Genomic DNA, 57671 nt, shown 5'->3' with positions numbered 1-57671 from the left:
ACGGCAGGCGGGGGACTCCACGTCTGGCCGGAGTCATCACCGGTGGGCGTGAGAGCGCGCCCGGTAACACTGGAACCAGGACCTGCAGACCGGACGGCTGAGGTGAAGCCGCCCTGGGAAGGTGGATAAGGAGGCGCCGCCGGCTTGCCGTAGGGCATGACCGTTGTTGGATTGTTGGTGCGGCCGATGACCTCCGTATGTTGGGGAACATATTCGGTGTCATCGAAGGCAGCGGGGCTTCGGCGCGGGGGAACATCCTGGAACGGGGCATGATCCTGGAACGGGGCATGGTAGTGGGACGTGCCGGCAGCGCCGCCGGCTGCAGCTGCGGGCGGGTGCAGATCCAGCTCGGCATCAGTGAGGTGGGTACGGATATGCCGCAATTCCTGGAGCAGTGCGTTTCCGTCAACTGGCCGGTTCTCGGGATCGTTCGACGTGCACCACTGCACCAGCTCGTCCACTTCGGCGGCCAGTCCCGGAACCAGGGCCGATGGCGGCCCGACGGTCCCGTTAACGTGCTGGTACGCAACCTGGATGGGAACGTCGCCGTCGAACGGCTGCTGTCCGGTGAGCATCTCGAACAGCATGATGCCCACTGAATAGATGTCGCTGCGCGCGTCCGCCGGTTTTCCCAGGACGAGTTCGGGCGAAAGGTAGGCAACCGTTCCGATCAGGGCGCCGGTGCTGGTGGCGGTGGTCACCGCACGTGCCAGGCCGAAATCGCCGATCTTGATCCGTCCGTCGTCAGAGATCAGCACATTCTCCGGCTTCACATCGCGATGGATGAAGCCTGCGGTGTGCGCAGCACCCAGTCCTTCAACTACCGGATCGATCAGCGCCAGGGCCAGGCGGGGTGGCAACGCGCCCTTGTCGTTGATGAGGTCGCGAAGCGTGTGGCCCTTGATGTATTCCATCACCAGGTAGGCCGTCCGGCCGTCGTTTCCCTGGTCGAGGACCCCCACTACGTGAGGATGGGACAACCGTGCTGCGGCCTTCGCCTCGCGCCCGAGCCTCCCCAGGAAGTTTTCGTCAGCCGAGAGGTGCGGGTGCAGCACCTTCAGTGCCACGTCCCGCTCCAGCCGCTGGTCCGTAGCCACATAGACCGTGGACATGCCACCCCGCGCGAGCTTGGACCTGACGGCGTACCGGTTGTCCACCAGCGTTCCTACCAGTGGGTCTGACATCTGTTCCTGCACCCTTCGATCCTAAGCCCCGCAACGAAACGGGCCCGAACCTTGCTGGTCCGGACCCGTGTCACTTTTCTTTCCGCCCATGGTGCGCAGGCGGGCGGCAGAAGCTCAGCCGAAGTTCTTCTGGTGCGCCTTGATGGCGGCGACGTAGGCCTTGGTGTCGTTGTACATGCCGTACTTACTGACGGAGTACTGGCCCTGGTAGTAGCCCGCGATCGCCGTGTCCCTGTCCTTGCTGGTTGCCAGCAGCTGGCGGATGATAGCCACGCCGGCCGTGGCATTGTCGTACGGATCCAGCAGGTTCAGCTTGCGCCCCACCAGGTCCGAGGCCCACTGGCCGGAGCTGGGGATGACCTGCATGGTCCCGATGGCATTCGCCGGAGAGACTGCCCGCTGGTCGAACCCGGATTCCTGGTGCGCAAACGCGAGGGCGAGGGAGGGCTCCACACCCATCCTGCGCGCAGCATCTGCCACTATATTCCGCATCTCGGCCCGGGAGGGAACGGGGGAAGCGTTGAGCAGGGCCTTGTTCTCGTTGGCAGAGCTGACAACAGCGGCGGGGTAGCTGAATCCCAGGAATGAGCTTGGGACCAGCGGAGCCACCGAGGCAGCCGGCTGCGGGGCTGCAGGCTGCCCGCCGGGCCCGGGGATGGCCAGCTTGTTGCCGGGGTAGATGATGCTGGACATGGACAGGCGGTTGGCGGACAGCAGTTCGGAAAGCTTGACCCCGTGCCGGGTGGCTATTGCGGACAGTGTGTCTCCGGCTTTGACTGTGTACGAGCCGGAAGCCGGCGCGGGGGCAGCCGGTGCGGATGTTGAGGCGAGGGGGGCCGGGGCGGGGGCCGGGGCAGCTCCTCCGGCGCCCACCTTGATCTTCTGCCCCGGGTGGATGATGGAGCGCATGCCGAGGTTGTTCCACGCGAATACGTCGGCCAGAGCCACGTTGTGCCGGGCTGCAATGGCGCCGAGGGTGTCACCGGGCTTTACCGTGTAGGTGGCTCCCGCTGGAGCGGCGGGCGCAGCCGGGGCGGCGGAGGGTGCTGCGGGGGCCGCAGCCGAACCTGAAAGCTTCAGCTTCTGTCCGGGATAAATGATCGTGTGCGGCTGCAGGTTGTTCAGCTTCAGTACTTCCGCTGTGCTGAGTCCGAATTTGCCCGCAATGGCACTGACGGTGTCGCCGCGGGAAACGGTGTATTCGGCAGGCGCCGCGGGCTGTGCCGGCTTGAAAGCTGTGGGGATGGCAGTGGATACCGATGACGCGGGAATGACGGTACCGGCTGATGCCGCTGCTGCCTGGGCTTTCATGGCAGCGACAAGCGTGCCCGGGATGGCACGGACGGGCTGCTCAGCGGCGGCGGGCTGGGCAAGTGCCAAGGATGACAATACGACCGCTGGCAGCGCTGCCGTTGTAGCGGCGAGCATGGGCAGGCTCGTCTTGTTGGGCTGCTTGTGCGAGCGGGACATCGTCATGGAAAGAATCCTCTTCTCAACTGCGGGCGCGGGCGGAAATGCCGCTGTTAATTCTGATACTACTGTTGCTCATGTTAATAATGTTACAAATGTGGTCAAAGAGAATCTCTCACGGATTTGGGATTAGCACAAGAAATCCGGGAATGCCCGCAAGGAAGAAATTCCGGAGTGTCCGCAGGTCAGCCGGTGTGCCTGACAGCATCGACTAGGCGCCAGGGCGCACAGCGTGGGAACCTTGATCCGTGAGTAATGTAGAAAACCTTGTGGGCGAGTGGCTGCCACTGCCCGACGTCGCACGTTTATTGGATGTTTCCATCACAAAGGTCCACAGCCTGCTTGATGAACGTGCCTTGGCGGCGCTGCGGGTGGGTGAACGCAGAATCAGGTCAGTGCCTGCCGAATTCATTCAGGACGGCCAGGTGGTGGACAGCCTCAAGGGGACCATTGTTGTCCTGTCCGACGCCGGCTACTCGGACGAGGACCTGATCGTTTGGCTCTTTACTCCCGACGAGTCGCTGCGCGGCCGCCCCATCGACGCACTGCGTGAAGGCCGCAAAACCGAGATCAGGCGCAGGGCCCAGACCCTCGCCTGGTAATTCCGTCCCGCGGCAATTCCGCTGGTCTGGGGTACAGCGACCCTAGGACGCCCTGCTGACAGCCGCTTCGGCCAGCCTCCGCAGGGCGGTTTTGGGCAGTTCGGCCAAGGGAAGGTCCTCGAGGGCGTCGAATGCAGCAGCGCCGAATTCGCTGATGAGGACCTCAGTGGCGGCCAGCGCTCCTGATTCCTCAATGATCCGCCGGAGCTCCGCAATGTCTTCGTCAGAGAGGTCCGGGCTGCCGAGGCGGGCGTCAATGTACGCCGCCTCGGCCGCCGAGGCCTGGTCTATGGCCAAGGCAACCAGCACGGTGCGTTTGCCTTCCCGGAGGTCGTCCCCGGCGGGTTTTCCTGTCGTCAGCGGATCGCCGAACACGCCCAGTACGTCATCGCGAAGCTGGAACGCTTCTCCAAGGGGCAGTGCGAAGGACGAATAGCCGCGCAGCAGCTCATCCGATGCGCCTGCCAGGGCGCCGCCCAGAGCCAGGGGATGCTCGGTGGAGTATTTGGCAGACTTGAAGCGGATGATGGACTGCGCACGCGAAACAGCGCCGGCACGGTCCCTGGCGGGCCCTGCAACTTCTTCCAGGATGTCCAGGTACTGTCCTGCCATTACTTCTGACCTCATGAGGTTGAAAATCAGCCTGGCCCTGCTTCCCGCTGCTGCCCGTTCGCCGATGTCCGTAAAGGCTTCCTCACTGAAGGAGAGGCAAAGGTCGCCAGCCAAAATGGCGGCCGCCTGGCCGAAGCGTTCGCTGTCCAGCGCCCAGCCCTGGGCCCCGTGAAGGTCGCTGAAGCGGCGGTGGACGCTTGGTCCGCCCCGCCTGGTGTCGGAACGGTCGATGATGTCGTCGTGGATTAAGGCAGCCGCCTGGAACAGCTCCAGGGCTGCTCCTGCCGCAACCGCCTGCCGGGCTGCAGGCTCTCCGCCGGCACCCCGCCAGCCCCAGTAGCACATCAACGCCCTGAGCCGCTTACCGCCGGTCACCAGATTGGAGATTGAACCCATGATGGGCTCGATGTCCGGCGAGATGGTGGACATGAGAACCTGGCGTGAGGACAGAAATCCCGTCAGTTCGCCGGCCACCGCCGCTACGAAATCCGCCTGTTCGTGCCTTAGCTGCTCGGCCGCCGTCACTTGGCGGACTCAGCTGGCACGTTGGCGCCGATAGTAAACGTGGCAACGCCCGCTGCTTCAACCAGCGAGAGGTTCACGGTCTCGTTGTCGCCCCGGACGAAGTCCTTGGAAGCCACTGCACCGACAGCCTCGCCCGGGACGGCCTTGAAGCCCTGGCCCTCGAGCGCCTTGGTGTAAAAATCGAGGACCGCAGCAGTTGGGGCAGCCACGGTGCCCACCAGGGCGGCAGTGGCGGGAGCCGAAGCCTTGTCGAAGCTGCTCGAGACCACGGTGGCTCCCGGCATGAGGGGAAGCAGCTGCTGGGGAAAGCCTTCCACCAGCGCGCCCACAGTGGCGGACGTGTTGGGTGAAGCGGAAGGGCTGGGGGACGCGGTAAGGCTTGTCGCCGCAGTTGCAGGAGCGGAGGCCGGGGTGGAAGGATCCGGGGTCGCTGACGGAGATGGACTGCAGGCAGCAAGGGCCAAGGCTGCGCCGGCAGCGAGAGCTGCCACGCCTGCCGGCCTAAGGTTTCCAAAAACCGTCACAGGGACTTTCCTCCTGGTGTTGATGCCGGATTCAGCCTCCAGTTTAGTCAGTACAAAACGATAGGATTGCAGCCGTGGTGCCCGAAGGTAAGAACCAGCCGCCCGGAGCGGGGCCTCCGGCACGCCGGCGCACGTGCATCATGCACGTGGATATGGATGCCTTCTACGTTTCCGTGGAGCTGCGGACCCGTCCTGAGCTTCGCGGCAAGCCCGTCATCGTCGGCTTTCCCGCGGAGCGTTCCGTGGTCCTCTCCGCCTCCTACGAAGCCAGGGCGTTCGGCGTGAAATCCGCCATGCCGATGGCAGTGGCGGTGCGAATGTGTCCCCAGGCAGTCATTATCGAACCGCGCCACACGGTGTACTACGAGGTATCCGCCAGGTTGATGGCCATTTTTGAGTCAGTCACCGAGCTTGTGGAACCACTCAGCGTCGATGAGGCGTTCCTCGACGTCACCGGCGCCATACGCAGGCTTGGACCACCCCGGGGCATCGGGGAAATGATCCGGCGCAAGGTCGCTTCGGAACTGGGCATCACTGCATCAGTGGGGATCGCGGAGACAAAGTTCGTGGCGAAGATTGCCTCAACCCGCTGCAAGCCGGACGGGCTCCTCCTGATCGGCCCCGACGACACTGTGCCGTACCTCCACAGCCTGCCGGTCGGCGCGCTGTGGGGCGTTGGGGCCAAGACGTCGGACGTTCTCGCGAGAATGGGCATCAGGACGGTTGCGGACGTGGCAGCCACGCCTGTTTCCACCCTCAAGAGAATGCTTGGCGCCACCGGAGTACATGTCCACCAGCTCTCCTGGGGGATAGACCATCGCGTGGTGACTCCGGTCAGGCTGGAGAAGAGCATCGGCGCCGAGGAGACGTTCGCCGTCGATACCGGTGATGACGCCCTGCTCCACCGGGAACTCCTCCGGCTCTCCCACCGGACCGCTTTGCGGCTGCGAAGTTCGGGCATGGTGGCCCGGACCATCGCTCTGAAGCTGCGGTTCGCCGATTTCTCGACCATCACGCGCAGCCGGACGGTCCAGACCCCCGTGGACAGCGCCCAGTTGATCTATGCGGTGGCGCTGCAGCTGCTGGAATCCCTGGGGGAGAGGGCGATGACGGTGCGGCTCGTGGGGGTACGGGCTGAACAGCTTGAAGACACCGCCCGGACGTCGCTGCAGCTGAGCATCGACCGCCGGGACGAGAACTGGCGTGCTGCTGAGCAGGCGCTGGATGAAGTGACCCGCAAATTCGGCAGTAAATCCGTGCTGCCGGCCCGCCTGATGGAACCCGGAAACGAACCCGGCTGAAGGATTCCGGGAGGCACGCAGAGGGTGCCCCGGAAAGTCATTGCCGTCTTTCAGAACAGCCCTCAACAAACTATCCTTAGACATACATAGTTTTTGAGTGGATGGACTTACTGCCGGACCCTCTTGGACATGCTCCCGCTCCTGCGACGGCATGCCTGGTTACCGACTTTTTGCCCTTGCCGGCAGAGCGGGAACCACTTAGGCATAGCAGCCGTTAACGGTGCAGAAGTAGTGGCTGGGATCAGCCCGGACGTTGGCCTACAAAAGGAGGTCGTGATGCCGCTGTCGGAGCACGAACAGAAGCTGCTGGAGCAGCTGGAGAAGCAGCTTCACGAGGACGACCCGAAGTTCGCACATTCCATGGGGTCAGACCCGGGGCGATCGTGGTCCACGAGGCACGTGGTGATCGGCGTCCTGTGCGCCCTGGCAGGCGTCTTCCTGTTGCTCGTGGGCGTCACTTTGCAGAACATCTTCGTTGGCGTACTGGGCTTTGTGGTGATGGGCGGCGGTGTTTACTTCGCCACCATGCGCAGCAGTTCGGGCGCTGCAAAGCCGGGATCCAAGGCAGGCGGCCGAAAGCCCGGCAAGCAAAGAAGCTCCTTCATGAGCAGCCTTGAGGAGCGGTGGGACGAAAGGCGCAGGGGAGAGCCGTAGAGCTCCCGGCTGTCAGTTCGGCGGCCACTCCACTTTCCTCCCCCGTGACGGGGGAGTGCACGAAAAGACCGGCCAATGGCCGGTCTTTTCGCATTTGATCCTCTCCTTGCCAGGAACAAACGGTGCGGACAGCCGCATTGCAGGACCTGCCTGAGGTTGGCATATCCCCGCTGACCCGCACCGGGAGGGCTGCCGCCCGTCCAGGCCGAAACCCCTCCACTTTCCACCATCCCGCGGTATTCCGCGCCGTTTCAGCCCTCCTTTCCCACGAAGGGGCTGCCGGAGGGTCCGGTTTGCGTTGACTGTGGGGGAAAGTGGAGTAATGTGGAGGACATAAGAGGGTAGTTGCAACACAGGGGATGTGCAGTTCCTGACATCGGACAGGCGGTGGGCCAGTGTTTCTGGGCACACATTCGCCGCGTCTGGATGAAAAGGGGCGGATTATCCTCCCCGCGAAGTTCCGCGAGGAACTTGCCAGCGGGCTGGTGCTCACAAGGGGCCAGGAACGTTGCATCTACGTCTTCAGCGAGAAGGAATTTGCACGGGTCCACGAGCAAATGCGGGAAGCACCCATTTCCTCCAAGCAGGCGAGGGATTACATCCGCGTCTTTCTCTCTGGAGCCTCCGACGAGGTACCTGACAAGCAGGGGCGCGTGACAATTCCGCCGGCGCTCCGGGAGTATGCAGGCCTTGGCAGGGAACTTGCCGTGATCGGCGCCGGCTCCCGCGCCGAGATCTGGGACGCCCAGGCCTGGACTGAATACCTCGCAGAGAAGGAAACAGCCTTCTCTGAGACTGATGACCCCATTCCGGGCATTCTGTGACCGGAAAGGACAGCAGGCAGCTTCTTGGATGAGATCTCCAGCCGCCCATCGGTTGGCCATCCTGGCTCACTTCCCCGGAGCCAGGCCGGCGGACGATAGGCGCGGATGGGGATCTGGCCCCAGAAGCATCAGGAGTTACACCGACGGCGAGAGAGGACGAGGCATGAACGAACACCCGAAGCCAACGTCCCAACGCCATGTGCCGGTCCTTCGGGACCGGTGCATCAATTTGTTGGCCCCCGGATTCGACGCGGCAAGGCTTCGCGGTGAAACCCCGGTAGCCGTCGACGCCACCCTGGGCATGGGCGGCCACTCCGAAGCCATGCTGCATCGTTTTCCGGACCTGCACCTCATTGGTATCGACCGGGATGAAGAAGCACTTGCCCTGGCCGGCGAACGGCTCGCTCCATTCTCGGCCCGCACTGACCTGGTGCACGCTGTGTACGACGACATCGAAGATGTCCTGGCAGACCTCGGCGTTTCCGAGGTGCACGGCATCCTGATGGACCTCGGTGTTTCCTCGCTTCAGCTCGACGAACGCGAACGCGGCTTCGCCTACTCCTTTGATGCCCCGCTGGATATGCGGATGGACACCAGCCGCGGCCAGACCGCGGCAGACGTCGTGAACAACTACAGCGAAGAGGAACTCGTCAGGATCATCCGGAAGTGGGGCGAGGAGAAGTTCGCCGGACGGATCGCCAACAGGATTGTCGCCGCCCGTGCCGCCAAGCCCTTCACTACCACCGGAGAACTCGTGGAACAGATCCGCTCCGTGGTTCCGGCCTCGGCCGCGAAGTCGGGAGGGCATCCCGCCAAGCGAACGTTCCAGGCGCTGCGGATCGAGGTCAACGAGGAACTCGACGTCCTGGAACGCGCCGTTCCTGCCGCCGTCGACTCCCTGGCCATGGGAGGCCGGATAGTCGTCATGTCCTACCACTCCCTCGAAGACAAGATCGTCAAGAGCGTCCTGCAGGCACGTTCCAAATCCTCGGCTCCGCTGGGTTTCCCGGTGGAGCTGGAAGAGCATAAGGCCGAACTGAAAACCCTGACCAAAGGCACCGAGGTGCCCACCGCCGTCGAAATCGCTGAAAACCCGCGCGCTGCCTCTGCAAGACTGCGTGCGGCGGAACGAATCCGAGCCAGGAGAGCTGCATGAGCACCGCTGCCGTCAAGAACTTTCCCGCTGCTTCCAGCAGTTCAGCCGCCGGCAGGGGACTTCCCGCGCAGACCTCCGGCGACAGCCGGAAGGGCAGGACCCCGCTGTCCGTGGTCCGCACCGTACCCCGCAAGCGCCGGGCACCCTTTGTGGTGCTGTGCTTCGCCATGCTCGCACTGGCGCTGATTGCCGTGCTGGTCCTGAATATCTCGGTCTCCACCGCCCAGTACCAGCTGGTTGAACTGCGTGCTAAACAGAGCACGCTGACCAAGCAGAACCAGGACCTCACGCAGCAGGTGCAGAACTTTGAAGCACCCCAGAACCTGGCGGCCAAAGCCTCCGAACTGGGGATGGTGGCCTCCACCGTGAAGGGCCAGATCGACCTCTCCACCCTGTCTGTCACCGGCAAAGCGACTCCGGCGGTTAAGGGTGGTGCGCAGGGCGCTGTTATTCCTGCGCCCGCCGTCGCAGGGCAGTTGATCGTGGTTCCGCCGGCGTCCAAGGGCGAACCGCTCGAAAGCCGGAAGCCGGCGGAAGCTGCTGCGCCCGCGGCCCAGGGTGCTGGAACCCAGGGTGCTGCAGCCTCGGACGCTGCGGCCCCGAACGCCGCGACCCCCGGTGCTGCGGCTCCTTCAACTCCACCCGCAGAACTTCCCGCGCCGGCAGCTGCAGCTCCGGCGGCGCCCGCGGCGGAACTCCACGGCGGGTCTGTCCCCGCGCCTGCACAGAAGGTGCCCGGACAGTAGTACGGCAGGTCTGGCAGGCAGCAGGTTCGAGCAGCAAGGAATATCACGGTGGCGCAGAGGACCGGCAAGGCAAATAACGGCAAGGTGCCCAACGCCACCAAGCGCTTGCGCCTGGGGCTTGGCATCATGCTGACGCTCCTGCTGGTGGTGGGCGGCAAGCTCTTCCTGGTCCAGGGACTGGATGTGGGGGGCATGGCGGAAGCCGCCCTGAACAGCCGGATGAAGCAGACCGTGCTCCCGGCAGAACGCGGAAGCATCCTGGATTCCAAGGGCACCGTGCTCGCCAACAGCGTCATCCGCTACAACGTGGTGGTGGACCAAAGAGTCAACACGAAGACGGAGACCTTCAAGCGCCTGGATGACGCCAAGGAAAAGCTCGTGGACGTCAGCAGGGACCAGGGGCTGACGGAACTGGCTGCTGCGCTCGGCATGGAAAAGGATGCCATCCGCGAGGCCGTAACCGGGCAGCAGCCCTACTACATCGTTGCCAAGGACGTGAAGCCGGACGTTGAGGACCGCATCTCCCGGCTCCAGATTCCCGGCATTGTCACTGAAGGCGTCAGCAAACGCGTATATCCCAACGGATCCGTTGCCGGCGGCATCATCGGCTTCCTCCAGGACGGAACCACGGGACAGGCGGGGATCGAGCAGACCCAGGACGAACTCCTGAAAGGCGCGGACGGCAAGCGCCTCTTCGAAATTGGTGCTGACGGCCTGCGCATCCCCGTGGGCGTGGATGAACTGACGCCGCCGCAGGACGGCAAGGACGTCAAGCTCACCCTCAACTCGGATCTGCAGTACTTCGCCCAGCAGGCCATCCAGAGCCAGTCGGACAAACTGGGTGCAGAATGGGGCGTCATCATCGTGATGGATGCCAAGACCGGAGACCTGGTGGCCATGGCGGACACCAATGCCCCGGACCCGAACGACCCTGGCAGGGTGGCCGCCAAGGACCGTGGTGTCCGCTCCGTGACCGCAGCCTATGAGCCGGGTTCGGTGCAAAAGATGATGACCGTTGCCGCGCTGATCGAAGAGGGCAAGGCCAGCCCCCTCGATGCCTTCACGCTGGACCCGACCTACACCGTGAACGGGCAGACATTCAGCGACTCCTTCACCCACGGCACTGAGGAACGGACGCTCGCCGGCATCCTGGGCTCCTCCATGAATACCGGCACCGTCAAAGCCGGCCAGCGCCTGACCAAGGCGGAACGCTACGACTGGCTGAAGAAGTTCGGTATCGGCGAAGCCCCGGACATCGGCCTGCCCGCAACGGCCTCCGGCATCCTGACCCCGTGGGAGCAGTGGGACGGGCGGCAGGAATACACTGTCCTCTTCGGCCAGGGTGTGTCGCAATCCACCCTGCAGACTGTGCGGGCGTTCCAGTCCGTCGCCAACAACGGGGTGATGCTGCAGCCGCGCCTGATCGACGCTTATGTATCTGCAGACGGTACCGAGGAAAAGGTGCCGGCGGCAGAACCGCGTCAGATCGTGTCCGAGGAGACCGCCCAGCAGGTACAGGACATCCTCGAAAGTGCCGTCACCGAGGGGCAGATCAAGGACGCAGGAATCGACGGATACCGGGTGGGAGCCAAGACAGGCACCTCGGAGTCGCCGTGCGATGATGGCAAATCCGGCTTCTGCGGTTACACCGCCTCGATCGTGGGCATGGCCCCGATGGACGATCCGCGGTTTATTGTGGAGGTGGTACTCCAGCGGCCCAAGGGCAGCATTTACGGGATTACCAACGGACCGGTGTTCCGGTCTGTCATGAGCCAGGCACTGCGGACCTACAACGTCCAGCCGTCCACGGGTGAGCCGGCCCGGCTGGCCCAGTTCGCCAAGTAATATCCCGGCAGCAGCCGGAGCAGCCCTGCGCTGCTCCGGCCTATCCATGCCGGTCACGGTCCACTAGCACCATCGGAGATCCCTTGTCAGAGTTCAACGCGTCCGGTCAGCGCCCAGTGTCCGAAGAACCAGCCCGGCCCGGCCCGGCCCTGGGGGATGGCGCCCCGGCGGAAAACGAACGCCAGGCACGCTTCCGGCCCTCCGCAGTGGAGGCGGTCCGGCTGGAAACCCTTGGTCAGGCAATCGGCGTCGTTGTTCCCGGAACTTCGGCGGACGTGTCCGTGACAGGGATCTCGATCAACTCCCGCACCGTGGAACCAGGAGATCTGTACGTGGCCCTGCCCGGTGCCGTCCGGCACGGCGCCGACTTCGCCGCCCAGGCCATCGATGCGGGAGCTGCGGCCGTTTTGACGGACGACGCCGGTGCCCGCCTCTTGGCCTTGTCCTCCGACACGGCGGTACCGGTGCTGGTGGTGGACGCCCCGCGGAACGTGGTGGGGCCGCTCTCGGCCATGATTTACGGCACGCGGCAGGAAAGCGCCCTGCGCATGTTTGGCGTGACAGGCACGAACGGTAAGACGACCACCACCTACTTCATCACCTCCTTGCTGCGCTCCCTGGGCAAGAAGACCGGGCTGATCGGCACTATCGAGATTGTGGCCGGCGGGGACCCCATTCCAAGCCTGCTCACCACGCCGGAGTCCCCTGACGTCCATGGGCTCCTGGCACTCATGCGGGAAAAGGACCTGGACGCGGCAGCCATGGAGGTCTCCTCCCATGCCATCTCCTACCAGCGGGTGGACGGGGTCCTGTTCGACGTGGCCGGCTTCACCAACCTCACCCAGGACCACCTGGACCTGCACCACACCATGGAGGACTATTTCGCGACCAAGGCAGAGCTGTTCACGCCTGGCCGTGCGCGGAAGGCAGTGGTGACGGTCGACGACGAATGGGGCCGCCGGCTGGCAGGCACCGCCGGGGTACCGGTCACCACCCTCAGTACCTCAGCGCAGAACCCGGCGGATTGGACCGTTACTGAAACGACGGCCCGTGGCCTCGGCACGGAATTCATTCTCAGCGGGCCCGGGGGCACCACGCTGCGGGTCCACACCGGGCTTCCCGGGAGCTTCAACGTGGCCAACGCAGCCCTGGCTGCCGTCATGGTGCTGGCAGGCGGCGTGGACGCTGCCTCCCTCCAGGCAGCACTTGACGCCGGCGATCCCTTTACCGTGGCAGTGCCGGGGCGGATGCAGCTCGTCTCAGAACATCCCGCCGCGGTGGTGGACTTCGCGCACAACACTGATGCCCTGGCCCGGGCGCTGGAAGCCGTCCGGTCACCGGAACCCGGGTCACGGCTGATTGTCGTTTTTGGTGCGACAGGCCAGCGCGACCAGGGCAAGCGGCCGGCAATGGGTGCCATCGCCGCCCGGCTCGCAGACACCGTCATCGTCACCGACGACGACCCCCACGACGAGGACGCAGCCGCCATCCGCGCAGACGTCCTGGCGGGGGCACGCGAGGCCCGGCACCGGGAGGGGCTGCCCTGCACCGTGCTGGAGGAGTTTCCCCGGGACAGGGCCATCCAGCGCGCCGTGGAACTCGCCCGGCCACAGGACACCATCCTCGTTGCCGGCCGGGGCCATGAGGTGTGGCAGGAAGTGAAGGGCGTCAACCTTGCGCTCGACGACAGGGTGGAGCTTCGCAGCGCCTTGACAGCCAGGGGATTCAACGTTCTCCATGACGACCGGATAGAGTCCTAGACCGAGATGATTGCATTTACTGCGGCCGAAATCGCCGACATCACCAAAGGGCGCCTGGACGCCGAGCCCGGGATTACGCCTCTTTCGGTGGTCACGGATTCCCGCGAAGCCACCCCTGGATCGCTGTACGTAGCGAAACCGGGGGAGTACGCGGACGGCCACGACTTCGTCGGAGCCGCCTTCGCCGGCGGCGCCACCCTGGCCCTTGTGGAACGACCGACAGCAGCTCCCGACGGCTCCATCTACCCTTCCGTGGTGGTTCCCGACGCCGTGCTGGCCATGGGCGCGCTTGCTGCTGAAACCGTCCGGAGGATCCGCGCCGCGCGTGCGGAGGCGGATGACAGGTTAACGGTGATCGGCATTACCGGCTCAGCCGGTAAGACCACCACCAAGGACCTGCTGGCGGGGATCCTGGCCGTGCACGGCAACACTGTGGCGCCCCGGGGCTCCTACAACGGTGAAATCGGCGTACCGCTCACTGTCTTTACGGCCGGAACGGATACCCGGTACCTGGTGATCGAAATGGGCGCCACCGGCATCGGCCACATCAACTACCTCGTTGACATGGTCAAGCCCGATATCGGCGTAGTCCTGGGGGTGGGGACAGCGCACGCCGGTGAATTCGGCGGAGTGGACAACATCGCCCGCGCCAAAGGCGAAATGGTGGAAGGCCTCGCAGCCTCCGGTACCGCCGTCCTCAACCTCGACGACGACAGGGTGGCCGCCATGCACGCGCGCACCTCGGCGTCCGTCGTAGGGTTCTCCGCCGAAGGGCGGCCGGACGCCACCGTCCAGGCCCTCAACACAGACACCAACACCGACGGCCACCCGGAATTCGACCTCATCCTCCCTGGCGAAGCCACTTCCCACCGCGTCACCAGCCGCCTGATAGGCGCCCACCACGTGGGCAACCTGCTCGCGGCGGCATCAGCAGCGTGGGCGGCAGGAATCCCCGGCGCGGACATCGCTGCTGCGCTGAGCAGCCAGGCCGCCGCCAGCCGGTGGCGTATGGAGCGCACTGAGCGGGCGGACGGCGTGACCGTCATCAACGATGCCTACAACGCCAACCCCGAATCCATGCGCGCGGCGCTTCGGACACTCGCTGACCTCGGCCAGGGCAGGCGCACCTGGGCAGTCCTGGGAGCCATGCTGGAACTCGGCGAGGACTCCATCCGCGAGCACACCGCGGTGGGAACGCAGGTGGTCCGGCTGAACATTTCCCGGCTGGTGGTGGTGGGCAGGGAAGCGCGTGCCCTCTACGTGTCGGCCGTCCAGGAAGGCTCGTGGGGGGACGAATGCATCTTCGCGGAGACCGCCGAGGAAGCCTACGAACTGCTTAGCGCCGAACTTGAACCGGGCGATTTGGTGCTGTTCAAGTCCTCCAACAGCGTGGGACTTCGCCATTTAGGCGATCGGATAGCATTACCCCCACACACCCCTCAGGCTGCCGATGAAAGGAGCACACTGCTGTGATTGCACTTTTGATCGGCGCCGGGCTGGCCCTCCTTTTCGCCCTGGTGGGCACACCGCTCTTCATCCGGCTCCTCGTCCGCCGGGGCTACGGGCAGTTCATCCGTGATGACGGGCCCACCTCCCACCACACGAAACGCGGAACCCCCACCATGGGCGGCACCGTGGTGGTGGCGGCCGTCCTGTTAAGTTACGGCCTGACCCACCTCATCATGCTGATGGTGAACCCGGACTCCCCGGGACCCTCCGCTTCCGCACTGATCCTGCTCTTCCTGATGGTGGGCATGGGACTCGTTGGATTCCTGGATGACTTCATCAAGATCTCCCGGCAGCGCAGCCTGGGGCTGAACGCCAAGGCCAAGCTGATCCTCCAGGCCGCGGTAGGCATCATCTTCGCCGTTCTTGCGCTCAATTTCCCTGATGAAGACGGACTCGCGCCGGCCTCCACGAAGATCTCACTGGTCCGCGACCTCCCGTGGCTGGACCTGGCCTTCGGCGGGACCGTGCTGGGGGCAATCCTCTTCGTCATCTGGTCCAACCTGATCGTTACCGCCGCTACCAATGGGGTGAACCTTACGGACGGCCTGGACGGGCTCGCCGCGGGAGCGTCCGTGATGGTGTTTGGCGCCTACACGCTGATGGGCATCTGGCAGAGCAACCAGGCCTGCGGCTCGCCCCGGCAGGCCGGCGGAGGCTGCTACTCCGTCAGGGACCCCCTGGATCTGGCCCTGCTGGCAGCCATCATGAGCGCGGCCCTGGTGGGCTTCCTCTGGTGGAACACGTCGCCGGCAAAAATCTTCATGGGCGATACCGGCTCCCTTGCCATCGGCGGGGCCATCGCGGGTTTCGCCATCCTTTCCAGGACGGAATTGCTGCTGGGCATCATCGGCGGGCTGTTCGTCCTGATTACGCTGTCCGTCATCATCCAAGTTGGTTACTTCAAAGCCACCGGTGGTAAACGCGTCTTCAAAATGGCGCCACTGCAGCACCACTTCGAACTGCAGGGGTGGGCTGAAGTGACTGTGGTGGTCCGCTTCTGGATCCTGGGCGGGCTTTTCGTCGCCGTGGGCCTGGGAATTTTCTACGCTGAATGGGTTGTGCTGCTGTGACCGTTTCTCCCCGCCTCCAGAACCTCGTGAGCTGGGACTCCGACTGGTCAGGTTTGCGGGTGGTGGTCACCGGCATTGGCGTCTCAGGATTTGCTGCCGCTGACACCCTGATCGAACTCGGTGCCCGGGTGGTGGTGGTGGATGCCGCCACCAGCGACACAGCCACAGCCCACGCGGATACCCTTAAGATTGTCGGCGCAGCCGACGTCCTCCTCGGCGAGGACGCCGTCACCAGCATTCCCAAGATCGACGGCGAGCTTCCCGAACTGATCGTCACATCACCGGGCTGGCGTCCCGACCAGGCCCTGCTCGCCGCTGCGGCACGCGCCCATATCGCGGTCTGGGGTGACGTCGAACTTGCCTGGCGGGTGCGCGTCCGCGAAGGACGCAAGACTGCCGATTGGCTGGCCATCACGGGAACCAACGGAAAGACCACCACCGTGGGCCTGACCGAGTCAATGCTGCGGGCAGCCGGACTGAAAGCCATCGCCGTGGGCAACGTCGGTACCCCCATCCTGGACGCTATCCGCGACCCTGTGGAGTACGACGTTTTCGCCGTTGAACTCTCCAGCTTCCAGCTGCACTGGTCGGAGTCGTTATCACCGGTAGCCAGTGTGTGCCTTAACGTTGCCGAGGACCACGTCGACTGGCACGGATCGTATGATTCGTACCTCGCGGACAAAGCCAAAGTCTACGAGCGCACCCAAAAGGCCTGCCTCTACAACGCCGAACAGATCGAAACCGAACGCATGGTGGAGAACGCGGATGTCGTGGAAGGGTGCCGCGCCGTCGGATTCACCACCGTGACCCCCGCAATCAGCATGCTCGGCGTAGTGGAAGGGCTCCTGGTGGACCGCGCGTTCATTGAAGAACGCAGGGACAGCGCCGCCGAGCTGGCCTCGATGTCCGATTTGGGTGCCCTGGCACCACGGCACATGGTGGCCAATGCCCTGGCAGCCGCAGGCCTGGTCCGCGCCTACGGCATCGAGCCGAAGGCGGTTCGGCAGGGGATCCAGGACTACGTTCCGGGGGACCACCGCATCCAGCCGGTAGCCCGCCACAACGGCGTCCTGTGGATCAACGACTCCAAAGCAACCAACCCGCATGCAGCAGCAGCCTCCCTCGCCGCTTTCAGCAACGTCGTCTGGATCGCCGGCGGCCTCTCCAAGGGTGTCACCTATGACGACCTGGTGCGGGAACATGCCCACCGGCTCAAGGCCGTAGTGCTCATTGGCACGGATTCCTCGGCGCTGGCCGGGGCCCTCCGGCGACACGCGCCCGATGTCCCGGTGATCCAGCCGGGAACGGGCGAAACTGAAGAAGTGCAGACTGCTGCAACAGACGGCATCGAGACCGGTTCTCCCGTCGCCGGGAAACCCGTGATGACCCGGGCAGTTGCGTCAGCAGCCCAGGTTGCCGGGTCCGGCGACACTGTGCTGATGGCTCCGGCAGCTGCTTCCATGGATCAGTTCTCTTCCTACGCTCACCGTGGTGACACTTTCATCGAAGCTGTCAGCGAGCTGGTGGAAGGGCAGGCCCGGACCGGCGAGGAGTAACAATGGTCAGCACGCCAACACGCCCGCCAGCCCAACAGCGGGCCGGCAAGCCGCGCCCCGGATCCTCCGCATCGCCGGTCCGCCCCCCTGCCGCCGCCGGTAACCGCCTGCGCGCCGCCTACCGCACCTTCTGGTCCGCGCTGGAAGGAACGGGCACTTCCAGGAACGGCTCCACCTACTACCTCATCCTGGGGTCCACCCTGGCCCTGACGGCGATCGGCATCATGATGGTTCTCTCCGCCTCGAGCGTGGAGTCGATCGCCGCCGGCAAGTCCCCGTACGGAGACGCCCTGAAGCAGGGCATGTTCGCCGGGATTGGCATTTTCACCATGTTCGTGCTGTCCCGCATCAATGTGGTGTGGCTGAAGCGGCTTGCCTGGCCCGCGATCATCGCCGCCCTGGTTCTGCTGGGGCTGGTGCAGCTTGTGGGCGCCGAGGTCAACGGTAACAAAAACTGGATTGACCTTGGGGGCATCACCTTCCAGCCGTCGGAAGCGTCCAAGCTGGCACTCGCGCTGTGGATGGCCACCGTACTGGCCAGGAAGGGCAGGCTGCTGAGCAAGTGGCAGCACGTCGCGGTTCCTGCCGTCCCGATGGCCATCATCATTGTGGGCCTGGTCCTGGTGGGCAACGACCTTGGCACGGCCATGATCATCATGATGATCACGGCCGCCGCACTCTTTTTTGCTGGAGCCCCCCTCTACCTCTTCGGCGTCGCAGGCCTGGTGGCGGTGGCCGGAACAGCCGTTATGGCTGTAACGAGCTCAAACCGCATGTGCCGCATCACTTCCTGGTGGACCGGCCAGTCCTGTGCCGATGGCGTTGACGCCAATTACCAGGCCACGAACGGCCTGTACGGGCTTGCCTCCGGCGGATGGTTTGGAGTAGGTCTGGGGCAGAGCCGGCAAAAGTACAGCTGGATTCCCGAAGCCCACAACGACTTCATCTTCGCCATCATCGGCGAGGAACTGGGACTGGTGGGAACCGTCGTCGTCCTCATTCTTTTCGCCATCCTGGGAACCGCGATCTACCGCGTGGTGGTGGCTCAGGAGGACATGTTCCACCGGGTGCTTGCCGGCACCATCATGGTGTGGCTGCTGGGACAGGCCACAGTCAATATGTCCGTGGTGACCGGCCTGATGCCCGTCATCGGCGTGCCGCTGCCCTTCATCTCCTATGGCGGTTCAGCGCTGCTGATGTCGCTCTGTGCCATTGGGGTGGTGCTTTCCCTGGCCCGGGAGCAGATGGCCCCGGCTCTCCGTCCCAAGCGGATGCTCAAGTTCAAGGCCAAGCCGGCGCGGGAAAACGCTGCCCGGAAGAAAACTGCAGGAAAGCGTACCTAACCCTCCATGACCTCCAAGAACCCGTCCATCGTCCTGGCAGGGGGCGGCACCGCCGGACACATCAGCCCGCTCCTCGCCATCGCCGCGGCCCTCCGGACCGCGTCCCCCGAGGCCGCCATCCTGGCTGTCGGAACACCATCCGGGATGGAAACCAGGCTGGTGCCGGCAGCCGGCGTGGAGCTGGCCACCATCGACCGGGTGCCCTTCCCCCGCAAACCCTCGGCAGACCTGCTGAGGCTTCCCGGCAGGCTGGCCGGTGCGGTACGCCAGGCCGGCGCCATCCTGGACACAGCCGGCGCGGATGTCCTGGTGGGCGTTGGGGGCTACGTGTGCACGCCCATGTACCTGGCCGCGCGGAAACGCCGGATTCCCATTGTGATCCATGAGGCCAACGCCCGTCCCGGCCTTGCGAACCGCGTGGGTGCCATGATGACCAACCGCGTGGCCGTGGCCTTGGACAAGACGCCGCTCCCGCATGCCACCCACGTGGGCATGCCAATGCGCACGGAAATTTCAGGCCTGGACAGGGCCGCCACCCGCGCTGCCGCCCGCGCAGCCCTGGGGCTGGACCCGGCGCAGCCTGCACTAATAGTTACCGGGGGATCCTCGGGCGCCCAAAGCATCAACCGCACCATAGCCGCCGCTGTCCGGCAGCTGGCTGCCGCGGGCATCCAGACCCTGCACATCACCGGCCGGGGCAAGACCGTCCTGGACGACGACGGCGGGCCGCTGGCGGCAGATGGCTACCGGCAGGTGGAATACGTGGACGGCATGGAGCTTGCCTACGCGGCGGCGGACGTGCTGCTGGCACGCTCCGGTGCGGCCACTGTGTGCGAGGTTGCCGCCGTCGGTGTCCCTGCTGTCCTGGTGCCGCTGCCCATCGGCAACGGCGAGCAGGCCCTCAATGCTGCCGGCCTGGTTGCCGCCGGCGGGGCACTGCTCGTCAATGACCGGGACTTCACGGCTGACTGGGTGGCCAAGGAATTGATTCCGCTTGTCGTGGACCAGCCACGGCTTGCGGCCATGGCCGCCAGTTCCTACCGGCTTGGTATTCGAAACGCCGATCAGCGCATGGCTGATCTCATCCTGGAAGCGGTAGCAGCATGAACCACCCCGGCATCCCTGTCCTTGAATCGCTGGGACGGATCCACTTCGTGGGGATCGGCGGGGTGGGCATGTCTGCGGTCGCCAGGATCATGGTGGCCCGCGGCGTTCCAGTCAGCGGTTCCGACGCCAAGGACCTGCCAGTGATGGCCGACCTTGCCGCGGCCGGTGCCCGGATCGCCGTCGGGTACGACGCCGCCAACCTGGGCGACGCGCAGACCGTCGTGGCCGGTTCCGCCATCCGGGCGGACAACCCGGAGCTCGCTGCGGCAAGGGAGGCAGGGCTGCCGGTGCTGCACCGCTCCGAGGCGCTGGCCGCAACGATGGGCGGCGACACGGTTGTCACCGTCGCCGGAACCCACGGCAAATCGACCACCACCTCCATGGTCACCGTCCTGCTGCAGGGCGCCGGACTGGATCCTTCCTTCGCCATCGGGGCGAACGTCCCGGCGCTGGGCGTCAACGCCGCGCACGGCCGCTCCGGAATCTTTGTGGCCGAGGCGGACGAATCCGACGGCTCTTTCCTTAACTACCGGCCGATGATCGCCGTTGTCACCAACGTTGAGCCGGACCACCTGGACCACTACGGAACCGCGGAGGCGGTGTACGAGTCCTTTGACCGCTTCACAGCGCTCCTTCCAGCGGACGGCGTGCTCGTGGCCTGCGCGGACGACGCCGGCGCGCTGGCCCTTGCGGAAAGGACGCGGGCGCGCGGCAACAGCCGTGTGGTCCTTTACGGAACCGGCAGCGAGGCGGACCTCGTGCTGCACGACGGCGGTCCCGGCGATGTCGCAGTTTCCACGCCCACAGGGCGCTACGAACTGGCCCTGCAGGTGCCGGGGCGCCACAACGCGCTGAACGCCGTTGCTGCGTTTGCCGTCGCGCTTGAACTCGGAGTGGACCCCAGTGCGGCAGCGGCTGCCCTGGCACACTTTTCCGGCGCCTCCCGACGCTTCGAGCTCAAGGGGGAGGCCCGGGGAGTGCGTGTGTTCGACGATTATGCCCACCACCCCACCGAAGTCCGGGCAGCCCTTACAGCGGCGCGTTCGGTAGCGGGCGGCCACAAAGTGCACGTCCTGTTCCAGCCCCACCTGTTTTCACGTACCCGCGAGTTCGCCCAGGAGTTTGCCGCAGCACTCAACCTCGCCGACACCGCCCTGGTGCTGGATATCTATCCGGCCCGTGAAGATCCCATCCCGGATGTCACCAGCCGGCTTATAGCCGATCACCTGAACCAGGGCGGACGCCTGGTGACCGCCGGTGATGCCGTGCCCGCACTGGTGGCTGCTGCCGCTGAAGGGGACATTGTGCTGACAGTGGGCGCCGGCGATGTCACGGCATACGGACCGCACATCATCGAGGCCCTGCGTGGCTAGCACCCGCCGCCCCACCTACACGTCCACCGGCAGGCCGGGCGCCAGGTCCGCCGGCAGCTCCGTCGGAACCGCCGGGGATGAGGTCATCTCAGCTTCGCGTTCTGTTCCGGAACCTGCCGCACCGGAGGACGGGAAGCCCGCCAAACCCAAAAAGGCGGCCATCCCCGGCTTTGGCAAGGGCAGGAAGGCCGAACCGCCGGCGGCTGCCGCAGCGAACGTGGTGGCGTTTCCCGGGCCCAAGGGGAAGCGCCGCAAGCGGAATGTCCTCATGGCGGCCGGCACGCTTTTTGCGCTGGTGGCCGCGCTCCTGGCTGCGGCTATTTTTTCGCCGGTCCTGGCGGTTGACACGATCTCGGTGTCCGGCACGAGGCTGCTCACCCCTGCGCAGGTCCAGGCAGCGCTGGAACCCTTGCGCGGTAAACCCCTGCCGCAGGTTACGGACGAGGAAGTGGCCCGGCTCCTTGAACCGCTGGTCCAGGTCAAGTCCGCCTCGGCTGAGGCACGCCCGCCGTCCGGACTGGCCGTTGAGGTTCGCGAACGCGCGCCTGTGGCACTGGTCAAGCAGGGCGAGCAGTACCAGCTCGTGGACGTGGAGGGAGTGCAGCTTGCGGCCACGGCCGATCCTGAGTCGGTGTCGCTGCCTGTTATCGACGGGGGAGCGGGAGCTATCGGCCAGGACCTCTTCCGCGCCACGGCCGCAGTCCTTGGCGCCCTCCCGGCCGACGTGCTCGCCAGGCTTTCCAATGCCTCCGCCCAGTCTGTAAATGCAGTGGAACTCAAGCTTGTGGACGGCCAGACGATCGTCTGGGGCAACGCAGGCGAAAAGGAACTCAAGGCCAAAGTGCTGGCCGCACTCCTGAAGGTTCCCGCCGATCCGAAGAATCCGGTCAAGGTCTACGATGTCAGCGTGCCCAGGCATCCGGTGACGCGCTGAAGCTTTCTTTCCGGTATTAATCCGACACGCGGAGCCGGTTATTGAATGTGGCCAGCAGAGGAAATACCGTCACAGACATGAGTTACTTGACATAACTATAACCTTCAACTCGAAGGTTAAGGTTTCATGGTTCAAGCTCTCCATCAGTTTTCGCAATAAGACACGAACAAGGGACACGTAACGTGGCAGCTCCGCAGAATTACTTGGCCGTCATCAAAGTCGTCGGCATCGGCGGCGGTGGCGTTAACGCAGTCAACCGCATGATCGAGGTCGGCCTCCGAGGTGTTGAATTCATCGCCATCAATACCGACGCCCAGGCTCTGCTCATGAGTGACGCCGACGTGAAGCTCGACGTCGGGCGTGAGCTGACCCGCGGGCTGGGTGCCGGCGCCAATCCCGAGGTAGGCAAGCAGGCGGCCGAGGATCACGCCGACGAGATCGAGGAAGTGCTTCGCGGCGCTGACATGGTCTTCGTGACGGCCGGCGAAGGCGGCGGAACCGGCACCGGCGGGGCACCCGTTGTTGCACGCATTGCGCGCTCCCTCGGCGCCCTGACCATCGGCGTAGTGACCCGTCCCTTCACCTTCGAGGGACGCCGCCGCGCAGGCTCCGCAGAAGCCGGCATCGACGCCCTGCGGGACGAGGTGGACACGCTGATCGTGATCCCCAATGACCGGCTCCTGTCCATCAGCGACCGCAACGTTTCCGTCCTTGACGCATTCCGTTCAGCCGACCAGGTGCTGCTCTCGGGCGTCCAGGGCATTACGGACCTCATTACGACGCCAGGCCTGATCAACCTTGACTTCGCCGACGTCAAGTCCGTCATGCAGGGCGCCGGTTCCGCGCTCATGGGTATTGGCTCTGCACGTGGCGAGGACCGCGCGGTCAAGGCTGCCGAGCTTGCCATCGCCTCGCCGCTGCTGGAAGCGTCCATCGACGGCGCCCATGGTGTTCTGCTGTCCATCCAGGGTGGCTCCGACCTTGGCCTCTTCGAGATCAACGAGGCCGCACGCCTGGTGCAGGAAGTCGCGCACCCTGAGGCGAACATCATCTTCGGTGCCGTGATCGACGACGCCCTTGGTGACGAGGCCCGCGTCACCGTTATCGCCGCCGGCTTCGACGACGTCAAGGCAACATCGCCGTCCATGGACCAGTCGCAGCCCCAGGTTGCTCCGCAGCGGCCCGCCGCTCCGGCCGCTGCGCCCGCCCCTTCACAGGCACCCTCCTCCGCGCATCACCAGGTGCACGTCCAGCCGGTCCACGCAGGAATAGGCGCAGCAGGGCTCAGCAACTGGGGCCAGCAGCGCCCGGCAGCCGTCCCCGCCGATTCCGGCTTCGATGTGGACCTGCCCTCCGTGGTGGAGCCGGACATGACCAGCAGCCATTCGGATGACCTGGATGTCCCCGACTTCCTGAAGTAGGCCCCGGCTTGTTCCATTGGCGCGGCGAGATACTGCCGGGGGTCTCAGCCGCGTTTACAGACAGCAGCGCCGGAAACCTCGCCCTGCACGTGGGTGATGATCCGGATGATGTCCTGCGGCGGCGGGAGCGGCTTGAAGCCATGATGGGCATTGAGCCGCAGGGCCTGCGGTTCATGAACCAGGTGCATGGCACCACCGTTGCCGTGATGGGCAGGGAGAGCGGGACGCCGGACGCTGATGCCATGGTGTCGCAGGCACTTCCGCTGGCTGTCATGGTGGCGGACTGCATTCCCGTCCTGCTGGCGGGTAAGTCTACGGGCGGCCCGGTCCTTGCTGCTGTCCATGCCGGACGTCCGGGTGTGGCCGGCGGCGTTATTCCGCTCGCTGTGGACAGGATGAGATCCTTGGGCGCGTCAGGCATCAAAGCCTGGCTCGGGCCGTCCATCTGCGGCAGCTGCTATGAAGTTCCTGCGCCTCTCCGGGATGAAGTGGCTGCCGGCGTTCCCGCTGCGTGGTCCACCACGTCCTGGGGAACCCCGGCACTGGACCTCCCGGCGGGAGCCCGGCGGCAGCTGGAGGACGCCGGGGTTGACGTGGAATACAGCGGACCATGCACCCTGGAGACGGAGTCCCTCTACTCCTACCGCCGCGACCGGGCCACCGGACGTTTCGCAGGCATGGTGTGGCGCAATGACTGAACCGTTACTGGGAGACGGCGGTCCGGGCAACCAGGATCCGCGCACCGTGGAGCTGGCCGGCCGGCTGGAAACAGTCAGGCGCAGGATCAGCTCCGCGGCTGCGGCGGCCGGACGCTCCGACCAACTGCCAACCCTGATTGTGGTCACGAAATTCCACCCTCCGGAGGACGTCCGGCGGCTCGCCGTGCTGGGAGTGACTGACGTCGGGGAAAACAGGGACCAGGAGGCTGCCGCGAAGGCGGAGAGCCTGGCCGACTGCGGCCTCACCTGGCATTTCGTGGGCCAGTTGCAGACAAAAAAAGCGAAGTCAGTGGTCCGCTACGCTGCCGCCGTTCATTCAGTGGACCGGCCACAGCTCGTGGATGCCCTGGCAAAGGCAGTGCAGAACCAGCAGGCGGCCACGGGGCGTGAACCGCTGGACTGTTTCATCCAGGTAAGCCTTGAGGACGACGCCGGCGCGCATCGGGGCGGAGCCGCTCCCGCCGAGGCGCTTCTGCTCGCCGACAGGATAGCGGCCGCCGAAGGCCTGCGGCTGGCTGGCGTGATGGCCGTGGCGCCCCTGGGTGCCCCGCCGGAGCCCGCCTTTGAAAAACTCGCCGGGGTTTCGGCGCGGCTGGTGGCGCACCACCCCGAAGCCACGGCCATTTCCGCAGGCATGAGCCAGGACCTGGAAGCGGCCATAGCCTTTGGAGCGACACACCTGCGCATCGGTTCCGATATTCTCGGATCGCGCCCCGCCGTGGGGTAGCGTCAAAGCTATTGCAAGTGATGGGCGGGGGACTCCAGTGCTGTCAAGCCATTGGGCGGCCCGCTTACGGGACACGATTAGGAGTCGACCATGGCCGGCGCTCTGCGCAAGACAATGATCTATCTTGGGCTCGCCGACGGCGATGAACATTACGAGTCCGAGCAACAGACAACACGTAAGGATGAGGACGAAACGATGGAAGCTGACCGTGAGGAGCGCCGTGCACCTGCACCCGTCCGAGAGGTCAGCCGCGAAACGTCCTACGCCCCTGAAGAGGAATACCGCGCGCCAGTGACTCCCATCAAACGAGCGGCGTCAAGCCGCGAGGAGACCAGCGGTCTCCGCCAGATCACTACCATCCACCCGCGCTCCTACAACGATGCCAAGCTCATCGGTGAGAGCTTCCGGGACGGTATCCCGGTGATCATGAACGTCACAGACATGGGCGAGGCCGACGCCAAGCGCCTGGTGGACTTCTCCGCCGGCCTGGTCTTTGGACTCCGCGGGAGCATCGAACGGGTCACCAATAAGGTCTTCCTGCTGTCGCCGTCGTATGTTGAAGTCATCGGTGACGACAAAAAAATCAGCGAGACCCAGGCGAGCTTCTTCAACCAAAGCTGAACATCTGGCGGTATGCGGATGCCAGGCAGGGACACCTGTCTGGCATCTGTGTTGAAATAGACAGGACATCGGCAGAACGCCGCGGTAAACAGATGAACATGGAGATATGAATTAAGTCATGGGAATTGCTTTCGGACTTGTCTATCTCGCGCTGCTCCTGTTCTTTGTTGCCCTGATCATCCGGCTGGTCTTCGACTGGGTCCAGATGTTCGCCCGTGAATGGCGCCCACGGGGAGCCGCCCTGGTGGTGGCCCACGCCGTGTACTCGATCACCGATCCGCCCCTCAAGGTGCTGCGCCGGCTGATCCCGCCCCTTCGGTTGGGTGGTATCTCCCTGGACCTGGGTTTCCTGATCCTTTTCATCGCCGTCAGCATCGCGATGGGGATCACCAGGGGCCTGGCTTCCTGAATAAAACCGCCATAAACCTAGCCGCGCAGGGTGTACCCCCGGGAACAGCTACTGTAAAGCGAAGAAAACTCAGGTTTGACACCGCAGTGTTGAATTAGAGTAACCAGACCAAATTTAGGTACCGTAGTTTTGACGGCCGGAAGGCCTACTGACTAACCAGACCAGTGAGGTGACCAGATGGCTTTGACGCCAGAAGACGTTGTCAATAAGCGCTTTCAGCCGACCAAGTTCCGCGAGGGCTACGACCAGGACGAAGTTGATGACTTCCTGGACGAGATCGTCGTTGAACTCCGCCGCCTGAACCAGGAGAACGACGAACTTCGCAAGAAGCTTTCCGACGCCGGTTCCAGCGTTCCTGCGAGCTCGGCTGCTGCTCCCGTTGTGGAGAAGGTCCCCGCGCCCGTCAAGGCCGACAAGGATGAGGCACGCGAGAAGGCAGAAGCAGAAGCCAAGACTGCCGAAGCGGGCAAGAAGAAGGACGTCCAGCCGTCCGCTCCTGCAGCCGCAGCGCCCGCAACCTCCACGCCTGCCGCCGTCGCAACTCCGTCTGCCGAATCCGCCGCCGGCCTCCTGGCCATGGCCCAGCAGATGCACGACCGCCACGTCGCCGACGGCCAGGCGCAGAAGGACAAGATCATCGCCGAGGCGCAGATCGAAGCCAGCAGCCTCGTCAATGACGCGCAGGAGAAGTCCCGCAAGATCCTCGGTGCACTCGAGCAGCAGCGTTCGGTCCTGGAGCGCAAGGTTGAGCAGCTCCGCGGCTTCGAGCGCGACTACCGTTCACGCCTGAAGGCCTACATCGAAGGCCAGCTGCGCGACCTGGACGCCCGCGGTTCAGTGGCTACGCCGGAAGTGAGCGAAGCCAACTAGTCCGTCAAAGCACGTATTCTGAAAGCCGGTGGCTGAGGATTCCTCGGCCACCGGCTTTTGGCATTAACACCTGGTTTACGAATGAAAGCACCATGACTGACGAACTTGCTGCGGACCCCGCACGCCCCGTACCACCTTCCCCGCGCCCGCGCCGGGCAGTGCTGCTCTCGGTCTTCGCCGGGTTCGCACTTTTCGCGTATATCCTGGACCAGCTCACCAAGCTGTGGGTCACGTCCAGCATGGTGGAGGGCGAACGGATCCCGGTATTCCCTCCTCTCCTGCACTGGTACTTCATCCGGAACTCGGGGGCGGCATTTTCCATCGGTGAAAACGTGACCTGGGTGTTTTCAATCATCATGGCCGCAGTGTCCGTGGCCATTCTCTTCCAGATCCGCAAATTGGGGTCAATCTGGTGGTCCCTGGCGCTCGGCCTGCTCCTGGGCGGGGCACTGGGCAACCTCACTGACAGGCTCTTCCGGGAGCCGTCATTCGGTATGGGACACGTGGTCGATTTCATTCAGCTCCCGAACTTCGCCATCTTCAATATCGCTGATTCGGCCGTGGTTTCCGCCGTGACGATTATCTGCATCCTGACCCTGCGCGGCATCACCATGGACGGAAGCCGCCTGACGTCTGAAAGCAAGGAGAAGCCCGGGGATGCCTGAACGCATTGTCGTTGCCGACGAATACGGGGGAGCCAGGGCGGACGCGGGTGTTGCCGGCCTCCTCGGCATCTCGCGCTCGCTCGCGGCGTCCCTTCTTGCGGAGGGTCATGTGGAGAGCAAAGGCAGGCCGCTGGGCAAGTCGGCGAAGCTGGTGGCGGGCGATGTCCTGCAGGTGAGTATGCCGGAACGGCGAGACCCCCTGGAAGTTGTGGAGGAAGTTGTGGAAGGCCTGAAGATCCTGCTGGACGATGAGGATTTCGTCGTCGTGGACAAGCCGGTAGGAGTTGCCGCCCACCCCTCGCCGGGATGGGTAGGGCCGACGGTGGTGGGCGGCCTCGCAGGAGCCGGCTACCGCATCTCCACCTCCGGATCGCCGGAACGTGCCGGCATCGTGCACCGGCTCGACGTCGGGACCTCGGGTGTGATGGTGGTGGCAAAGTCGGAGCGTGCCTACACCGCCCTGAAGCGCGCGTTCAAGGAACGCACAGTGGACAAGGTTTACCACGCCGTAGTCCAGGGCCTGCCCGACCCGCTGGCTGGAACCATCGACGCGCCCATCGGCCGGCATCCGGGGCACGATTGGCGTTTCGCGGTGATTGAAGACGGACGTCCCTCAGTCACCCACTACGAAGTGATCGAAGCCTTCGGCAAGGCCAGCCTGGTGGAGGTCCACCTGGAAACGGGACGCACCCACCAGATCCGCGTGCACTTTTCCGCGCTCCGGCATCCTTGCGCCGGCGACCTGACCTATGGTGCCGACCCGCGGCTTGCCGCCACACTTGGCCTGACCCGCCAGTGGCTGCACGCCCGCGAACTGGGCTTCGACCATCCGGTCACGGGGGAACGCGTCCGCGTCACCAGCGACTACCCGCAGGACCTGGCGTATGCCCTGGAAATCCTGGAGTCAGGGCAGGCCTAGCGCTTTCCACCGCCGCCCGGCGCATAGAATAGTGCGGTGACTTCCAGCAATGACTCGTTTGTCCATCTCCACAACCACACCGAGTACTCGATGCTGGACGGCGCAGCCAGGCTCGGGGAATTGTTTGACGAAACCGGGCGGCTGGGGATGCCCGCCCTCGCCACCACGGACCACGGGTACCTCTTCGGAGCCTTTGATTTCTGGAAAAAGGCCACGGACAAGGGAATCAAGCCGATCATTGGCGTCGAAGCCTATGTGACCCCGGGAACGGCGCGCGGTGACAAGAGCCGCGTGCGGTGGGGCGAGGAACACCAGCGCAAGGACGACATTTCCGGCGGCGGTTCCTACACGCACATGACCCTGCTCAGCTACAACAACGCGGGCATGCGGAACCTGTTCCGGGCATCCTCCATCGCCTCCCTGGACGCCGTGTTCGGCAAGTGGCCCAGGCTGGACCGGGAGCTCCTGAACACCTACTCCGAGGGACTGATTGCCACCACCGGCTGCCCGTCCGGGGAAATCCAGACCCGGCTGCGGCTGGGCCAATACCGCGAGGCACTTGAGGCAGCCTCCGAGTTCCGCGACATCTTCGGGGCCGAAAACTACTTCTGCGAACTCATGGACCACGGGCTGGACATCGAGCGGCGCGTCACGGGGGACCTGCTGCGGCTCGCCAAGGACCTGAACCTTCCCTTGGTGGCCACCAACGACCTCCACTACACCCATGAACATGACGCCAAGGCCCACGAGGCCCTCCTGGCCATCCAGTCCGGCTCCACGCTCCTGGAACCTACCTACGACAATGGCGGCTCCCGCTTCGCGTTCTCCGGCAGCGGCTACTACCTGAAGTCACCGCAGGAGATGCGTGAGCTGTTCCGCGACCACCCCGATGCCTGCGACAACACCCTCCTGATCGCCGAACGGTGCGAGGTTTCCTTCAACACCGGCGCCAACTACATGCCCCGCTTCCCCTGCCCTCCCGGCGAGGACGAGACGTCCTGGCTGGTCAAGGAAGTAGCCACCGGGCTTGAGTACCGGTATCCGGGCGGAGTCCCGGACAACGTCCGCGCGCAGGCTGACTACGAGCTGGGCGTCATCACCTCGATGGGCTTCCCCGGGTACTTCCTGGTGGTGGCCGACTTCATCAACTGGGCCAAGAACAACGGCATCCGGGTTGGTCCGGGCCGTGGCTCCGGCGCAGGTTCCATGGTGGCCTACGCCATGCGCATCACCGACCTGGACCCCCTGCGGCACGGGCTGATCTTCGAACGGTTCCTCAACCCGGACCGCGTCTCCATGCCCGACTTCGACGTGGACTTCGATGACCGCCGCCGTTCGGAGGTCATCGACTACGTGACCCGGAAGTACGGCGACGAGCGCGTGGCCATGATCGTCACGTACGGCACCATCAAGACCAAGCAGGCGTTGAAGGACTCATCCCGCGTACTGGGCTACCCGTTCAGCATGGGCGAGCAGCTGACCAAGGCGCTGCCGCCCGCGGTGATGGCCAAAGACATCCCCCTGGCCGACATCCAGAACCCGGAGGCGAAGCGCTACGGCGAAGCCGGGGATTTCCGCCAGCTCATCAGCACCGATCCGGAAGCTGCGAAAGTCTTCGAGACAGCCCTGGGCATCGAAGGCCTGAAGCGCCAGTGGGGCGTCCACGCGGCCGGCGTCATCATGTCCTCGGACCCGATCATCGACGTCATCCCCATCATGCGCCGGATCCAGGACGGCCAGGTCATTACCCAGTTCGACTACCCCACGTGTGAGGGCCTCGGCCTGATCAAGATGGACTTCCTGGGCCTGCGGAACCTGACGATCATTTCCGACGCCCTGGAAAACATTAAGATGAACCGCGGCATCGACCTGGAGCTCGAAACACTGGAACTCGACGACGCCCCGTCGTACGAGCTCCTGGCCCGTGGCGACACCCTGGGCGTGTTCCAGCTCGACGGCGGCCCCATGCGGTCGCTGCTCAAGCTGATGAAGCCTGACAACTTCGAAGACATCTCGGCCGTGCTCGCCCTGTACCGGCCCGGTCCCATGGGCGCCAACGCGCACACGGACTACGCGCTGCGCAAGAACGGGATCCAGGAAGTCATCCCGATCCACCCGGAACTAAAGGAACCGCTCTCGGAAATCCTCGGCGGGACCTATGGCCTGATCGTGTACCAGGAGCAGGTCATGGCCGTGGCCCAGAAGCTCGCCGGGTACTCGCTGGGCCAGGCAGACATCCTCCGACGTGCCATGGGTAAAAAGAAGAAATCCGAGCTGGACAAGCAGTTTGCCGGCTTCTCCCAGGGCATGCAGGACAACGGCTACTCGATGGAAGCCGTCAAGACCCTGTGGGACATTCTGCTTCCCTTCTCCGACTACGCCTTCAACAAGGCCCACTCTGCCGCGTACGGCGTCATTTCCTACTGGACCGCGTACCTGAAGGCCCACTACGCGCCGGAGTACATGGCTGCCCTGTTGACCTCAGTGGGGGATGACAAGGACAAGTCAGCCATCTACCTCAACGAATGCCGTCGCATGGGCATCACCGTCCTGCCTCCCGACGTGAACGAGTCCGCCCTGAACTTCACCCCCGTCGGCAACGACATCCGCTTCGGGATGGGCGCGATCCGCAACGTTGGGGTCAACGTGGTGGAAGCGATGGTGGCCGCCCGGGAAAGCGAGGGCGCCTACACGTCCTTCAAGGATTACCTGATGAAGGTCCCGGCAGTGGTCTGCAACAAGCGCACCATTGAATCGCTGATCAAATCCGGTGCTTTCGATTCGCTGGGCCATCATCGTCGGGCGCTGGCGATGATCCACGAAGAGGCCATCGATTCCGTCATCACGCTCAAGCGGAACGAAGCGATAGGGCAGTTCGACCTCTTCGCCGGCTTCGACGAAGCGGAATCCGAGTCATCGCTCAGCATCGAGATTCCGGACCTGCCGGAGTGGGAGAAGAAGGACAAACTGTCCTTTGAACGGGACATGCTTGGGCTGTACGTCTCGGACCACCCGTTGCAGGGCCTGGAGGGCCTGCTCAGCCAGCACGCGGAAATGAGCATTACCTCTGTCCTGGGTGAGGACGGGCCGCAGGACGGCGCCATCATCACCATTGCCGGCATGATCACCTCGCTGAGCAGGCGTATCGCCAAGGCCAGCGGCAACGCCTACGCCCGGGCCGAAGTGGAGGACCTGGGCGGTTCCATGGAGGTCATGTTCTTCGGCCAGGTTTACGGGCCGATCGCGTCCGTACTCGCCGAAGACCTGATTGTGGTGGTCAAGGGACGCCTGCAGAAGCGCGACGACGGCGCCATCACCCTTAACTGCATGGAACTGTCCGTTCCGGACCTGAGCGAGGGCCTGAACGGCCCGCTGGTGATCACCATGCCCACCCACAAGGCCACCGAGGCCGTGGTCACCGAACTTGGCGATGTGCTCCGCACGCACCGCGGCAACTCTGAGGTGCGCCTGCACCTGCAGGGTGACACCCGGACGGAGATCATGGGGTTGCCGGTCCACCTCCGGGTGAACCCCAGCCCGTCGCTCTTTGGGGACCTGAAGGTGCTGCTTGGTCCGGCCTGCCTGGACGCCTGAGCGGCTGCGCAGGGAAGCACGACGACGGATGGCACCGCCCGTCGTCGTGTGCGGTTGTTCCGGCTGTCAGATTTCGTAGTCCAGCGGGACAGGCTGGCTGTAGCCCCCGCCGTGGTACAGCAGGGGCGACGCGTCCCCGCCAACCTGGCCGTCCACCACCTGGACCACCACAACGGCGTTGTTCTCGAAGGAGAGGCGCATCTGCACCTCGCCGATGAGCCAGCCCGCCACGTCCTTCAGCACCGGCACGCCGTGCGGCCCCGTTTCCCAGTGGTCACCTTCGAACCGGTTGCCGGCCCCGGCAAAAAGGTCAGCGAGCCGCATGTTCTCCAGGCCGAGCATGTGGACGCCCAGATACGTGGTGTTGGCCACGGCGGGCCACGACCTGGAACTCCGGGCCATGTTGAAGGTAAAGCGCGGGGGCTGCGCCGAGAGCGACGCCACCGACGTGGCGGTGAAGCCGTACGGCTGGTCCTGGTAGTTCACCGTGATAATGGCGACCCCGGCGGCATGGCGCCGGAACATTTCCCTGAAGGTCCGCTCGAACGGCACGTCATCTGTTGTCACGGCAACTCCTGCGGATGGGATGTTTGGTCAAGGCACTCTCCTCCAAGACTATTGGTCCGCGATGCCGCAGGTGAATTCGCCGAGGCACGCCCGCGCCTTACCCCCAAGAACATTTGTTACGGTTTGTGCATGATGAAAGCCACCCGCCGGCCGCGCCGGCGGCCGCCCTGGGCAATGCTGGCCCTCCCGGCAGCAGCAGGTATCCCGCTGGGAATATTGTGGTGGCTCCTGGCTCCCGGGGGCCTGAACCTGATCACCCGGAACCCCGCCCTCGGTGCCGGCACCAACCCGGACGTCTGGCTGCCGCGGGACCTGACGCTGGCGGGGCTGCTGGTGTTCGCCGGGTGCCTCCTCGGAGTTTTCCTGGCAGACCAAAAGCGTGCGAACCCGCGGGCGGACCTGGCCGCTGGACTCGTCGGAGCCCTGTGCGGCGCCGTCGTGGCCTGGCAGGCAGGACTGCTGGCCGCCCAGGTGTGGGCGCCGGCGGTCGACGCCTCAGCAAACGCCAGCATCGCCTTTTCGCTCCGGGCCTGGCCGGTGCTGCTTTTGTGGCCCGCCGCCACAGCAGCGTCGGTCTTCGTTCTGGAGCTCCTGAACCTCCTGGGCAGCAGACCCGACGGCGGAACGGGCCCGTCGCGGCATGCTGCGGCAGAGGGCCGGTAAAATAGGCCGGTGACCATTTCCCCGGAGAATCCCGCCAGCCCAGCCACCGCCGTCGTAGACTTCCGCACGGTTGACCTGCGTGGCCGAAACCTCACCCTCGCAGGGCTCCGCGCTGCCGTACCGCGCGCCCAGGGCCACACCGTGGCCGATGCTGAGGAAAAGGTCCTGGATATTATCTCGGCCGTCCGGCAGCGCGGCTTTGGGGCGCTGGCGGACCTTGCGCTGCGTTTTGACGGCGTGGCACAGACCCACCCGCTGGTTCCCGGGGAGGCCCTGGCTTCCGCACTGGATGAGCTGGATCCGGCCGTCCGGAGCGCACTGGAGGAATCCATTAGCCGCGCACGGCGCTTCGCGGACGGCCAGCGCCCGCGCAACATCGAGGTTCAACTCGGTGACGGGGCGGTGGTGGCACAGAACTGGGTTCCCGTGGCGCGCGTGGGACTTTACGTCCCCGGCGGCCTGGCCGTCTATCCGTCGTCCGTGATCATGAACGTTGTTCCAGCCCTTGCTGCGGGGGTCGAGTCCATCGCGCTGGCGTCGCCGCCGCAAAAGGAGTTCGGCGGGCTGCCGCACCCCACCATCCTCGCCGCCGCTGCGCTGCTCGGCATCACCGAGGTGTATGCCATCGGCGGTGCCCAGGCCATCGCGGCGTTCGCTTACGGTGTTGCGGCAACGGAGGCCGGTCCGGCGCTGGAACCGGTGGACGTTGTGACCGGGCCCGGCAACATTTTTGTTGCCACCGCCAAGCGCCTGGTGAAGGGCGTCGTGGGAATCGACTCGGAGGCGGGCACCACCGAAATTGCGATCCTTGCAGATTCCACCGCCCAGCCCCGCCTGGTGGCCGCTGACCTCATCAGCCAGGCAGAGCACGACCCCAAGGCCGCCTCGGTGCTGATCACGGATTCCGAAGATCTGGCCGCCGCCGTCCGCGCCGAACTTGACCGGCAGGCCGCGGCCACCAGGCACGCCGGCCGCGTCCGCGAAGCGCTGTCCGGCCCGCAGTCCGGAGTTGTGCTGGTGAAGGACCTGGAACAGGGCATCGCCGCCTGCGACGCCTACGCCGCGGAGCACCTCGAGATCATGACGCAGGATGCGCCCGGCGTCGCTGCCAGGATCAGGAATGCCGGCGCCATCTTTGTTGGCGATTTCAGCCCCGTCAGCCTGGGGGATTACTGCGCCGGATCCAACCACGTCCTGCCCACCAGCGGCACAGCCACCTTTTCATCCGGACTGAACGTCACCACCTTCCTGCGGGCCATCCAGGTGGTGAACTACAGCCGCGACGCGCTGGCCGAAGTCAGCGGGCACATCGTCAGCCTCTCCGGCGCCGAAGACCTTCCAGCACACGGGGATGCTGTGACCGCCAGGTTCTCCTGACCCGCCTGGGCCGACATGTAGTAGTGCCGACCACTACATGTAGTACTTACACGCTTGTTATTAGCAGGTGCGGGGACGTAAACTGGGAGCCGCTGGAGTACTGCGTGCACGTATTCAGGCGCGCATACAAACAGGGAAGAGGGAGGCACAATGTACTGTCCGTTCTGCCGCAACCCCGATTCCCGGGTAGTGGACAGCCGCATGGCGGACGACGGCTCAGCCATCCGGCGCCGCCGTCAGTGCCCGGAGTGCGGCCGAAGGTTCACCACCGTCGAAACCACCAGCCTCTCCGTGATCAAACGGTCCGGCGTCGGCGAGCCCTTCAGCCGCAGCAAAGTGATCAACGGGGTACGCAAAGCCTGCCAGGGCCGCCCTGTTAGCGAGGACGACCTCGCCCTGCTCGCACAGGAAGTCGAAGAGCAGATCCGTTCCTCCGGTGCTGCCGAAATCGATGCCCATGAGGTGGGCCTGGTCATCCTCGGTCCGCTGCAGAAGCTGGACAAGGTGGCCTACCTCCGGTTTGCGAGCGTCTACCAGGCCTTTGAATCCCTTGAGGACTTCGAGACGGCCATAGCCCTGCTTCGGCAGGAAGAACAGGATGCCCGGGGCGTTGCCCCGAAAGGCGCCAAGAGCTCCGAGAAGAGCCCCCTGTAGACTCCGGTGGCGCTGCGGAGGGGAAGCCGCAGCCGCCACCGGCACCACGATCTTCAGTAACAATCCGTACCCGGGAGCTTGAAGGCCAGCGCGCTTCTCTGCGCCTGGGATCACAGAGCACACACGCAGCGGCGCAGCTCAGGCTCCCGGCGCGCGTTAAACCAGTGTGCCGCCGTCGCCCGCTGCATTGCTGACGACGGCGGCACGGAACCTGCGCTATTTGGCGAGCTTGTGCTTCAACGCGATTTCGATGGCGGCGCCGACGATGCCGGCCTCGTTGCGAAGGACCGCCGGCACGATGGGCGTGCGGAGGCGGAGGTTGGGCAGGTACTCATTGGCGCGCTTGGAGATGCCCCCGCCCACGATGAACAGTTCCGGGGAGAACAGGAATTCGACGTGCGAAAAGTAGCGCTGGAGCAGGACGCTGTACTCATCCCAGGACAGCCCGTCACGTTCACGGGCCACGGCGGAAGCCTTCGTTTCAGCGTCGTGGCCGTCGATCTCCAGGTGGCCCAGTTCAGCGTTGGGAACCAGCTTGCCGTCGAAGATGAAGGCCGAGCCGATTCCGGTACCCAGGGTGATCACCAGGACGGTGCCCTTGACGCCGGCTCCGGCGCCGTACCGGGCTTCGGCCAGTCCTGCGGCGTCGGCGTCGTTGATGACCTCCACGGGCCTGCCCAGGCGGGCAGTCAGGAGGCCGTCGATGTCCATGGAGAGCCAGCTCTTGTCCACGTTGGCCGCGGAGTGGACCACGCCGTGCTGGATGATGCCGGGGAACGTCACACCGACGGGTGAGTCGGCAGCAGGCGCTTCCGGACGGGCGGACAGTTCGGACACCACCAGTGCCACGGCCTCCGCAACGGATTCAGGCGTGGCGGGCTGCGGGGTGGGGACGCGGAACCGTTCACCGAGCAGTTTGCCCTTCTTCAGGTCGACAATGCCGCCCTTGATTCCCGTGCCTCCGATGTCGATGCCGATCAGCGGGGCGTTCTTGTGCGGTTTCTCGTCCTTCTTGGCCAATGGGTTTCCGTTCGTGGCAGGGGCGGGCAGGATGGCAACGGCCGGTGGCCGGCCGTGGAGTGGTGTCCGGTCGGGAACCGGGAGGGGTACAGCAGGTGGTCAGTACAGCGTGGTGGTGGTGATTGGCCAGCCTAGGGCAGGGTGAGGATCTCTGCGCCGGTGTCCGTCACCAGCAGGGTGTGTTCAAACTGCGCGGTGCGCTTCCGGTCTTTGGTCACAACGGTCCAGTCGTCGGCCCACATATCCCATTCCACGGTGCCGAGGGTAAGCATCGGTTCGATGGTGAAGACCATGCCGGCTTCGATCACCGTATTGTAGGCCGGGGCCGCGTCATAGTGCGGAATGATGAGCCCGGTGTGGAAGGCTTCGCCCACGCCGTGGCCGGTGAAGTCGCGGACCACCCCATAGCCAAAGCGCTTGGCATAGGACTGGATGGCCCTGCCAATGACGTTGATCTCCCGGCCGGGAGCCACAGCCTTGATCGCCCGGTTCAGCGACTCCCGGGTTCGTTCCACCAGGAGGCGGGATTCCTCGTCCACATCGCCCACCAGGAAGGTGTAGTTGGTGTCCCCGTGGACGCCGTTGATGAAAGCGGTGATGTCGATGTTGAGGATGTCGCCGTCCTGGACCACCGTGCTGTCCGGGATGCCGTGGCAGATGACCTCATTCAGTGACGAGCACAGCGACTTCGGGAAGCCCCGGTAGCCCAGGGTGGACGGGTAGGCGTGGTGGTCAAGGAGGAACTCGTGGCCCACCTTGTCCAGCAGGTCCGTGGTGACACCCGGCTCGATGTGCTTGCCGACTTCCACGATTGCCTGTGCCGCAATCTTTCCCGCGACCCGGATTTTCTCGATGGTCTCCGGGGACTTGACTTCCGAGCCCGTGAATTTTGCCGGCGCGGGCCTGCCGACATACTCCGGCCGGGGGATGGACGCCGGAACGGGACGCTGCGGACCTATGGTTCCCGGGGTGAGGGTGCCGATGGGTGCAGTCGAGGCAAGGGAAGGCATAGATTGATCATATAAGGCAGTGCAGAACGCCTAGCAACCGGAAGCCGCACGGGGCCTGCGTAAGAATTTAAGTTACGCGGATCACGCCGCAGCTTCCCCGCCGCCGGAACGAGGAGCAACGATGACTGAGTACTGGTACAACGTCAGGACGCACGAGATCGAAGAGGACCGGGTATCCGACTGGAGCCAGCTGATCGGGCCCTACAAAACGCGGGAAGAAGCGGAACACGCCCTTGAGAAGGTCCGGGCCCGCAATGTCGCCTGGGAAAAGGACGACGACGACTGACAGTTGGGCGGGCAGGCTGCCCCCGTGCCGGCCCGTCCCTGCACCGGCGCGGTTAGAAGGTGTGCTCGGGTCCGGGGAACCGGCCTGACCTGACGTCCTCGCCGTAGGCCGCGGCCGCGTCCAAAAGGGTGCTGCGGAGGTCCGCGTACTGCTTGACGAACTTGGCCATCCGACCGCCCCGGAGCCCGGCCATATCCTGCCAGACAAGCACCTGGCCCGTTGTTTCCTTGCCCGCGCCGATGCCCACAGTGGGAACGGTGACAGCCGCATCCACGGCAGCTGCCGTTTCAGCAGGGACCATCTCCATGAGCACGCAGAAGGCTCCGGCTTCAGCCAGGGCGACGGCGTCGTCAATGAGCCGCTTGGCGTCGTCGCCACGGCCCTGCACGCGGTAGCCGCCGAGTGCGTGCTCGCTTTGCGGAGTGAAACCGATGTGGGCCATGACGGGAATTCCGGCCTGGACCATGGCTTTCACAGTGGGAGCGTAGTATGCGCCGCCCTCGATCTTCACCGCGTGGGCGAGGCCTTCCTTGAGGAACCGGACACCGGCGGCGACGGCCTGTTCGGCCGAGACCTCGTAGCTGCCGAACGGCAGGTCAGCCACAACGAGCGCGCGCCTGGCGCTCCGGGCGACCGCGCGGCACAGGGGCAGCAGCTCATCCACCGTGACCGGAAGGCTGGTCTCGTTGCCGAACACGTTGTTCGAGGCCGAGTCCCCGACGAGGAGCACTTCGATGCCGGCGGCATCGAAGATCTCCGCCGTGTACTGCTCATAGGCGGTCAGCATCGCGAACCTGGTGCCGTCATTCTTGGCCTGCTGCAGGTGGTGGATGCGCACCTTGGCCGGCTTCCGCTCCGCGGCTGCGGCCGCTGCCTGCCCCGGCCCGCTGCCGTAGGGGGCGGGGACGTCGGCGGACATGCTGCTGGAATCGGAGCTGTTGCTGGAGGCCATGGCATGAGCGTAGTGCGGCAGCCGCTCTCCTAGCTACCGCCGGCCGGAGCCGCACAGCGTGATTACGGTCATAGGAGCAGCCATCCGGCAGCTCCGGACCGCTAGCGCAGTCCGGCTGCAGGGCTGGAATCCGGGCGCATGGTGTTAACGCTGTGTTACGTGCGGCAGCGGCTCCAGCATCGGCGCCGAATGCTTAGTACAGTGTTGGTGAACTGCTGCCGGCTTCCCCTTCGCGGGCCCCGGAGCATGCACGTTGACCGGAGAAGAGGCCATCATGGACCGCCAGCAAGAGTTTGTCCTGCGCACTATCGAAGAGCGGGACGTACGTTTCGTGCGCCTGTGGTTCACCGACGTCGTGGGTTCGCTCAAGTCCGTGGCACTCGCCCCGGCCGAGGTTGAGGGTGCGTTTGAGGAAGGACTGGGCTTCGACGGCTCCGCGATTGAAGGCCTGGCCCGGGTGTTCGAATCAGACATGCTGGCCCAGCCTGATCCCTCCACTTTCCAGATCCTGCCCTGGCGCGGCGAGACCGAACAGACCTCGCGCATGTTCTGCGACATCCTCACCCCCGATGGTGAACCGTCCGCTGCAGATCCGCGCAATGTCCTGAAGCGGACCCTTGCCAAGGCCGCGGACATGGGCTTTACCTGCTACACCCACCCGGAAATCGAGTTCTACCTCCTCAAGTCGCAGGAACCCGGGCCGGACGGCGCGCCTGTGCCCGTGGATGAAGGCGGTTATTTCGACCATGTCCCCGGCGGCGTGGCCCAGGACTTCCGCCGGACCGCCGTCACCATGCTCGAATCCGTTGGCATCTCCGTGGAGTTCAGCCACCACGAGGCCGGCCCGGGCCAGAACGAAATAGACCTGCGCTACGCTGACGCCCTCCAGACCGCGGACAACATCATGACCTTCCGTACGGTCATCAAGGAAGTGGCGCTGCAGCAGGGCACGTACGCCACGTTCATGCCCAAGCCGTTCACGGCCCACCCCGGCTCCGGCATGCACACGCACTTTTCCCTGTTCGAAGGCGACGCCAACGCTTTTTACGAAGCCGGTGCCGAGTTCCAGCTGTCAAAAACGGCCCGCCAGTTCATCGCCGGGATCCTCAAGCACGCCCCCGAGTTCACGGCAGTGACCAACCAGTTCGTCAACTCGTACAAGCGGCTCTGGGGCGGCGGCGAGGCGCCGAGCTACCTGAGCTGGGGCCACAACAACCGCTCAGCCCTGGTGCGCGTTCCGCTGTACAAGCCGGGCAAGGGCCAGTCTGCACGGATCGAATACCGCGGTATTGATTCCGCGGCAAACCCCTACCTGGCGTACGCCGTCCTCCTCGGCGCCGGCCTGAAAGGCATCGAGGAAGGCTACGACCTTCCCGCCGCAGCCGAGGATGACGTCTGGTCGCTGAGTTCTGCCGAGCGCCGGGCTATGGGCCACGATCCCCTTCCCGCCAGCCTCCATGACGCCATCCGGACCATGGAAGACTCGGAACTGATGCCCCAGATCCTGGGCGAGCAGGTCTTTGAGCACTTCCTGCGCAACAAGCGCGCCGAGTGGCAGGACTACCGCCTGCAGGTGACGCCCTACGAACTGCAGCGCAACCTCGGCATCCTTTAGGCTGCGGGCGTGAGCCTGGCACGCCGCCTCATTGCGGCCGGTTTCAGCGACCTTGAGAAAGGCGAGCGGTTCCTGGCTGCGCCGGAACTGGAAGGGCTCGAACCGGAGCGGCTGTTTGCGGGCCTGCAGATGGCAGCCAGCCCGGACACCGCCCTGCAGTCGCTGGTCCGCCTGATTGAAAAGCATCCGGAGCTCCGGGACCTGGCCGCCGCCGACCCCGACATCAGCGAACCGATGTACCGCGTGCTGGGCGCGTCCGAAGCGCTGGGTGAATTCCTGATCCGCCATCCGGAGCACCTGGCAGCCTTCCGGGTGCGCGCGAGCCCCGAACCCGTGCAGTCCGATCCTGCCTCCCTGCGTGAGGTGCTGCTGCAGTCCGTGGGCGCCGATCCGCGTGCCGTCCGGCCCGTGGCAGCCGGCGGTGGAACGGACGCCTACGCGGCCCTTCGAACGGCCTACCGCAGGGGAGTGGTGGACCTGGCCGTCAAGGATCTGTGTGCCGCTGATCCGCTGGACTTCCTGCCGTCGGTGGGCGCGGAACTTGCCGACCTTGCAGGGGCAGCCATCGAAGCTGCCCTGGCGGTCTCGCGCGCAGAGGCCGCCGGCCAGTACGGCACTGACGATGTTGCCGCCGTCGGCCTCGCCGTCATCGGCATGGGCAAATGCGGCGCCCGCGAGCTGAACTACATCTCCGACGTCGACGTCATCTACGTGGTGGACCCTGGCAGCCTGGACGATGCCCGCGCCAGCACTATCGGGACTGCCCTGGCCAGCGGAATTTCCCGCGCCATCTCCTCCGTTGCCCGCGAGCCGGGGCTGTGGGAAGTGGACGCGAACCTTCGCCCGGAAGGAAAATCCGGACCCCTGGTCCGCACCCTGGCCTCGCACGAGTCCTACTATGCCCGCTGGGCGGAAACCTGGGAGTTCCAGGCGCTGTTGAAGGCCCGGACCATCGCCGGTGACGCCGATCTGGGCCGCCGTTACGAGGACGCCGTCGCGCCGTTGATCTGGAGTTCTGCGAGCCGGGACGGATTCGTGGAATCGGTGCAGGCGATGCGCCGCCGTGTCACCGAGCATATCCCTGCCGCCGAGGAGCAGCGCCAGATCAAGCTCGGCCGCGGCGGGCTGCGGGACGTTGAATTCACCGTCCAGCTGCTCCAGCTGGTGCACGGAAAAGCAGACGAAAACCTCCGACGGCGGGACACCACCTCCGCCATCGCTGCCCTCTCGGCGGGAGGGTATATCGGCCGCTCCGATGCCGCCGCCTTCGATAACGCGTACCGGTACCTGCGCCTGCTGGAACACCGGATCCAGCTGTTCCAGCTGCGCAGGACGCACCTCATGCCGGTCGCTGAACCAGCCCTCCGGTCGCTGGCCAAGGCTGTGCTGGGGCCTTTCTCCAACGAGCGGCCGCATCCGGACGCCCTGCTGGCCACGTGGCAGAAGACCAAGCGCTCCGTCCGGGAACTGCATGAGCGGATCTTCTACCGGCCGCTGCTGAACACCGCGGCCAAGCTCAGCACCGAAGACGCCAGGCTGACACCGGAAGCAGCCCAGGGCCGGCTCGCCGCACTCGGTTACCTGGACCCGAAGGGGGCCATGCGCCACATCGAGGCCCTGACCGCCGGGGTCAGCCGCCGTGCTGCCCTTCAGCGGCAGCTGCTGCCCATCCTGCTGGACTGGCTGGCGGAAGGGGTGGACGCCGACGCCGGACTCCTCGCCTTCCGCCGCGTCAGCGAGGCCCTGGGAACCACCCACTGGTACCTTGGCCTGCTCCGGGACTCCAATGCTGCCGCAGAGCGGCTGTGCCACATGCTCTCCAACTCCCGGCTGATCGCGGATCTGCTTGAGGTTTCGCCTGAGTCCGTGGCCTGGCTTGGCCAGGACAAGGACCTGGCACCGGTGGGTTTTGAAGCCCAGTGGCAGGAAATCACGTCCAAGATGTCCCGGCACGCTGATCCGGAGAGCGCCATGCGTCTCATCCGGCTGATCCGGCGCCGCGAGATCCTTCGGATCGCCATCGCCGATTCAGCCGGGCTGCTGGACCAGGACCAGGTGGGGGCGGCCCTGGCGGACACGGACCGGGCTGCAGTGCTGGGTGCCCTGCGGGTGGCGGAAGGCATCGTCTCCGCAAGCGGTCCGCTGAAGACGGCAGTGCTGGTGGTCGCGATGGGACGGCAGGGAGGCCGCGAGATTGGTTACGGTTCGGACGCGGATGTCATGTATGTACACAGGGCCCTGCCGGGTTTCAGCGAGGCTGAAGCGCAGGAGCAGGCCGCCCGGATCGTGGCGAAGGTTTCCACCCTGCTGACCCAGCCGCTGAAACCGGCCATCATGGCTGAGCGCGTGCTGCAGATGGACGCGGACCTGCGGCCCGAGGGGAAAAACGGGGCCATGGTCCGTTCCCTTGACTCCTTCGCAGAGTACTACCGGCGCTGGTCCCTCATCTGGGAGGCCCAGGCGCTGCTGCGGGCCCGTCCCATGGCCGGCAATGATGATCTGGCAAGGGACTTCCTGGAACTCATCGTTCCCATCCGGTACCCCGAATCAATCGCCGAGACGGATGTGCGGGAAATCCGGCGGGTCAAGGCGCGGGTGGAGTCGGAACGCCTGCCCCGCGGCGCTGACCCCGCGCGGCACCTGAAACTCGGCCGCGGCGGATTGAGCGACGTGGAATGGCTGGTCCAGCTCCTGCAGCTGCAGCATGCCCGCCGCCATCCGGAGCTGCGGACCACGTCCACGCTGGAGGCACTGGACGCAGCCGCACGGCTTGGCCTGCTTGAGCAGGACGACGCCGGCCTGCTGGCCGCCGCGTGGCGGCTTGCCAGCCGGATCAGGTCTGCCAACGTGATCTGGAACGGCAAGGCCTCGGACCTGCTGCCCTCATCGCGGCGCGACCTGGAAGCCGTGGCGCGCTGGTGCGGATATGAGCCGGGGCAGGCCGCAGTACTGGAGGAGGACTACCTCCGGGTCAGCAGGCGGGCACGGGGAGTTTTCGAGCGGATTTTCTACGGACAGTAACCGAATGGCCAATACTTACAGCCTGGACCTGAGCGTCTGGCTCATCCCGCTCCGGGACCTCGACGACGATGCGCGGGCAGTACAGCTGGGAGCCGTGGCTGAGCTTGAACTCGGCCCCGGCCAGCAGCAGTTTGTGGGCGATCCGCTCCGCATGGCCCTGGCCGGCCTGGCTGAGGAGTCGCGCAGGCCCTATGTGATCGAGTCCGGCGGCCGGGCCGTTGGCGTGCTGACCCTGCAGGCGGGGGCGGCGCGCCTGGCGGGGTGGCCCGATGATGACTCGGCGTGGCTGCTGCGGGGCTTCCTGATTGACAGGCGGGACCAGGGCAGGGGGCTGGGTCCGCTCGCTGCTGCTGCTGCCGTGGCTGCCGCCCGAAAACTCACGCTTCGGCACGACACGGGGGAGGCCGGCGTCGTTCTTTCCGTAAATGAAGCGAACCCCGCAGGCCTGACCGCTTATCTCCGCGCAGGATTCGTGGACCGGGGGCAATATACGGGCGGGCAGTCAGGCCCCCAGCGGATCATGTTCCGCAGTTTTGGGCCACAATGACATAACGGGCGGCGGGCCGCGTTTGCGCTGAGAAAGCGATTGCCCGATCATGTGGAGTGGCGGTGTCCTTCAACCTTGTTGGGGGGAAGGCTGAATGGTCTTTGTCCCGGGGGGCATTCGTCAGGGGGTCTGGTTCCCGGTCTCAGCACGTCTGGAGCTGGGCCCCCACCTTATCGTTGAACGAAAAGAAGGCGGCCACCGGATACCCGGTGGCCGCCTTCTGCAGTCTCAGTGGCCCGGATGAGCGGGCCGCAGGCTAGACGCCGTAGTAGAGCTCGAACTCGTAGGGGTTCGGGCGCAGGGACAGCGGGCGGATCTCGTTCTCGTACTTGTACTCGATCCAGGTGTCGATCAGGTCCTGGGTGAACACGCCGCCGGCCTGCAGGAACTCGTTGTCCTCGCGCAGTGCCTCCAGCGCCTCCTCAAGCGTGCCCGGTGCCTTGGGGATGTCCTTGGCCTCTTCGGCGGGGAGCTCGTAGAGGTCTTTGTCGATCGGGGCGGGGGGTTCGATGCGGTTGCGGATGCCGTCGATGCCGGCCATCAGCTGGGCAGCGAAGGCCAGGTACGGGTTGGAGGAGGGGTCCGGAGCGCGGAACTCGATGCGCTTGGCCTTCGGGTTGGAGCCCGTGATCGGAATGCGGATACCGGCGGAGCGGTTGCCCTGCGAGTAGACCATGTTGACCGGAGCTTCGAAGCCCTTGACCAGGCGGCGGTAGGAGTTCACCGTCGGGTTGGTGAAGGCCAGGACAGCAGAGGAGTGCTTGAGCAGTCCGCCAATGTACCAGCGGGCGGTGTCGGACAGGCCGGCATAACCCTTCTCGTCGTAGAACAGCGGCTCGCCGCCGGTCCACAGGGACTGGTGGCAGTGCATGCCGGAACCGTTGTCACCGAAGACCGGCTTCGGCATGAAGGTCACTGACTTGCCCCAGGCATCCGCGGTGTTCTTGATGACGTACTTGAACTTCTGCAGGTCATCGGCAGCGTGGGTCAGCGTGGTGAACTTGTAGTTGATCTCGGCCTGGCCGGCGGAGCCAACCTCGTGGTGGCTGCGTTCCACCTCAAGGCCTGCCTCGTCCAGGGCGACGCACATGGCGTCACGGAGATCAGCCTGCTTGTCGGTGGGGGAGACCGGGAAGTAACCGCCCTTGACGGGGGTCTTGTAGCCGAGGTTTCCGCCCTCTTCCTCGCGGCCGCTGTTCCAGTGGGCTTCCTCGGAATCGATCTTGTAGAAGCTGCCCTCGGGGGAGGACTGGTACTGCACGTTGTCGAACACGAAGAACTCGGCTTCGGGGGCGAAGAATGCGGTATCAGCGATACCGGTCGAGGCGAGGTAGGCTTCAGCCTTCTCTGCCACGCCGCGGGGGTCGCGGTGGTAGGGATCCCCGGTGCGGGGGTTGACGATGGAGAAGTTCAGCGCGAGGGTCTTCTCCATGCGGAAGGTATCCAGGAACGCCGTGGTGACGTCCGGGATGAGCTGCATGTCAGACTCTGCAATGCCCTGGAAGCCGCGGATGGAGGATCCGTCGAAGAGCTGGCCGTTGATGAAGAAGTCAGCGTCAACGCTCTTGGCGGGGACGTTGAAGTGCTGCTGGACGCCCGGAAGATCGGTGAAACGGATGTCGACGAACTTAATATCTTCGTCTTTGATGAACTTGAGGACTTCGTCCGCAGTCTTGAACATCTATGCTCCTAACGCATATGTGAATATCTGGCGTGCAAGCCAGCTGATCCAGCGCAATCCGAAGGCAGGGAAACACTGGTGTTTCCCTGCTGTGAGTACCCTGCCGTGACTACCTGCTGCAGTACTGCATGCGGTGGGTTGCTTGAAACTGGTAACAGCCTATTGACGCGGCATTTCCCGTCGGTGTCCGCATTGTTTCGGGCAGGTTACAGAATGCCCTGATACGGCAACGCTATCCTGCGTCCACTGTGTGGTCTAACCCCATCCACAGTGTGGTCGGCAGGAAGTCGGTAAGCTTGGACGGTGGTAGATCGCAATGACATTGGCTCCTGGCTCTCCGGCCCCGACACCTCGGGCATCTCCAAATATCCGGGGGAGCGGCTGGGACTGCCGGAGTCCGGGCCCGGCTCCATTGCCCGTGCCGGCCGCAGGATTGCGGCCATCATGATCGACTGGGGCATCGCGCTTTTGATCAGCAACTTCGCCTTCGGAGGCGACGCGTGGGCCACGCTGGCGATCTTCGCCGTCGAACAAGTCCTCCTGATCGGAACCCTCGGCTACAGCATTGGGCACCGTGTCATGGGCATTCACGTGGTGAAGGCCGGCGGCGCGCCGGCCGGTCCGCTGGCCGCACTGGTGAGGTCAGTTTTGCTCTGCCTTGTCATCCCTGCGGTCATTTTCGATCCGGACCACCGAGGCCTGCATGACAAGGCCATGAACACGCTGCTGCTCAGGCGCTGAAGGCTGCGGCCCGGACGACAGGAACCGCGGGTTTGCTATACCTGGCTGGTTTCCCGGACTGACGCGGCGTCCTGCTCTGCGGCCGTGGCGGTGAGGTAGCCCCGTTTGTCCGCCCAGCGCTCGAACAGAATCGTGGCGAACGGGAAGACGGCGGACATGCCCGCGAACAGGGCCACCACGAAGGGCCAGCGCTGCAGCCGCCAGAGGGCCAGTGCCGCGATGCCGTAGCCCACAAACAGGGCGCCATGGACAGGCCCCGCTACCTGGACACCTATTTCGGTGGTTCCGGCGATCCATTTGAAGTACATGCCAATGAGGAGCGCTGCCCAGCTGAAGGCTTCCGCGATGGCCAGGATCCGGAACGCGCGGATAACTGCGGTTTTTGTGAGGGCCATGATGATTTCCTGTCCTGCTGTCAGCCGTAAAAAAGCGCCCCGGCTGCCGGTACAGACCGGAACCGGGGCGCGTTCCAAAACCTAGCGTCCGCGGTTGGGACGCGCCTTGTAGGGATCAATACCCTTGGGAATGGGGAGGCGGTTGCCCAGCGAGGAGATCCGCTTGGACACTGCGTTCACCTCAAGCTTGGTCAGTTCCTTCTTGAGCTTGCCCATCTTCTTGGCCACCTCACTGATCGGAACCTGGCCTTCGCCGCGGCCGCTCTCAATCACGTGGACGGTGACGTTGGGCAGGATGCGCGCAAGGCGCTTGCGTTCCGCATCCAGCAGCGGCTTCACCCGGTGCGTGGGGCCTTCACTGACGAGTACGACGCCGGGACGGCCAATGGCGCGGAACACGGCGTCCTGCGTCCGGGGATTCACGGCGACAGGCTGTTCCTCCGTGATCCAGCCGCGGCGCAGCGTGCCCAAGGCAGCGCCGGAAGCGCCCGGCTGGTTCTCGATCTGGGCGAAGGCTGCGCGTTCGGCCCGGCGCGACAGGATGAGGGTGGCGCCCAGGAAGCCCAGGGGAATGCCGATGATCAGGCCCGTGATCCAGTTTTCCAGCCAGTAGCCCACCAGGAAGCTCACGGCCACAATGCCAAGGAACACCAGCAGCATCAGCCACGGGACCATGGGGTCGTGGCGGCGGGTCATGGTGAAGACTTCGCGGATCTGCTTGAGCCTGCTGGGCTTCTTGGCCTTCGCTTCTTTCGGCTTGCGCGAGAAGAGGCCACGCTTGACAGCGCTGGAGCCAGACGGAGTGGAGTTGCTGGAATCAGGGGATTTCGCCATAGTGCCTCAATTCTACGTGACCAAAGCCGTAGGGCCGGCACCGGAGTCTTCCGGTGCCGGCCCTGCGCGGGACGCCTGTTGAGTCGGGAACTGCTGGTCAGGAGCGGGCTGCGAGGAGGGAGCTGGCTTCCTGGCGGGTGGTGCCGGAGGACTCGATGTGGGCCAGTTCTGCAGGGATCTCCCAGCCCTTCTTCCGCATCGCGGTGGCCCAGAGCCGGCCGGCGCGGTAGGAGGAGCGGACCAGCGGGCCGGACATCACGCCGAGGAAGCCGATCTCGGTGGCCTCGTCCTGGAGGTCCACGAATTCCTGCGGCTTGACCCAGCGGTCCACCGGCAGGTGCCGCTCGGACGGGCGCAGGTACTGGGTGATGGTGATCAGGTCGCAGCCGGCCTCGTGCAGGTCCCGGAGTGCTTCGGAGATTTCCTCGCGGGTTTCGCCCATGCCCAGGATCAGGTTGGACTTGGTCACCATGCCCAGGTTCCGGCCCTGCGTGATCACATCCAGGGACCGCTCGTACCGGAACGCCGGCCGGATCCGCTTGAAAATCCTGGGCACGGTCTCGACGTTGTGCGCGAACACCTCGGGCTTGGAGTCGCAGATCGCGGCGATGTGTTCGGGTTTGCCGGAGAAGTCCGGGATCAGTAGCTCAACGCCGGTGCCGGGGTTCAGTTCGTGGATTTTCCGGACTGTCTCGGCGTACAGCCACACGCCCTCGTCCTCAAGGTCGTCGCGGGCCACGCCGGTGACGGTGGCGTAGCGCAGCTGCATCGCCTGCACGGACCGGGCCACCTTGGTCGGTTCGAACCTGTCCACCGGGGAGGGTTTGCCGGTATCGATCTGGCAGAAATCACACCTGCGGGTGCACTCGGACCCGCCGATCAGGAACGTGGCTTCCTTGTCCTCCCAGCACTCAAAAATGTTGGGGCAGCCGGCCTCCTCGCACACCGTGTGCAGGCCTTCCTTCTTCACCAGGTTCTTGAGCTGGACGAACTCCGGGCCCATCTGGACCTTGGCCTTGATCCACTCCGGCTTACGCTCCACCGGAACAGCAGAGTTGCGCTGTTCAACGCGCAAAAGCTTCCGGCCTTCAGGTGCCAATGTCACAGTAGAGCTCCTTCGGGGGTAGCGACCAGGGCGTCTTCATTCTTGCGCAGTTCTTCAGTAATGCGGGAAACGAGGTCAGCCGGGGCGACGTCATAACCTGTTTCCCGGGCAATCGTTGTCACGCCGGCATCCGTAATGCCACAGGCGATGATCTGTGAGTACGGGGCAAGATCGTTGTTGCAGTTGATGGCGAACCCGTGCATGGTCACGCCGTCATGCACGCGGATGCCGATCGCCGCGATCTTCCGGTCGGGGCCCTTGATGTCCGCGGTGATCCACACCCCGGCCCGGCCCTTGATGCGTACAGCGTTGATTCCATAATCGGCCAGCACCGCAATGATCACGGACTCCAGGCGTTCCACGTAGTCCCGGATGCCCGCCCGGTTCTTCAGTTTGATGATGGGGTATCCCACCAGCTGGCCGGGTCCGTGCCAGGTCAGTTTCCCGCCGCGGTCCACCGGGACCACGGGGGTGCCGTCGAAGGGCCGCTCGTGATCCTCGGTCCGTTTGCCCGCTGTGTATACCGGCCCGTGCTCAAGGAGGAGGACAGTGCTTGGGGCCACCCCCGCGACCACTTTGGCGTGGAGTTCGCTCTGGATTTCCCAACCACGCAGGTAGTCGACGAAATCAGGAGCAAGACCCAGCTGTGAAAACTCAAGAGTCATGGCATCCAGCTTAGACCGCGTGCCGTCCCGTACCCGCTTTAGTGTTCAAGCTCACCCACTCGTACCGGGTCAGCCGGCAGCACTCCGGTTGTTGTGGCACCTGGCCGGAGCAGCCTGTGGATAACTTCTGCGCTGCAGCCGTGATTCGGCTAGACATGACGTATGGAAAACCCGCAGGCTCCCGACCTACCCGGCTTCACCCTGGGCCGGCTGCTGGGCAGCGGCGGCAGCGCGTCGGTTTGGCTGGCAAGAGAGCATCAGACCGGCCGGAACTTTGCCGTAAAGTGCTTCCGAACCGTGCCGGGCGGACCGCACAGCGCAGAGGCAATAACGGAGGACGCCATAAGGCGGGAGATCCGTATCCTGTCCCTCCTGGACCACCCGCACCTGGTCAAAGCCCATGACGTCGTCCGGCTTGCCGTGCCGGAAGACGGAACAGCCCTGGTTATGGACTACGCGCCCGGCGGGTCACTGGCCGCACTTCTGGAAGTCCGCGGAAGGCTGAGCGTTGGTGAAACAGTCACCGTGCTGACGCCCGTAGCCCAGGTCCTTGGTTACCTGCACGGCCACGGATTCACGCATTCGGATGTTGCGCCGGGCAACGTCCTGTTTACCGGCCAGGGCAAACCTCTGCTGTCCGACCTCGGCATAGCCCGGATCCTGGGCGACCCAGGCGATGCTGCAACATCAGGAACGCCAGGGTTTATGGATCCGGCACCGGCGGACCCGGTGCGCGGCCTGCAACCCGAACGGGATGTCTATTCGGCGGCGGCGCTGGGCTGGTTCTGCCTTACCGGACAGGCGCCGCCCCGGACGGCTTACCGGCCGCCGCTGTCCCTCCTGGTCCCCGAGGTTCCCCGGGAGTTGGCAGCTGCCCTGGAAGCCGGACTTGATGAGAACCGGAGGCGGCGGCCGACGGCGGCCGCGCTGGCCACGGCCGTGTACCGCAGCGCGTCACCCCAGCCGCTTGACCTCGCAGCGTCGGTCCACCCCACCGTCGTCCCGGAGCTGGTGACCCGCCGTCATGTGCCGGACGCGTCCCGGCCTGGAGCTGTAAGGGAGAAGGTCAAAGCGGCCGGCAGGTGGATATCTACGGCCACGTGGGTCCGTTTGCCCATTTCCGTGCAACGCATGCCGTTCCCGCCCACCAGGAATGATCGTGCGGCGTCCGGCGGCAAACACGCAGGCAGGGCGCCGCGCAGCGGGCCTCGCACGGCGCTGCTGCTACGCGGCCTGCCGGCAGCAGCCGGCGTGCTGGGCCTGGCAGCTGCCTGGTGGATTGTGGGACCCGGACCGCTGCCGGCGGAATCTCCCCCTGCAGCAGTTGCCATACAAGGGCAGGAGACGGTCAGCGGACAGGGGGCTGATATTGCGCGGGAGGATGGCGCTGTGCAGGAGGGCAGCACCCTTGGGAAAGACGGTGACACGGGAGGTGGCCGGACAGTGGCGCCGGAAGCAGCACCTCTGCCCGCCGGCATCGGAACCCTTGACGTGCTTGCCGCCGCGGGCAGGCAGCAGGCCCGGGCTGAAGACCCCGCCCAGGCTGTACGCGGCCTCGCTGTCCTGCGCGACCTGGCGTTCAGCAGCGGGCATCTGGAGCTCCTGGGCGAGGTGAACGTGGACGGTTCACCGGCAGCCATCGCCGACCAGCAGACAGCGGAACGGCTGCGGGGCCCGGGGCACGTCCTGGCCGGGTTTTCCAGCACCCTTGCGGACGTACGCACTGAGGAGGGGGCAACGTCCGCGCAGGCGGTGGTCCGTGTGCGCTCCAGTTCCTCGGCGTACGAGGAAAAGGATTCAGGTGGGTCTGTCGTGGGAACAGGTTCCGCCAGCAAAGACCGTGGACTCAGGCTCGTACTCGTCGCCGTGAACGGAACGTGGCGGATCAGCGAGATCCGGCCGGGAGACTGATCGTTGCAACCGGCTGGCCCCACCTGATCTTCGCCGACCGCCTTCCTGCCTCGTGTCCGGACGTTGAATACCTGGCACTCCCTTGCCGCGGAAGACAGGGTGTCCCTAGTCCTGGCCGGGTTCGTCCTTGGCCGCGACCCACCGGACGGCCCGGGCGAGCGTGGGATGTTGCCAGGTGAACCCCGCCCCGGAAAGCACGGCGGGCTCGACGCGCTGGCTTGCCAGGAGGAGCTCCTCCGCCAGTTCCCGCATCACCAGGCGGAGGACAGGGGCCGGAACGCGCAGCGCCGCAGGGCGGTGCAGGGCGTGGGCGAGCGACGCCACCAGGGCGTTGACGTCGGCCTCCTCGGGAGCGCACACGTTCACGGGCCCGCTGACCTCGGACTCCAGCAGGAAGAGGAACGCGGAGGAGACATCAGGCAGCGTCACCCAGGGCCAAAACTGCCGGCCGTTCCCCAGCGGCCCGCCCACACCCAGGCGGATCAACGGCAACAACCTGCCCAACGCGCCGCCGGAGCGGCTGAGTACCACGCCCGTCCGCGTGACCACCACCCGGACACCCGGGGGTGCCTCCGCGGCCGCCGCCTCCCATTGGCCACAAATCCGCGCCAGCGTTCCGGCACCTTGCGGCGCATTTTCGCGCAGCACAGTGTTGCCGGCATCACCGTAGTAGCCGGAACCGGACTGGCTGATAAAGACAGGGGGCGGCGAATCCAGCTGCCGCATCGCTTTGGTAAGAGTCCGCGTCGGGCCCAGCCGTGAGCTGAAGAGCTCATCCACCCGTTTGCGGGTCCACGGCCTGTCCCCGATGCCCGCACCGGACAGATTAACCACGGCGTCCGCGCCGGCAAGCGCCTGCGGATCCAGCCGGCCCGCCGCGGGGTCCCACCGGATCTGCGACGCTGAGGCTGGCTCCCGCCTGACCAGGGACACGACCTCGTGGCCGGCGTTGCGGAAGGTTTCTGACATGGAGGTACCGATAAGCCCGGAGGCCCCGGCCATGACGATGCGCATGGTACATCTCACCACGCCGCATCACCGGCGGCACCTCCCGACAGGCCGCAGGAGGGGTGACTATGATCGAACGATGACCTTTTCGAGCTACTTTCGTTTCCCCCATCTGCACGGCGATCTGGTCACCTTCGTGGCCGAGGATGACGTGTGGATTGCGCCCCTGGGCGGTGGCCGGGCCTGGCGTGTCTCTGCACTCCAATTGCCTGCCCGAAACCCCCGCTTCACCCCTGACGGGAAGCGGCTGGTGTGGACGGTTGTCCAGGGAACGGCGCCTGAAGTGGTCACGGCGGACGTCGACGGCGGCGGGTACCGGCAGTTGACCTACTTCGGTCACAGCACAACAAGGGTCAAGGGCTTTACCGCCGCCGGTTCCGTGGTGGTCACGAGCGCTTTCCGCCAGGCCGAAAGCAGGCACACCTACGCCTACAGCGTCCCCCTGGAGGGCGGCTGGGCCGAGGAACTTCCGTTCGGACCCGTCGAGTCAGTGGCCTTCGGCCCTGAAGTGGGTGACGAACGCCCCGTCGTGGTGGGCAGCGTGCTGTCCCGGGAGCCTGCCTGGTGGAAACGCTACCGCGGCGGCACTGCGGGAAAGCTGTGGATTGACGCGGACGGCAACGGCGAGTTCGAGCGCCTGCTCCCCGACATTGACGGCAACCTGGCTGATCCGATGTGGGTGGACGGCCGGGTTGTGTTCCTTTCCGACCACGAGGGCTACGGCAACCTCTACTCGGTCCTTCCGGACGGAAAGGACCTGCGCCGGCACACGGACCACGAGGACTTCTACGTCAGGCATGCCGCTACTGACGGCAAGCGTGTCATCTTCGAGTCGGCCGGCGAGCTGTGGGTCATGCACCATCTTGGTGCGGACCCCGTCCGGCTGGATATCACCCTGGGCTCGGCCTCACAGTCCAGGCGCCCCGCCCTGCTCAAGACCAGTAGGCACCTTGCCGCGGCCGTTCCCGACACCACAGGCTCTGCCGGTGCAGTCGAAGCCCACGGCACCATCCACTGGCTCCGCCACAAGGACGGGCCTTCCCGCATCATCGAGGCAACGCCGGGGGTCCGGGCCCGCCTGCCCCGGCCCTTGGGGGACGGCCGGCTGGCATACATTGCCGACCACGACGGTGTGGAGGCGTTGTATCTCAAGGACATCGCGGCTCCTGTACCCCACCCGTCCGGGACTGCCGGGCCGGGCCGTCCGAGCGCAGGCATGGGTGCAGCAGCCAGTGGCACAGCCGCCGGCCAGGAGCCGGCAGCGGCAGGGGACGAGGACACCGTGGTCCTCCCGCAGCCAGTCCCGGCTGCGGGCGCTGCCGTGTTGAGCGGGAGCACCATACCTGTCCATGGCAGCGATGAACAGGCCGACGTCGCGCCTGAAACTGCCACGACGGCTGACGATGCTCCGGCAGCTCCCGCTGCACTGCGCATCGCCTTTCCCCGGCCCTCGCGGGCCAGCGCGATGGAAGCGAGCCCTGACGGACGAAGGATCGCCCTGGGCACATCCTTCGGCGAGGTATTCGTCGCAGACACGGCAACGGGCGAGTTGACGCTGGTGTCCAGTATTGGCGAGGGCACTATTGCCGACCTCGCCTGGTCGGGGGACTCGCAATGGCTGGCGTGGTCGGAGCCCGTGACCTCGTTTGGATCCCGCAGCCGGCTGCGGCTGGCCAATGTGGCAACGCCGGGATCCACTCCGGTGGATGTCACTGACGGGCGGTTCGGTGACAAGTCACCTGCATTTACCCCGGATGGGAAGTTCCTCGCCTTCCTGTCCAACCGGAGTTTTGACCCGGTCTACGACGGACATTCCTTCGATCTTTCCTTTCCCAACCCCATCAAGCCATACCTCCTGGCACTCGCAGCGGAGACGCCGTCGCCCTTTGGACCGGCGGTGGATTCCCAGGGTGGAGACGCAGCGGCCGAAGAAGAAGGGGAAAAGGGCGACGACGGCCCCCGCCCCGATAATGCAGCCCCGGAAGTGCGGGTGGAGGCAGAAGGGCTGGCCCACCGGGTCATCACCGTTCCCGTGCCGCAGGGCAACTACACCTCGCTGAAAGCCACCGGGGGAGCGTTGCTGTGGCTCGACTGGGCCCTCGCCGGGGTAACCGGAGACGGCAAAGCCAGCCAGGAGGACAAGGACGCCCGCCCCAGCCTGGTCCGGTTCGATCTCACCCGGCGCAAGCAGACGACCCTGGTGGACGCCCTGGACAGCTTCCGCCTGTCAGGTGACCGCAGCAAGGTAGTGCTGATCGCTGACAAGCAGGTCACAGTGGTCCCGGCAGATACCAAGGCAGACGAGGAGTCCGGGAAGCTCGTAAAGGTCGATCTTGGCCGTGTCCGCGTCATGATGGATCCGCTCAGCGTCTGGGGCCAGGCCTTCGACGAGGCCTGGCGGCTGCAGCGCGACTTCTTCTGGACCGAGGACATGGCCGGGCAGGACTGGGAATCCATCTACCGCCGCTATCGTCCACTGGTGGAGAGGCTGGGTTCGCACGATGACCTGGTGGACCTCCTGTGGGAACTTCACGGCGAGCTGGGAACCTCCCACGCCTACGTCCGGCCGGCACCGGTCACGGAAAACGGCAGCCACGGCCAAGGCAGGCTGGGAGCCGACGTGGCCCACACTGCTGGAGGATGGGAAATCACCCGCATCCTGGCAGGTGAATCGTCCGATCCGCTGGCCACGTCACCCCTGACCCGGCCCGGAGTCGGCGGTAAGGCAGGGGACATCCTGCTGGCCATCGACGGCGTCCCGCTCTCAGAAAGCGTCACACCGGCCATGCAGCTGGTGGGAGCCGCAGGACGCGCCGTCGAACTGACCCTCCTGAACGGTCCCTCGCACGGCGCCGCAGCGGGCAACCAGCGCAGGGTCGCCGTCGTGCCCGTCAAGGACGAGGAGCGCCTGCGCTACCAGGAATGGGTGGCCACCAACAGGCGTACCGTCCGCGAAGCCTCCGGGGGCACCTTTGGTTACCTGCACATCCCGGACATGATGGCCAACGGGTGGGCCCAGCTGCATCGGGACCTGGATACGGAAACAGCGCTGGACGGCCTGATTGTTGACGTGCGGCGCAACCGTGGCGGGCATACCTCCCAGCTGGTGGCCGAGCTCATCGGCCGCAAGGTCACGGGATGGAGCATGCCGCGCGGGGAAAAGCCCCGCACCTACCCCCATCACGCGCCGCGCGGCCCGGTGATCATCCTCGCTGATGAATTTGCCGGCTCGGACGGGGACATCATTACCCAGGTGTCAAAGCTGAGGGGGATCGGACCGGTCATCGGAACGCGTACCTGGGGCGGCGTAGTGGGTATCGACAACCGATTCACCCTTGCCGACGGCACGGGCGTGACACAGCCGCGGTACGCCACCTGGTTCGGCGGCGGGGTGGGCTGGAGCGTTGAAAACTACGGTGTGGACCCGGACATCGAAGTTGTGTACCCGCCCCATGCCTATGCGGCGAGCCGTGATCCGCAGCTGGAGTACGGCATTGGCGCGCTGAAGGAAATGATCCAGGAGCTGCCCACGGACCGCCCGCCGGCCCGTGAAGGATACCGCCGCCTGCGTCCCGCGCCGCTGCCTGCACGCCAGCAGGGGAAGTAAGCCGGCAGGGCAAGGAAGCACAGCACCAAAAAGCCCTGCCTGTCCGGAAAACACCGGGCAGGCAGGGCTTTTCGCTGGGACGGAATCAGGACTCCAGCGTGGCATCCATGGTGATGTCGATGCTGGCAAGGGCGCCCGAGACGGGGCAGCCAACCTTGGCTTCGCCGGCGATCTTTTGGAATTCGTCCTCGGAAATTCCCGGGACCCTGGCAGAGACAGTCAGGTGGCTGCCCGTGATGCCGGTGCCCGGAACGAACGTCACGTCGGCCTTGGCGCGGACTTCCTCAGGGGAGTGGCCGGCATTCGCGAGTTCGTTGCTGAAGGCCATGGAGAAGCATGCGGCGTGGGCTGCGGCGATAAGTTCCTCCGGGCTGGTCTTGCCGTTGGCCGCTTCCGTGCGGGCCTTCCACGTGACATCGAAGGTGCCCAGGCCTGAGGTGGCCAGGCTGGTGGTTCCGGAGCCCTCCGTCAGGTTGCCGTTCCATACTGCGTTTGCTGAACGTGTTGCTGCCATGTTCACTCCTCAGGTCGTTGTTTACCGGGGCAGGCAGTTGCCTGGACCCGCCGTTTCCCATCCTAGGGACTTGGTTGCCGGCATGCACCGGCTGTCCGCTGTCAGTGGATTATGACAGGGGTACTGAAACGGCGACGGCGGCGCTCCCAAAGGAGCGCCGCCGTCGCCGTGGTCCTGCCTCCAGCAGTTACTGCCAGAGTGTCGCGATCGCGATGTTCAGCAGCGCGAGGCCGCCCACGCCGTGGGCCAGGCCTGCACTGATGTCCTCGCCCTTCTTGTACTTCCGGCGGCCAATGAATGCCAGGACGCCGACAGCGAGGGCTACGGCAAACTTGATGCCGAGCTTGAAGTAGTTGGCGTCCATGTCCAGTGCGGGGATAAGCCCCATCAGGGCGATGCCGGTCAGGAGCTGGAGCATGGCCCCGTCGAACTGGCGGGGATGGACGGTGGGTTTCTTCATCTGGCCGATCCAGATACCCACGATCATGGCGGCGCCAACGATGTGCAGGAAGACCACGATGTTATAGACGATGTTCATGGGACCAGTGTAGCCATTCGTTCTACCGGTTGTAGTAGCTGACAGGTACGGAGTGCTGATGTCCGGAGCGCCGGCAGGGGGTTGCAGGGATTAAACGGCCGACGGCGGCACAGGCGTTCCGGTGGTTTCCCACCCGAGCCCGCACCGCCGTCGTCAGAATACGGCTGTTACAGCCCCAGGTCCGCTTCGAAGGCGCCTTCTTCGAGGCGCGCCCTGAGGGTCTGGAGGAAACGGCCGGCGTCCGCGCCGTCCACCAGGCGGTGGTCGTACGTCAGGGACAGGTACATCATGGAGCGGATGGCGATCGAGTCGTCACCATTCTCATCGGAGACCACCACGGCACGCTTGACGATGGCGCCGGTGCCGAGGATCCCCACCTGCGGCTGGTTGATGATCGGGGTGTCGAACAGGGCCCCGACCGAGCCGATGTTGGTGATGCTGAATGTGCCGCCGGACAGCTCGTCCGGGCCGATCTTGCCGTCGCGGGTGCGGCCTGCGACGTCGGCGATCTTGGCTGCCAGTCCGGCGAGGTTCAGGTTACCGGCGTCGTTGATGACCGGGACCAGCAGGCCCTTGTCCGTGTCGACGGCGATCGCCAGGTGCTCGGCGTTGTGGTACGTGATTTCCTGCTTGGCCTCGTCGTAGGCAGCGTTGAGCTTCGGGTGCTGCTTGAGGGCCTCGGCCACCGCCTTGGCGATGAACGGCAGGAAGGTCAGCTTGACGCCATTCTGTGCCTGGAAGGAGTTCTTGGCACGGGCGCGGAGCTTGGCCACCTTGGTCATGTCCACTTCGTGGACCTGCGTCAGCTGGGTGGAGACCTCGAGGGACTCACGCATGCGGCGGGCAATGACCTGGCGGATGCGCGGTGCCTTCTGCGTGGTGCCACGGAGTGAGGAAGCGGCGCCTGCCGGGGCTGCGGA

The 57671-nt window shown here is 65.2% G+C and carries 51 protein-coding genes (2 of these 51 only partly in view); 34 read left to right on the top strand and 17 right to left on the bottom strand.

All coding sequences use genetic code 11. From position 1 onward, the window contains the following. Both CXX84_RS13790 and CXX84_RS13785 read right to left on the bottom strand, forming a co-directional pair. On the bottom strand, positions 1-1184 hold the 5' portion of the coding sequence (locus tag CXX84_RS13790) for a Stk1 family PASTA domain-containing Ser/Thr kinase (protein ID WP_102977283.1). The gene continues 985 nt to the left of window position 1, outside the view; only the first 1184 of its 2169 coding nucleotides appear in the window; it begins with the start codon at positions 1182-1184; its stop codon lies off the left edge, out of view. A 114-nt stretch (positions 1185-1298) separates the two neighbouring features. Next, entirely contained in the window at positions 1299-2660 is a 1362-nt protein-coding gene (locus CXX84_RS13785) for a lytic transglycosylase domain-containing protein (RefSeq protein ID WP_102977282.1), read from the bottom strand. 242 nt (positions 2661-2902) lie between these two features. Here CXX84_RS13785 and CXX84_RS13780 point away from each other — a divergent pair, with 242 nt between their 5' ends. After that, positions 2903-3256, top strand: coding sequence for an Rv2175c family DNA-binding protein (locus CXX84_RS13780; protein ID WP_188813264.1), 354 nt, complete (start codon positions 2903-2905; stop codon positions 3254-3256). Positions 3257-3298: 42 nt separating this feature from the next. On the opposite strand, the gene CXX84_RS13775 is transcribed toward CXX84_RS13780, so the two are convergent. Continuing rightward, entirely contained in the window at positions 3299-4393 is a 1095-nt protein-coding gene (locus tag CXX84_RS13775; RefSeq protein WP_102977280.1) for a polyprenyl synthetase family protein, read from the bottom strand. Beyond that, complete coding sequence (locus tag CXX84_RS13770; RefSeq protein ID WP_102977279.1) at positions 4390-4917, bottom strand: hypothetical protein; 528 nt, start codon at positions 4915-4917, stop codon at positions 4390-4392. The genes CXX84_RS13775 and CXX84_RS13770 overlap by 4 nt, the downstream gene beginning before the upstream one ends. A 140-nt stretch (positions 4918-5057) precedes the next feature. Between CXX84_RS13770 and dinB the strand changes: the two genes are divergently transcribed. From dinB to dnaE, 23 genes are all read left to right on the top strand, one after another. After that, entirely contained in the window at positions 5058-6218 is a 1161-nt protein-coding gene (dinB, locus tag CXX84_RS13765; RefSeq protein ID WP_102977278.1) for a DNA polymerase IV, read from the top strand. Positions 6219-6494: 276 nt separating this feature from the next. Next, complete coding sequence (locus CXX84_RS13760; protein WP_102977277.1) at positions 6495-6872, top strand: DUF3040 domain-containing protein; 378 nt, start codon at positions 6495-6497, stop codon at positions 6870-6872. Between the two features lie 395 nt (positions 6873-7267). Beyond that, complete coding sequence (mraZ, locus tag CXX84_RS13755) at positions 7268-7696, top strand: division/cell wall cluster transcriptional repressor MraZ (RefSeq protein WP_102977276.1); 429 nt, start codon at positions 7268-7270, stop codon at positions 7694-7696. A 163-nt stretch (positions 7697-7859) separates the two neighbouring features. Continuing rightward, positions 7860-8852 (top strand): 16S rRNA (cytosine(1402)-N(4))-methyltransferase RsmH, encoded by a 993-nt coding sequence (gene rsmH, locus CXX84_RS13750; RefSeq protein WP_102977275.1) that lies wholly within the window; start codon positions 7860-7862, stop codon positions 8850-8852. Continuing rightward, on the top strand, positions 8849-9598 hold the full coding sequence (locus CXX84_RS13745) for a hypothetical protein (RefSeq protein ID WP_102977274.1): 750 nt from the start codon (positions 8849-8851) through the stop codon (positions 9596-9598). Before rsmH ends, CXX84_RS13745 begins: the two co-directional genes overlap by 4 nt. Before the next feature lie 48 nt (positions 9599-9646). Then, on the top strand, positions 9647-11443 hold the full coding sequence (locus CXX84_RS13740; protein WP_102977273.1) for a peptidoglycan D,D-transpeptidase FtsI family protein: 1797 nt from the start codon (positions 9647-9649) through the stop codon (positions 11441-11443). A gap of 149 nt (positions 11444-11592) precedes the next feature. Then, a complete protein-coding gene (locus CXX84_RS13735) occupies positions 11593-13203 on the top strand; it encodes a UDP-N-acetylmuramoyl-L-alanyl-D-glutamate--2,6-diaminopimelate ligase (RefSeq protein ID WP_102977331.1) in 1611 nt (536 codons plus the stop codon). Between the two features lie 6 nt (positions 13204-13209). Continuing rightward, on the top strand, positions 13210-14676 hold the full coding sequence (locus tag CXX84_RS13730; protein ID WP_102977272.1) for a UDP-N-acetylmuramoyl-tripeptide--D-alanyl-D-alanine ligase: 1467 nt from the start codon (positions 13210-13212) through the stop codon (positions 14674-14676). Beyond that, positions 14673-15782 carry a phospho-N-acetylmuramoyl-pentapeptide-transferase gene (gene mraY / locus CXX84_RS13725; protein ID WP_102977271.1) on the top strand — a complete coding sequence of 370 codons (1110 nt, stop codon included), beginning with the start codon at positions 14673-14675 and terminating at the stop codon, positions 15780-15782. The genes CXX84_RS13730 and mraY overlap by 4 nt, the downstream gene beginning before the upstream one ends. Next, entirely contained in the window at positions 15764-17338 is a 1575-nt protein-coding gene (gene murD / locus CXX84_RS13720) for a UDP-N-acetylmuramoyl-L-alanine--D-glutamate ligase (protein ID WP_189337595.1), read from the top strand. The genes mraY and murD overlap by 19 nt, the downstream gene beginning before the upstream one ends. A gap of 2 nt (positions 17339-17340) precedes the next feature. Next, entirely contained in the window at positions 17341-18681 is a 1341-nt protein-coding gene (gene ftsW, locus CXX84_RS13715; protein ID WP_102977269.1) for a putative lipid II flippase FtsW, read from the top strand. A gap of 6 nt (positions 18682-18687) precedes the next feature. After that, positions 18688-19788 carry an undecaprenyldiphospho-muramoylpentapeptide beta-N-acetylglucosaminyltransferase gene (gene murG, locus CXX84_RS13710; RefSeq protein WP_102977268.1) on the top strand — a complete coding sequence of 367 codons (1101 nt, stop codon included), beginning with the start codon at positions 18688-18690 and terminating at the stop codon, positions 19786-19788. Beyond that, positions 19785-21161 carry a UDP-N-acetylmuramate--L-alanine ligase gene (gene murC / locus CXX84_RS13705; protein ID WP_102977267.1) on the top strand — a complete coding sequence of 459 codons (1377 nt, stop codon included), beginning with the start codon at positions 19785-19787 and terminating at the stop codon, positions 21159-21161. Before murG ends, murC begins: the two co-directional genes overlap by 4 nt. Continuing rightward, positions 21154-22095, top strand: coding sequence for a cell division protein FtsQ/DivIB (locus CXX84_RS13700; RefSeq protein ID WP_102977266.1), 942 nt, complete (start codon positions 21154-21156; stop codon positions 22093-22095). Before murC ends, CXX84_RS13700 begins: the two co-directional genes overlap by 8 nt. A gap of 182 nt (positions 22096-22277) precedes the next feature. Then, positions 22278-23516, top strand: coding sequence for a cell division protein FtsZ (gene ftsZ / locus CXX84_RS13695; protein ID WP_102977265.1), 1239 nt, complete (start codon positions 22278-22280; stop codon positions 23514-23516). A gap of 8 nt (positions 23517-23524) precedes the next feature. Beyond that, positions 23525-24214: a polyphenol oxidase family protein gene (locus CXX84_RS13690; protein WP_102977264.1), complete on the top strand. Its 690-nt coding sequence runs from the start codon at positions 23525-23527 to the stop codon at positions 24212-24214. Then, positions 24207-24962 carry a YggS family pyridoxal phosphate-dependent enzyme gene (locus CXX84_RS13685; RefSeq protein WP_102977263.1) on the top strand — a complete coding sequence of 252 codons (756 nt, stop codon included), beginning with the start codon at positions 24207-24209 and terminating at the stop codon, positions 24960-24962. The genes CXX84_RS13690 and CXX84_RS13685 overlap by 8 nt, the downstream gene beginning before the upstream one ends. Before the next feature lie 90 nt (positions 24963-25052). Beyond that, a complete protein-coding gene (locus tag CXX84_RS13680; RefSeq protein WP_102977262.1) occupies positions 25053-25583 on the top strand; it encodes a cell division protein SepF in 531 nt (176 codons plus the stop codon). 118 nt (positions 25584-25701) lie between these two features. After that, a complete protein-coding gene (locus tag CXX84_RS13675; RefSeq protein WP_102977261.1) occupies positions 25702-25992 on the top strand; it encodes a YggT family protein in 291 nt (96 codons plus the stop codon). A gap of 177 nt (positions 25993-26169) precedes the next feature. After that, the gene (locus tag CXX84_RS13670) at positions 26170-26862 is read left to right on the top strand and encodes a DivIVA domain-containing protein (RefSeq protein ID WP_102977260.1); all 693 of its coding nucleotides are present in this window, start codon (positions 26170-26172) and stop codon (positions 26860-26862) included. 92 nt (positions 26863-26954) lie between these two features. Continuing rightward, entirely contained in the window at positions 26955-27527 is a 573-nt protein-coding gene (gene lspA, locus CXX84_RS13665) for a signal peptidase II (RefSeq protein WP_102977259.1), read from the top strand. Beyond that, entirely contained in the window at positions 27520-28446 is a 927-nt protein-coding gene (locus CXX84_RS13660) for an RluA family pseudouridine synthase (RefSeq protein ID WP_102977258.1), read from the top strand. The genes lspA and CXX84_RS13660 overlap by 8 nt, the downstream gene beginning before the upstream one ends. 36 nt (positions 28447-28482) lie before the next feature. Continuing rightward, a complete protein-coding gene (gene dnaE / locus CXX84_RS13655; protein ID WP_102977257.1) occupies positions 28483-32040 on the top strand; it encodes a DNA polymerase III subunit alpha in 3558 nt (1185 codons plus the stop codon). Between the two features lie 66 nt (positions 32041-32106). Here dnaE and CXX84_RS13650 read toward each other — a convergent pair whose 3' ends face one another. Then, the gene (locus tag CXX84_RS13650) at positions 32107-32565 is read right to left on the bottom strand and encodes a flavin reductase family protein (protein WP_411266215.1); all 459 of its coding nucleotides are present in this window, start codon (positions 32563-32565) and stop codon (positions 32107-32109) included. Positions 32566-32736: 171 nt separating this feature from the next. On the opposite strand from CXX84_RS13650, the gene CXX84_RS13645 reads away from it, so the two are divergent. From CXX84_RS13645 to nrdR, 3 genes are all read left to right on the top strand, one after another. Beyond that, the gene (locus CXX84_RS13645) at positions 32737-33270 is read left to right on the top strand and encodes a hypothetical protein (RefSeq protein WP_102977255.1); all 534 of its coding nucleotides are present in this window, start codon (positions 32737-32739) and stop codon (positions 33268-33270) included. 9 nt (positions 33271-33279) lie between these two features. Then, complete coding sequence (hisD, locus tag CXX84_RS13640; RefSeq protein WP_102977254.1) at positions 33280-34647, top strand: histidinol dehydrogenase; 1368 nt, start codon at positions 33280-33282, stop codon at positions 34645-34647. Positions 34648-34797: 150 nt separating this feature from the next. After that, positions 34798-35301 carry a transcriptional regulator NrdR gene (gene nrdR / locus CXX84_RS13635; RefSeq protein ID WP_102977253.1) on the top strand — a complete coding sequence of 168 codons (504 nt, stop codon included), beginning with the start codon at positions 34798-34800 and terminating at the stop codon, positions 35299-35301. A gap of 216 nt (positions 35302-35517) precedes the next feature. Here the strand turns inward: nrdR and ppgK are convergent, their stop codons facing one another. Together ppgK and map are read right to left on the bottom strand one after the other, a co-directional pair. Beyond that, positions 35518-36321: a polyphosphate--glucose phosphotransferase gene (gene ppgK / locus CXX84_RS13630; RefSeq protein ID WP_102977252.1), complete on the bottom strand. Its 804-nt coding sequence runs from the start codon at positions 36319-36321 to the stop codon at positions 35518-35520. Positions 36322-36452: 131 nt separating this feature from the next. Next, positions 36453-37331: a type I methionyl aminopeptidase gene (map, locus tag CXX84_RS13625; RefSeq protein ID WP_102977251.1), complete on the bottom strand. Its 879-nt coding sequence runs from the start codon at positions 37329-37331 to the stop codon at positions 36453-36455. A gap of 121 nt (positions 37332-37452) precedes the next feature. On the opposite strand from map, the gene CXX84_RS19010 reads away from it, so the two are divergent. Further along, a complete protein-coding gene (locus tag CXX84_RS19010) occupies positions 37453-37617 on the top strand; it encodes an SPOR domain-containing protein (RefSeq protein WP_146031883.1) in 165 nt (54 codons plus the stop codon). A gap of 52 nt (positions 37618-37669) precedes the next feature. On the opposite strand, the gene panB is transcribed toward CXX84_RS19010, so the two are convergent. Further along, positions 37670-38569 (bottom strand): 3-methyl-2-oxobutanoate hydroxymethyltransferase, encoded by a 900-nt coding sequence (gene panB, locus CXX84_RS13620; protein WP_102977250.1) that lies wholly within the window; start codon positions 38567-38569, stop codon positions 37670-37672. A gap of 274 nt (positions 38570-38843) precedes the next feature. On the opposite strand from panB, the gene glnA (CXX84_RS13615) reads away from it, so the two are divergent. The 3 genes from glnA (CXX84_RS13615) to CXX84_RS13605 are packed head-to-tail and all read left to right on the top strand — an operon-like array spanning position 38844 to position 43752. Continuing rightward, positions 38844-40184 carry a type I glutamate--ammonia ligase gene (gene glnA / locus CXX84_RS13615; protein WP_102977330.1) on the top strand — a complete coding sequence of 447 codons (1341 nt, stop codon included), beginning with the start codon at positions 38844-38846 and terminating at the stop codon, positions 40182-40184. 9 nt (positions 40185-40193) lie between these two features. Further along, positions 40194-43205 (top strand): bifunctional [glutamine synthetase] adenylyltransferase/[glutamine synthetase]-adenylyl-L-tyrosine phosphorylase, encoded by a 3012-nt coding sequence (locus CXX84_RS13610; protein ID WP_102977249.1) that lies wholly within the window; start codon positions 40194-40196, stop codon positions 43203-43205. 4 nt (positions 43206-43209) lie between these two features. Beyond that, entirely contained in the window at positions 43210-43752 is a 543-nt protein-coding gene (locus tag CXX84_RS13605) for a GNAT family N-acetyltransferase (protein ID WP_102977248.1), read from the top strand. Positions 43753-44008: 256 nt separating this feature from the next. Here the strand turns inward: CXX84_RS13605 and glnA (CXX84_RS13600) are convergent, their stop codons facing one another. Next, positions 44009-45433 (bottom strand): type I glutamate--ammonia ligase, encoded by a 1425-nt coding sequence (glnA, locus tag CXX84_RS13600; RefSeq protein ID WP_102977247.1) that lies wholly within the window; start codon positions 45431-45433, stop codon positions 44009-44011. Positions 45434-45736: 303 nt separating this feature from the next. On the opposite strand from glnA (CXX84_RS13600), the gene CXX84_RS13595 reads away from it, so the two are divergent. Continuing rightward, positions 45737-46174, top strand: coding sequence for an RDD family protein (locus tag CXX84_RS13595; protein ID WP_102977246.1), 438 nt, complete (start codon positions 45737-45739; stop codon positions 46172-46174). 35 nt (positions 46175-46209) lie between these two features. Here the strand turns inward: CXX84_RS13595 and CXX84_RS13590 are convergent, their stop codons facing one another. The 4 genes from CXX84_RS13590 to lipB all read right to left on the bottom strand — a co-directional run bounded on the left by CXX84_RS13590 (position 46210) and on the right by lipB (position 49173). Further along, positions 46210-46569, bottom strand: coding sequence for a DUF3817 domain-containing protein (locus CXX84_RS13590; RefSeq protein WP_102977245.1), 360 nt, complete (start codon positions 46567-46569; stop codon positions 46210-46212). An 81-nt stretch (positions 46570-46650) separates the two neighbouring features. Further along, positions 46651-47403, bottom strand: coding sequence for a DUF4191 domain-containing protein (locus tag CXX84_RS13585; RefSeq protein ID WP_102977244.1), 753 nt, complete (start codon positions 47401-47403; stop codon positions 46651-46653). A gap of 97 nt (positions 47404-47500) precedes the next feature. Then, complete coding sequence (lipA, locus tag CXX84_RS13580) at positions 47501-48508, bottom strand: lipoyl synthase (RefSeq protein WP_102977243.1); 1008 nt, start codon at positions 48506-48508, stop codon at positions 47501-47503. Then, a complete protein-coding gene (gene lipB, locus CXX84_RS13575; protein ID WP_102977242.1) occupies positions 48505-49173 on the bottom strand; it encodes a lipoyl(octanoyl) transferase LipB in 669 nt (222 codons plus the stop codon). Before lipB ends, lipA begins: the two co-directional genes overlap by 4 nt. 162 nt (positions 49174-49335) lie before the next feature. Between lipB and CXX84_RS13570 the strand changes: the two genes are divergently transcribed. Then, positions 49336-51084 (top strand): serine/threonine-protein kinase, encoded by a 1749-nt coding sequence (locus CXX84_RS13570; protein WP_102977241.1) that lies wholly within the window; start codon positions 49336-49338, stop codon positions 51082-51084. Positions 51085-51189: 105 nt separating this feature from the next. On the opposite strand, the gene CXX84_RS13565 is transcribed toward CXX84_RS13570, so the two are convergent. Next, a complete protein-coding gene (locus CXX84_RS13565) occupies positions 51190-52098 on the bottom strand; it encodes a TIGR01777 family oxidoreductase (protein ID WP_102977240.1) in 909 nt (302 codons plus the stop codon). Positions 52099-52171: 73 nt separating this feature from the next. Here CXX84_RS13565 and CXX84_RS13560 point away from each other — a divergent pair, with 73 nt between their 5' ends. Then, positions 52172-55699 (top strand): S41 family peptidase, encoded by a 3528-nt coding sequence (locus tag CXX84_RS13560; RefSeq protein WP_102977239.1) that lies wholly within the window; start codon positions 52172-52174, stop codon positions 55697-55699. Between the two features lie 85 nt (positions 55700-55784). Here CXX84_RS13560 and CXX84_RS13555 read toward each other — a convergent pair whose 3' ends face one another. The 3 genes from CXX84_RS13555 to sucB form a co-directional block, all read right to left on the bottom strand. Continuing rightward, the gene (locus tag CXX84_RS13555; RefSeq protein WP_102977238.1) at positions 55785-56213 is read right to left on the bottom strand and encodes an OsmC family protein; all 429 of its coding nucleotides are present in this window, start codon (positions 56211-56213) and stop codon (positions 55785-55787) included. A gap of 187 nt (positions 56214-56400) precedes the next feature. After that, entirely contained in the window at positions 56401-56751 is a 351-nt protein-coding gene (locus tag CXX84_RS13550; protein ID WP_102977237.1) for a hypothetical protein, read from the bottom strand. Between the two features lie 167 nt (positions 56752-56918). Next, positions 56919-57671, bottom strand: partial view of a 2-oxoglutarate dehydrogenase, E2 component, dihydrolipoamide succinyltransferase gene (sucB, locus tag CXX84_RS13545; RefSeq protein ID WP_102977236.1) — the 3' portion only. It continues 1044 nt past the right edge of the window; only the last 753 of its 1797 coding nucleotides appear in the window; its start codon lies beyond the right edge, outside the window; its stop codon occupies positions 56919-56921.

Source organism: Arthrobacter sp. AFG7.2, from assembly GCF_002892835.1.
Taxonomy (GTDB): Bacteria; Actinomycetota; Actinomycetes; order Actinomycetales; family Micrococcaceae; genus Arthrobacter.
This window is presented reverse-complemented; position numbering and strand designations above follow the sequence as displayed.

What these genes read in the sequence shown, in the direction of transcription:
- CXX84_RS13785 (WP_102977282.1), bottom strand. Translation starts at nt 2,660, where the DNA reads ATGACGATGTCCCGCTCGCACAAGCAGCCCAACAAGACGAGCCTGCCC.
- dinB (WP_102977278.1), top strand. Translation starts at nt 5,058, where the DNA reads ATGCACGTGGATATGGATGCCTTCTACGTTTCCGTGGAGCTGCGGACC.
- CXX84_RS13760 (WP_102977277.1), top strand. Translation starts at nt 6,495, where the DNA reads ATGCCGCTGTCGGAGCACGAACAGAAGCTGCTGGAGCAGCTGGAGAAG.
- rsmH (WP_102977275.1), top strand. Translation starts at nt 7,860, where the DNA reads ATGAACGAACACCCGAAGCCAACGTCCCAACGCCATGTGCCGGTCCTT.
- CXX84_RS13745 (WP_102977274.1), top strand. Translation starts at nt 8,849, where the DNA reads ATGAGCACCGCTGCCGTCAAGAACTTTCCCGCTGCTTCCAGCAGTTCA.
- CXX84_RS13730 (WP_102977272.1), top strand. Translation starts at nt 13,210, where the DNA reads ATGATTGCATTTACTGCGGCCGAAATCGCCGACATCACCAAAGGGCGC.
- murD (WP_189337595.1), top strand. Translation starts at nt 15,764, where the DNA reads ATGGGTTGTGCTGCTGTGACCGTTTCTCCCCGCCTCCAGAACCTCGTG.
- ftsW (WP_102977269.1), top strand. Translation starts at nt 17,341, where the DNA reads ATGGTCAGCACGCCAACACGCCCGCCAGCCCAACAGCGGGCCGGCAAG.
- murG (WP_102977268.1), top strand. Translation starts at nt 18,688, where the DNA reads ATGACCTCCAAGAACCCGTCCATCGTCCTGGCAGGGGGCGGCACCGCC.
- murC (WP_102977267.1), top strand. Translation starts at nt 19,785, where the DNA reads ATGAACCACCCCGGCATCCCTGTCCTTGAATCGCTGGGACGGATCCAC.
- CXX84_RS13685 (WP_102977263.1), top strand. Translation starts at nt 24,207, where the DNA reads ATGACTGAACCGTTACTGGGAGACGGCGGTCCGGGCAACCAGGATCCG.
- CXX84_RS13680 (WP_102977262.1), top strand. Translation starts at nt 25,053, where the DNA reads ATGGCCGGCGCTCTGCGCAAGACAATGATCTATCTTGGGCTCGCCGAC.
- CXX84_RS13675 (WP_102977261.1), top strand. Translation starts at nt 25,702, where the DNA reads ATGGGAATTGCTTTCGGACTTGTCTATCTCGCGCTGCTCCTGTTCTTT.
- CXX84_RS13670 (WP_102977260.1), top strand. Translation starts at nt 26,170, where the DNA reads ATGGCTTTGACGCCAGAAGACGTTGTCAATAAGCGCTTTCAGCCGACC.
- lspA (WP_102977259.1), top strand. Translation starts at nt 26,955, where the DNA reads ATGACTGACGAACTTGCTGCGGACCCCGCACGCCCCGTACCACCTTCC.
- CXX84_RS13660 (WP_102977258.1), top strand. Translation starts at nt 27,520, where the DNA reads ATGCCTGAACGCATTGTCGTTGCCGACGAATACGGGGGAGCCAGGGCG.
- CXX84_RS13650 (WP_411266215.1), bottom strand. Translation starts at nt 32,565, where the DNA reads ATGTTCCGGCGCCATGCCGCCGGGGTCGCCATTATCACGGTGAACTAC.
- CXX84_RS13645 (WP_102977255.1), top strand. Translation starts at nt 32,737, where the DNA reads ATGATGAAAGCCACCCGCCGGCCGCGCCGGCGGCCGCCCTGGGCAATG.
- nrdR (WP_102977253.1), top strand. Translation starts at nt 34,798, where the DNA reads ATGTACTGTCCGTTCTGCCGCAACCCCGATTCCCGGGTAGTGGACAGC.
- map (WP_102977251.1), bottom strand. Translation starts at nt 37,331, where the DNA reads ATGCCTTCCCTTGCCTCGACTGCACCCATCGGCACCCTCACCCCGGGA.
- CXX84_RS19010 (WP_146031883.1), top strand. Translation starts at nt 37,453, where the DNA reads ATGACTGAGTACTGGTACAACGTCAGGACGCACGAGATCGAAGAGGAC.
- panB (WP_102977250.1), bottom strand. Translation starts at nt 38,569, where the DNA reads ATGGCCTCCAGCAACAGCTCCGATTCCAGCAGCATGTCCGCCGACGTC.
- glnA (WP_102977330.1), top strand. Translation starts at nt 38,844, where the DNA reads ATGGACCGCCAGCAAGAGTTTGTCCTGCGCACTATCGAAGAGCGGGAC.
- CXX84_RS13605 (WP_102977248.1), top strand. Translation starts at nt 43,210, where the DNA reads ATGGCCAATACTTACAGCCTGGACCTGAGCGTCTGGCTCATCCCGCTC.
- glnA (WP_102977247.1), bottom strand. Translation starts at nt 45,433, where the DNA reads ATGTTCAAGACTGCGGACGAAGTCCTCAAGTTCATCAAAGACGAAGAT.
- CXX84_RS13590 (WP_102977245.1), bottom strand. Translation starts at nt 46,569, where the DNA reads ATGGCCCTCACAAAAACCGCAGTTATCCGCGCGTTCCGGATCCTGGCC.
- CXX84_RS13585 (WP_102977244.1), bottom strand. Translation starts at nt 47,403, where the DNA reads ATGGCGAAATCCCCTGATTCCAGCAACTCCACTCCGTCTGGCTCCAGC.
- lipB (WP_102977242.1), bottom strand. Translation starts at nt 49,173, where the DNA reads ATGACTCTTGAGTTTTCACAGCTGGGTCTTGCTCCTGATTTCGTCGAC.
- CXX84_RS13570 (WP_102977241.1), top strand. Translation starts at nt 49,336, where the DNA reads ATGGAAAACCCGCAGGCTCCCGACCTACCCGGCTTCACCCTGGGCCGG.
- CXX84_RS13565 (WP_102977240.1), bottom strand. Translation starts at nt 52,098, where the DNA reads ATGCGCATCGTCATGGCCGGGGCCTCCGGGCTTATCGGTACCTCCATG.
- CXX84_RS13560 (WP_102977239.1), top strand. Translation starts at nt 52,172, where the DNA reads ATGACCTTTTCGAGCTACTTTCGTTTCCCCCATCTGCACGGCGATCTG.
- CXX84_RS13555 (WP_102977238.1), bottom strand. Translation starts at nt 56,213, where the DNA reads ATGGCAGCAACACGTTCAGCAAACGCAGTATGGAACGGCAACCTGACG.
- CXX84_RS13550 (WP_102977237.1), bottom strand. Translation starts at nt 56,751, where the DNA reads ATGAACATCGTCTATAACATCGTGGTCTTCCTGCACATCGTTGGCGCC.